Source organism: Sphaerospermopsis kisseleviana CS-549, from assembly GCF_028329225.1.
Taxonomy (GTDB): Bacteria; Cyanobacteriota; Cyanobacteriia; order Cyanobacteriales; family Nostocaceae; genus Sphaerospermopsis; species Sphaerospermopsis kisseleviana.
This window is the reverse complement of the sequence record NZ_JAQMTI010000176.1, coordinates 1-50,999: the sequence shown is the minus strand read 5'-3', so window position 1 is coordinate 50,999 and position 50,999 is coordinate 1. Positions and strand designations below refer to the sequence as shown.

Below are 50,999 nucleotides of genomic sequence, written 5' to 3'. Positions count from 1 at the left end.
CCAGTCACCAGTCACCAGTCACCAGTCACCAGTCACCAGTCACCAGTCACCAGTCACCTCATCATATTTAGCTTTAACAGCTTGTATATCTTGCCACATTAACCATTTTGGTGAGCCTTTTTCCCTGGAAGAATTACGTAACAAATAGGAAGGGTGAAAAATAGGCATACATAAACGCCCTTCCCAGTCTATCCACTGTCCGCGAATTTTCGTAATTCCTTGTTTATTACCTGTAATTCCTTTAACAGCAGTAGCACCTGTTAATAAAATGATTTTTGGATCAACTAAGCGAATTTGTTCTAATAAATAAGGTTTACAAGCGGCCATTTCTTCCGGGGTGGGAACTCGGTTTTCCGGTGGACGGCATTTTACTATATTACAGATGTATACATCATGCTCCGTACTCAAATTTACAGATGCCAAAATTTTATCTAACAATTGCCCAGACTTACCCACAAATGGTAAACCAGTTTCATCTTCATTTTGTCCTGGACCTTCCCCAATAATCATGATTTTAGCTTGGGGGTTTCCCCTTCCCACTACAGCATGAGTGCGATTTTCACCCAACTCACAACGATGGCAATTTTGACAATGTGGTGTTAATTCCGTCAAACTTGTATAAGTTCCTGACGGAATGGGAATTTTTGCATCTGTAGGAATCAAGTCTTTTTGATTAAAGTTTGATTCGTTAAAAAGGCTAAGTTGGGTATCGCTGTTCATGAAAATTGGGGCTTTGGGTGGGCTATTTCTAAGAGGTTGTCTTAAAAGTTTTCGGCGAATATAATAGAGCCTCCGGCACGCCTGACGGCGAACGCTACTACACAAGCAAAGTCCACCTGCGTGGACTAACGAAAAATTAAGGATTTGAAACCTGCGTAGGCAGGTTTTGTCTGTGTAGATGTGATTTCTAATCGCCCAAGTTAGACTTTTCAAACATCCTCTTAGAAAATTTGGGGATCTTGTTGTTCATAAATCATTTAGGATTGCTATATTTTCGCTGTTTGCAAATGCCAATCTGTTGATTGTTCGTAAGCATAAGCTGCTTGGAAAAGTTGATCTTCTCTTAATACTTTACCAATTAATTGTAATCCAATTGGCAAACCTTTGCTGTCAAAACCACAAGGTACACTAATTCCAGGTAAACCGGCAAGGTTCACAGGAATTGTCATTAAATCATTCAAGTACATACTTAAAGGATCGGTGATTTTTTCCCCGGCTTTAAATGCTGTGGTGGGTGCGGTGGGAGTGACTAAAACATCAACTTGAGCAAAGGCATTTTCAAAGTCTTCTTTGATTAATGTGCGGACTTTTTGCGCTTTTAAATAATAAGCGGCATAATAACCGGCACTGAGGGCATAAGTACCAATCATAATCCGGCGTTTGACTTCTGTACCAAATCCCATTGCACGGGTGCGGGTGTACATTGATAATAAGTTATCTGCATCTTCCACACGTGCGCCGTATTTTACACCATCATAACGGGCAAGGTTGGCTGATGCTTCTGATGGGGCAATAATGTAATAACTAGGAACACCATAACGGAAACGAGGACAGGAAATTTGTTGAACTTCCGCGCCTAAACTTTCTAGTTGGGCGATCGCTTTATTTACTGCTGCTTCAACTTCTGGATCTAAACCTTCACCAAAGGTTTCTTTAATCACGCCAATCTTTAATTTTTTCCCTTTTAAATCTGGTGTTAAATTGGCAGTGTAATCAGGAATTTCGACTTTTAAACTGGTGGAGTCTTGGGGATCGTAACCTGCGATCGCGTTTAATAAAATCGCTGCATCTTCCACACTTCTACCAAATGGTCCAATTTGATCCAAGGATGAAGCATAAGCTACCAACCCATAACGGGAAACTAACCCATAAGTCGGTTTCATCCCCACCACACCGCAAAAAGAAGCCGGTTGACGAATAGAACCCCCAGTGTCAGAACCAAGAGAAACCACACATTCTTCCGCAGCAACCGCAGCAGCAGAACCACCGGAAGAACCACCGGGAACTCTGGCAATATCCCAAGGGTTAGCGGTAGTTTGATAAGCGGAGTTTTCTGTGGAACTACCCATAGCAAACTCATCTAAGTTGGTTTTACCAACCATTACCGCCCCAGCATCAGCGAGTTTTTGGGTGACAGTAGACTCATAAGGTGGGATAAAATTTTCCAGAATTTTAGAAGCGCAGGTGGTGCGAATGCCCTTGGTACACATATTATCTTTAATACCGATGGGAATCCCTGCTAAGATACCGATTTCTTCCCCAGCAGCGATTTTTGCATCCACAGCGCGAGCTTGTTCTAGTGCCTGTTGTGCAGTGACAGCCAAGAAACTGTGCAGTTTTGGTTCTAGTGCTTCAATGCGGTTTAAGGATTCTTGGGTGATTTCAACGGCTGAACGTTCTTTTTTTACTAGCTGTTTGTGCAACTCGTTAATGGATGCCATAAATAATTTTTCTCTTTATCATTCAAGTCATTGATTTTAGCATTTACAGGTGTGAGGGTGGTGTTTTGTTGGTTGGTAGGGTTTATGGCACGCAGAGGCGCGGAGGCGCGGAGAGGGGTTTGAGAGGGGTGGATAATGTTAAATTATACTGATGTTAGGCAAAAGACAAGATATGCTGTGAGATAAGCTTAATCAATCAGGACTTACGCAAAAGCCCGTCAAAAAGGGCAGCCGACAGCAGAAGACAAAACAATTGATGGTGATATAATTTTGGTAGCGCAGGCAATAACTTTAGGAGTTCCAGATGTTGTGATTGCCACCACTAATATTGGTCATTTATCGCGGTTTATTAAAGCTGAACAGTGGCAAAATATTTCTTAAAATAGTGAGATTGCTCATCTTTCCACTTGAGTTAAATAAAGCAACCTATCGGGGGAAAGCGATCGCCTGAATTAATTTACTGTAGTCCCTAAAAATTATGAATATAAATGCTTCTATTATTGATCAACGTTTGAATTCATTGATTGATACCATTCGACGACAAGCTGCTGAAGAATTACGTATTAATGATCCTGGCAAACTTAAATCTTTGGCATTTGTATATTTTTGTGTGCAAACTATTCTCGATTTAGATGATTCTCATACCTTTGATTGTTTAATGGAAGGCGGTGGAGATTTTGGTGTAGATGCCATGCACATTTCTGAAGAACATGATGGAGAGTTTACGGTTAGTTTATTTCAAGCAAAGTACAAAAATGATTTACAAGGAAACGCGAATTTTCCTGAAAATGGAATCAATGCTCTGATCAATGCAATTCGATTTCTGTTTGATCCTGGTGCAAAATTAGAACATATTAATCAACGCTTACTTACCAAGGTAGAAGAAGCCCGTAGCTTAATTAGAGATGGATATATTCCCCAAGTTCGAGCATTAGCTTGTAATAATGGCATAAAATGGAATCAATCTTCTCAAGAAGCTATTGATCGTGCAGGATTTGGTGATCAAGTAACTTGGGAACACGTTAATCATGAACGGTTAATAAAAATTTTACAAGCTTCTCGACCAGTCAAAGACACTTTGCAACTCAGTGGTAAAGCTGTGGTTGAGGATATGAATTTTAGTCGGGTGCTTGTGGGAAGAATTTCCGTAACTGAAGTTGCCGCACTCATCGAAAGGCACGGAGAAAGGTTATTAGAACGTAATATTCGCCGTTACTTAGGGCTGCAAGGCAACCGCGTTAATGAAGGTATTCGGGATACTTTAAATAGCGATGAAAGGAATAATTTCTATTTTTATAATAATGGTATCACTTTAACTTGTGACAAATTTTCCTACAATTCGCTGCAAAATAGTGATCATCAGGTACAAGTTGAAAACCTACAAATTATTAATGGTGGTCAAACCTGCATGACAATTTTTAAAACTCTTCAGCAGCCAGAACTACTACAGCAAAATAACCAAGCATATCTTTTGCTAAGGCTTTATCAATTACCCAGTGATAATGACGATCTAGTGCAAAAAATTACTTATGCTACCAATAGTCAGAACCCTGTGGATCTAAAGGATCTCCGAGCTAATGATCATCTACAGCAAAGACTGGAAATGGATATTAAACAACTGGGATTTAACTATCGCCGCAAACGCTCTGATACCAGTGCCAGATCCACTACAGATATTACTTCGGGGGTAGCAGCTGAGGCAATACTGGCGGTTTGGCGACAAAAGCCCCATCAAGCTAAGTTTTTCACTCGTGAACATTTTGGTAAACTATACGATGCCATTTTTACTGAAAAGCTTAATGGCTCACAAGTTGTAATTGCTGTACAGTTGTATAGAATTGCTGAAAACCGACGCAAACGACCAAACCCAAATGATCCTCCTTGTGTTCGTTATGCTTCATGCTTTATTGCCATGCAAATGGGGCGAAGGCTTCTCCATGAAATGAATCTTCAAATAGAGCAAATTAACCACCGCAATTTTCATGATGCTAATTTGTTGATCGATCAAAAGGGAGAGGATTATTTTAATGATTCAGTACGAGATATTCAACAAGCACTACAAAAACTTTATGGCAGTCAGGATATTTCTTTACAACAACTTTCGGCTACATTCCGACGTGGGGATTTAATTGAGAAACTTCAACAAATAGAAATCTCTTAACTTAGGGTTGTTTGAGAAATACCCTCATTTAAAGTCTTCAAAACCTGCTGCATATCTCCACCTAACAAAGCCGGAACATTCAACCATAAACCCGGAAATTCTACACTTTTAATAATTCCCTCTGCATCCGGTTTCATTTCTATATATTTACTATCTTCCAACACAAACCAATCCATTTCTTGATCAAAAGTTCGCCAAACTATATACTCTTTTACACCATTCCGTTGATAAACTCGTTTCTTATCATGGAGATCATAGGAAACGGTACTGGCGGCAATTTCTACTATTAGTTCTGGCGCACCGGCAATATAACCATCATCATCAATTATGGTATTCCCATCTACTCTAAATAACACTACATCTGGTTGAGGTTCGTTGTCATTATCAAGGCGGACAGTGGGTTCAACACCCAACTCTATCCCACCAACAGCAGTTTTGTAAGTCCATAACCAACCTATCAAGTCGCCATGTGGTTTAGCATGGGGTGTAAAGCGTAAAGGAGAAGCCACGTATACAATACCTTCTATTAATTCAGCTTTTTTGACATCGGGTGTCGCAGTATAACGACGTTCAAACTCTGCACGATCCAGGCGATCGCCATTTTCCAACAATGGTAAATTCGGGGGAGATTTAGCAATAGTCATGGTGTTGAAAAACTCTTCTAACCTACACTATAACAATCTTCAATCATTCATCAGAAAAGTCTGCTTTTAGTTCTAGCTTGATCATGCCATAATAGAACAAATTATCACAGCTAAGTAATATGGTTAAAGTAGTTTCCCGTCAATACGTAGGTGAAGCCAATGTTTATGATATTGGTGTTGAGAAAGATCATAATTTCGCCATTAAAAATGGTTTCATTGCCTCTAATTGTTTCAACAAATCCCACTCTACAGCTTACGGTTATGTCACTTATCAAACAGCATATTTAAAAGCTAATTATCCATTAGAATATATGGCAGCACTGTTAACCGCTAACAGTGGTGATACAGATAAAGTGCAGAAATATCTGAACAACTGCACAACTATGGGAATTGAAATTGATCCGCCGGATATTAATCGCTCAGGTTTGGATTTTACCCCCGCAGATAATAAGATTTTATTTGGATTTTCGGCAGTGCGAAATGTGGGACAAAATGCGATCGCCTGTATTTTAGAAGCAAGAACCGAAGGAGGAGTATTTAAATCTCTGGCTGATTTTTGCGATCGCATTGATTTACGTGCTGTTAACCGCCGTACTTTAGAATCATTGATTCAATGTGGAGCTTTTGACAAAATAGAACCTAACCGCCATCAATTGATTAAAGATTTAGAATTAGTCTATGAATGGGCGCAATCCCGTGCTAAAGATAGAGCCATTGGCCAAGGAAATCTCTTTGATTTGATGGGGGGAGGATTTGGTAATAATGGTAATCCAACAACAACTAACAATGGTTTTGAATCTGCACCTAAAGCTGAAACAGTTTTAGATTATCCCCCACAGGAAAAGTTACGGATGGAAAAAGAATTATTAGGTTTTTATGTATCCGCCCATCCTCTGAAACATATTAAACAATCATCTTCTTTGCTCTCACCAATTAATTTGGCACAGTTGGGAGAACAAAAAGATAAAACATTGATTTGTGCAGTTGTTATGCTCAATCACGTGAAAAAAGTGATGACTAAAAAAGGTGAGCAAATGGCAATTTTACAAATAGAAGATTTAACAACAGCATCAGAAGCAGTGGTTTTTCCTAAAATTTATGAACGAGTTAATTCACTATTGGAAATAGATACCAGATTAATCATTTGGGGAAAAGTAGACAAACGAGATGAACAAACTCAATTTATTGTTGAAGATGCCGAACAAGTTGAAAAAGTGCAGATGGTAGTAGTGGAATTAAATCCACAGGAAGCTGCTGATATTGAAGTCAAGCGTCATCTAAGTTCAATTTTAACAGAACAATCAGGTGACAATAATCAAGCAAAAGTTCCTGTAATTGGTATTATTCAGGCAGGAAATTCTCGTCAACTGGTGCGTTTTGGTAAGAAATATTGGGTACAAGATTCTTTCTTAACTATGCAATCTTTAAGAAATGCTCACTTCTCTGCTCATGTTAAACAATTGACGGATACTTAGTAAGTATTCAGCTATCAGTAATCAGTTAGCTGAATACTTACGTTTTGCTGATAGCTACAACTTATCTAATTTGTGATAACATTTCCAGTCAGAGACTGGCAACGAGATAAATGAGATTTGAGAAAAAATCAATGTCAAAATGAGGTAAATTAAAAATGTTAAAAACAATACTGTTGCTTTTCATTGGTTTTTTGCCGTCTCTATGGTCCTTGTGGGTACTTCGCAAAAACCAGCAACGGACAAGCGCACGGAGGAGACAAGTAACTCTTAACTATTCCCAGATAGAATCATATATAAGACCAGTTCCAGACGATTGCGCTGAACATATCGACGAAGGCGATCGCTATTATTTAGAAGGTGTAGGCTATTTAATAGGTGATATTAGTTGTAAATTTAATGCTCGATCTGGTTACGTCCGTTGTGCTGTCAACCCTAGTGGACCTTGTCAAAACTGCCGTCACTATGAACCTAGAGAGTTAACCAGTAGCAAGCAAATTTAACTATACAACAATATAATATAAAATTACTGCATTCTCAATATGAAAAAAAGAATCATTTTACAGGGATATTTTTCATGACAATCTACTTTTATCATACTCGTGAACAATATGGTTGTTTTTCTAACTTTTCACCACATGGATTTGCATTAGATAATTTATATTGGTTTACAAGTGAACATTACTTTCAAGCACAAAAGTTTATTGGTACAACACATTTAGAAAAAATTCGTCTTGTTAAAACACCCAAAGAAGCTGCAAAAATGGGTAGGCAAAGAAGTCGTCCCTTACGTTCAGATTGGGAAGACGTAAAAGATGATATTATGCGAAAAGCGGTGTTATGTAAGTTTTCTACCCATGCAGATATTAGGGAGATTTTGTTGTCCACAGGTAATGAGGAAATAGTAGAAAACTCACCGATAGATTATTATTGGGGTTGTGGATCTGATGGTAGTGGTAAAAATATGCTGGGCCAAATCTTAATGGAAGTAAGGGAAATAATATTAATTAGCAAGAGCAGAGGTCAGCAGTCAGGAGTAAAATCCTCTTGTTAAATCGCTTTTTACTTTGCTTTTTACTTCATTTACCAGCAATACGCTGTTGTAAATACTCAGACTAGAAACATTGCTTAATTTCAAGTATAATCTTCTTAATTATTAGCAAATTTCATGTTTTTTTTACCTAGCTAATGTATACAATAGATATTGTAGATGTTTTATTCATAATTTACAACAGTTAAGGTAAATGTCCGTAGATGAGGAGTGAAATCACTATAGCAGTCCTAAATATTATGTGAGAAAATCTATTACCTATTGTCCGTTACCTGCATCGAAAAATAAGTATGGCTAGACCATGCAAAATATTACAAATGAAACACAAATGAAAGAGGATTGCGATATGACTACATTACAAAAAACAAAGAAATATTACAAATGGTCTTGGGATGTATCACTTGGGGGTGAATATGATTCTTGGGGTCGTAGTACGTACTTTATGGAAATTGATAGTGATTTATATGCCCGTAGACAAATAGAAGTTTATGAAAATGGCAATGTATTATTCTATGATAAAAGCCATTCATCCGATGATTATGGAATGCTATGCGATAAAAAATTAGATGATAAGGATATTGAGGAATTTGAAATTTCCGAGGCAGAATTTGAACAAATATGGCAAAGTAAAACCCCTATTAATAAATAGGAGTTAGGAGTTAAGAGAATTACCTGTATTAAAAATCTCAAAAATTCATCAAAATGTAGATGATAACTGACCTAAATTGACTGTTATTGAGGAATTAAGGAAAGTCCATAGACGCAAATCAGTAAAATCGGGAATGTCCATGAATGTCCCCATATTTTGTAAGACTTGGGGATCATGGGTAGAAGCGATACCAATAGTGGGGATATTAGCAGCAACAGCAGCACGAATACCAGAAGGAGAATCTTCTAAAGCAATAGCTTGTTCTGCTGTAATTCCTAACTTATTGAGAGCAACTTTGTAGGGTTCAGGATCGGGTTTACCTGCTAGACAATCATCTGCTAAAACAATAGTATGGAAAACTTCTTTAATTCCCAGAACTTCCAACATAAATTCCGCATTTAACTGGGGAGCATTGGTTACTAATGCGCGTTTTATTTGATGTGTTTTGGTCCATTCTATAAGTTCAGCAAAACCAGCTAGGGGTTGCAGGTGGGAAGCACTGTGACGGAAAAGAGCTTCTTTTTCATCTGCAAATTTTTCACCTGCTGCTGATGATAAATGTGGTAAAATATCCTTGACAATTTCTGGGTTAATTCTGCCACTAATGCGGGATTTGTAGAAAGTTTCATCAATTTCGATGCTGTGATTTAACAGCATTTCTCTCCAAGCTTGGTAATGTATAGGATCAGTATTGACAATAGTTCCATCTAGATCAAAGAGAATTGCTGTCAGCATGATTTTTTTGCTAAAATGTAAACAACTATTAAGTTAATTTACTTAGTTTAGCGTAAATGAGTCCATAAAATCCCCACATTCTTTTTTTATCTTGTCAATAAATTATGAATACTGCTACAACATCTTTTCATGTCGAGGATCTCCTGGTGCAGATTTATAAATCGGAAACAGAAATGGCGCAGGATGTTGCTGAAATTGTACAGAAGTATCTATATAAACTGCTGCAAGAACAGGAGACAATTGCTTTATTATTAGCTACAGGAAATTCTCAACTTAAATTTTTGGATGCTTTAATTACTTTAGGTGGGATAGATTGGTCAAAGATAACTTTATTTCACCTTGATGAATATTTAGGAATTAATGCTGATCATCCTGCAAGTTTCCGGTATTATTTGCGGGAGCGTGTAGAAAAACGGGTATTTCCAAAGCAATTTTACTATATAGAAGGGGATGCTTTAGAACCTGTTGGGGAGTGCGATCGCTATACCAAATTATTAAAAGCTCAACCCATTGATTTGTGTCTTCTTGGTGTGGGAGAAAATGGACATTTAGCTTTTAATGATCCCGCAGTTGCTAATTTTGAAGATGCTGCTAGTGTCAAATTAGTAAAACTAGATCAAGTCAACCGTCAGCAACAAGTGAAAACCGGATATTTTCCCAACTTAGAAAGCGTTCCCCAGTATGCTTTTACTGTAACCATACCTATGATTTGTGCAGCTAAAAAAATTATTTGTTTAGCACCAGAAACACGCAAAGCCAAAATAGTTAAAGAGATATTACATGAGTCAATTAACACAAATTGCCCAGCTTCTATTTTGCGAACACAACCACAAGCCGTATTATGTTTAGATGTAAATTCTGCTAGTTTACTATCTTCTTAAACTGCTGAATTTTGTCTTTTGTTGCAGATATTGTTGATGTAATTTCCAACTAGAGAAGCAACTTTCTAAATATGGACAATCTTCACATTTCATTTCTTTTCCAGGATTTTGACATCCACAGGGAAGATTTACAAAACATTCATTAGGATGTTTAGGAAGCCATGACTTTCTAAATATAAAATATAAAGTTGCTTCTTGTAAGCAAATAAGTAAATCTTGCACCATAATACAATTAATTGTGAATCTAAAATGTGAATTTCAAATGTAAATTGACAATTTAAAAGATAAGTAGGTCAGTGGATAGATACCCGAATTCTCCAATAATTCGGGTATCTGACCATGACATTCCTATACTTTACATAAATTACTTTACATAAATGGTAAAATTATTACCTCATTCTCAAAGTAGAGATTTTATCCACCAAAAGACATAATTTAAACCTGAAAATTTCCTCATTCTTGTAGAGACATTATCGTTGAAATTCTTTACTCATTGAAAGAGTTATGAAACTTGTTTAATTAACTTACCATCTTCCATGTGAATGATTCGATCAGCAATATCTAAAATGCGGTTATCATGTGTCACCATTAAAATCGCACAATGTTGTTCCCGTGCTAATTCTTGCATCAAATTAACAACATCTCGACCTGTTTTACTATCTAAAGCTGCGGTAGGTTCATCAGCTAAAACTAATTTAGGATGACTAACTAAAGCACGAGCAATAGCAACTCTTTGTTTTTGTCCACCAGATAAATCAGATGGATAATAATTAATGCGATCGCCTAATTTTACAGCATGAAGCATGGCTTCTGATTGCATTCTACCTTCCCATTCAGAAATGTTTGGTTGTAACTCTAAAGACATTTGTACATTTTGTCTAGCTGTTAAAAAATCAAGTAAATTATGAGCTTGAAAAATATAACCTATTTGGCGACGGACTTGCACTAATTTATTATTTCCTGCTCCACATAATTCTTCTCCAATAAATTTTAAACTTCCATTTTGTACAGAACGCAAACCGCCAATCAAAGTTAATAAAGTAGTCTTTCCTGAACCAGAAGGACCAGTCATAATGACAATTTCACCAGATTTAATTGATAAATTAATGTCAAATAATATCTGATTTTTTAATTTGCTTGTACCAAAGTATTGATTGAGGTTACTAATTTCTAAAATTGCGTTTGATTCCATAAAATCCATAATATTATATGGGTTGATCAAAGTAACTATTCAGAATCCAGACTAGCGAAAAATAACATATTTTCCAGTCTAACTAGATAATTATCATAAGCTCTGAAAGCTTTCTTTCTATTCCTGGTTTCACCAGCATTCTGACTCCTGACTCCTGAAATATTAATTAGAAAATTTCTGCTGGATCTAATTTGCGTAATTTATTGGTAGAGAAAAATCCTGAAGTTAAACACATGACAATAGCAGAAATTAACACTATTAATGCTTTGTTCATATCCATAGTAATGGGTAACTGAGTTGCGTTTTTGGCAATATCATAAAGTCCCAAGGATATAGCAAAACCGGGAATATAACCCAAAGCTGCTAAAATTAAAGCCTGTTGAAAAACCACCCGTAAGAGATATTTATTTTTAAAACCCATTGCTTTAAGAGTAGCAAATTCAACGAAATGGGTAGATATATTACTATAAAGAATTTGATAAACAACAATTACCCCAACCACAAAACCCATGATCACCATCAAGTTAAATACAAATCCAATCGGTGTTCTTAAAGTCCAATAACTTTTTTCAAATTCAATAAATTCTTTACGAGTCATAACGATAACATCTTTGGGTAACTTAGCTGATAAATTTGTCAAAACTTTTTTGGAATCAGCACCAGGTTGGAGGTGAATTAAACCTATGTCTATGTCATCCACATCTCGCCCAGCAAATATTCGCATAAAAGTAGAAGAACCAACAATTAAATTACCATCAACTCCAAAGGAAGGACCGAGACTAAATAAACCACTAACTTTAACTCTGTAACCTACTAAACCTGTATAACTAAATATTTCCATAGTCACAGGTTTATTTTGCTGATAATATTCAGCAATTGGTCCAAATTCTGGACGTGAAGCACGGTCAAAAAATACTTGATCAGGTATTTGCAGTGACTGAAAATCATCTTGCAGTTCTGGTAATTTAAAGATTGATTTTACTGGATCAAATCCTAATACATAGATAGGATACTTACGCCCATTAATGGGATTTTTGAACTTAGCAAACTGTACATATAAAGGATCAACTGCTGACACATCTGCAAAACCTAAAGTTTGATATAAACGACTGCGGGGAAAACTTTGATTAGAAGTTAAAGACCTATATTGGGCGCTAATTAAAAATAAGTCTCCTTGGAGATTTTTATGCAATTGTGTAGCACTAGCATACAAAGCGTCTTGAAAACCGATTTGCATAAACATCAAAACAGCAACAAAAGCAATTCCAGCTAAAGCTACAAAAAAGCGAACTCTTTGTTTAGCTAATTGTAGCCAAGCTAGAGGTATATTCAAAATCATATTTAAAACCTCTAAAATTATACATTAGAATGATTAAATGTCGGCAGTCAGCTTTTTAATTGTTAAAGATTCTGACTCCTTTACGGGCGTTCGCGAAGCGTGCTGGAAGCATCAGCATTCGGGCGAACAATTATCAATTTTTATCACAGGTTATTTTCCGAATGCCTGTCTGCCGACAGGCAGGCTTCGCCCCTACGACTCCTGAATTATTAGCTTATATTTTGATCATTACCTCAACCTGTAAGTTAGTTAAAGCTGCGACTTTTTGGTTGTCTTTTGGGTCATTAATACGAATTTTGACATCAACTATTTTGTTGTCTGTATCAGCACCGGGATTATTATTAAAGATATTTTGTTTACCAACTTGCAAACCAATGTCTGTAACTGTGCCTTGAATTTTTCCTGTAAAAGCATCAGCAGTAATTTCCACAGACTGACCTAAACGCACTTTTTTAATATCAGTTTCGTAGACTTCTGCGACTACATACATTTGTTGAGTATTACCTAATTCAGCAATGCCATTACTACCAATTATTTCTCCTGGCCAAGCATTGATTTTTAACACTTGTCCATCTATTGGTGAACGGATAGAACTTAAATCTAGTTCTGCTTGAGCTTGTTTAACAGATGCTTTGGCAATTTCAACATCTGCTTTCGCTGCTTGCACATCGGTAGGACGAACTTCCGCAATACTATCAAGTCTAGCTTGGGATTCATTTAACTGTTTTTGCAACGTTTCTACAGTTCGATTGAAGGCAGCTTTGGCTTCATTTAATTGTTGTTGTACAGTATCCTTGCGTAAGCGTTTAGTATCAGCATCTGAAGCAGAAATAGCACCATCTTGATATAATTTCTGATATCTTTGATTTTCTGTTTCTGCATTATTTAATTCAGCTTCTAAACGAGCAATTGTTGCTTTTTGTGCAGAAGTTTCACCCCTTAACTCAGCTTCTAAACGAGCAATTGTTGCTTTTTGGGCATAAATATCACCTTTTTTTGCTCCAGCTTCTACTCTTTTCAGATTAGCTTCAGCAACTTGTACTTGTCGTTTAGCTTTTTCTAAAGCTGCTAGATTAGGAGCGTAACTATCAAGAATTGCTAATACTTTTCCTTCACGAACTTCATCACCTTTTTTTACCAAAAGTTTAGCTACTCTTACACCCCCCAATTGTGTACCTGGAGCAGACAAACGAATAATTTGTCCTTGAGGTTCTAAACGTCCTAAAGCAGCAACAGCAGTCACTATTGGACTAGGACTGCTGATAGGAATTGGTTCGTTTGATTTAGATTTGGAATTAAAACGTGAAAGACTGTAAAAATATACTACGCCAGTAGCTACAACTGTAGTCATTGCCAAAGTTATTGACAACCAATTTACAGGGTTTGCGAATGACTGCTTTTCTTTGTGTACCATAATTATGCCTTTAATTATGCCCTTAATTATGTTTTTGAATTGGCAATTAGCACGTTGTTTTTCCCCTCATGGGGTTAATAGAAGCTGCTATCTCGATCAATAAAATCAATCAAAGAGATAGAGCAGTACACTTGATAGCATTCCCTGATAATGTTGGTGCAACTTAACCTCAGCATTCAGTTGTCAGCAGTCAGCGTTTTAACGGTTACGCTAATAATTACTTTTTGATAATCAACCAATTGATCAAACATTCTGACTCCTGACTCCTGACTCCTAAATCCTGAATTCTTATGTTTTTTGTGGTTATTAATATTTGATAAATTTGGTAAAGATAGAGCTAGGAAGATGGATATATATCCATCAATTCCTTAGCTGTATCGGCTGTGAGCAGAGCTATTTAGTATTTTCTGCACCTGTAAAGTGCATGGTTATTTGTTGAGCATCACTTCTTTTTTCTTTTTCATAATCGCCAAGTATTCACTGCGAGTTCCATCCACACGATAATGATCACAAATTTGGCACAATTTAAGGATATCCAAGCGGCTGAATACTTTTTGATGTTCAATTCCGTTGTCGTTGCGCCACCGCCAAAAAGTTGTTCTATCAATTCGGCGATCGCTCTCTGGCCATCTACGTCGTGATAGAAATTCTACCAATTCATCTTCATAAAAAGAGTAGCCTTTTGGTAATTTCAGCAGTTCTTCTCTCAACTCATTTAGCGGTATGAGTGGATCTAATTCAGATAGTCTCATGCCAGCAAGCCCTTATAGTTTCTTGTAATTACCATTTTGCAGAAATTTACACACAATCTACACACAATCTGGTTAAATCGCATGAATTTTTACTGCAATACTGGGCGGTTAAGAGTAGATAGATTGATGAATTAATAAAGTGAATTTATATATTCACTCAACCTAAATTCTGGATCTACCCACTACGTTAAACGAACAGCATGGATTTACATTTACATCATTCAATCACACACAATAAACTGATTAATGATCAATTTCAAGTCCTATGCAACAAATTTATTCAAGAAAATTTGCACGTAGCTTGACAGATTGAAAATTCATCAATATAGTTGATTTGCATTTGATACTTAAATACCTAATTTAAACGCTTTTTGAGTCAAAAAAATGATTAGTCTCATACTTTAGATATAGCCAGTAGTTATTAAAATTACAGATGTTTTTCTCTTCTGATAAAATATAGCTTCATCAATTATTAAAGACGTTGGTAATTTAAATATTATTTAAAACTTATTTAAATAAGATAAAAAATCTGCTCTGGGATAGATGCAAAATTCACAAACTCGTAAAAATACTTCCATCAGTGAATAACTGGTTGAATAAATATCCTTGTTGTTACCTGATATTTTTTTGTTCTTTCTATTCCCTATTCCCTACCTTCAAAGATATGCAATTTATATGCAACTTTTGTAATCAAATAAAAATCATCAGCTAAATTTGATAGTAATTGGATAAGCAAAAAGCTCACGAATTAATATATTTCAAGCTCAAGCAAACTTAGATTTCATCCAACTTGATTAAGTTGCATCTAAGTTGCATATAAGTTGTAAAAGATTTGTCACCAGTCTAATATCAAGATAAGTTAGCGGCAATTTAAAGTTACAGGGAAGAGGATTAAGTTTTTTCTATGAAACTATCCTTGCTTGAGCCGCCGAGCAAAGCATTTTACCAAATTTAAATAACAACTTTCTCAAAAAAATTCAATCGCACAAGAAACAAAGATATTGTCATGGCTGCTGCCAAATTTGAAGCTGCATTAGCACAATTGCAAGATGAAGTTAGTAATTGTGAAAAGGCTTTGCTCAAGCTTATTGAGGTGAAAAAAAATATGCGCGATCACAAAAACGATCACACCAATTTAGACAGTAAAATTAATAGCCAATTGCAACAAACTAACATAGCAATTATTGGCATGGCTTCGATATTTCCCCAATCAAAAAATTTACAGGAATATTGGGAGAAAATTATTCAAAAAGCCGATTGTATTACTGATGTTCCTCCTTCTCGGTGGAATATAGATGATTACTATGATCCTGATCCCAAAACACCAGACAAAACTTACTGTAAACGGGGTGGATTTATCCCAGATATTGATTTTAATCCGATGGAATTTGGTTTACCACCAAATATTTTAGAGGTGACAGATATTTCTCAATTATTAGGTTTGGTAGTTGCGAAAGCAGCAATAGAAGATGCAGGTTATAGTGAATCTAGAGAATTTAACCGCGATCGCACTGGGGTAATATTAGGTGTAGCAATTGGTAGACAATTAGCAGTACCTTTAGGTTCAAGATTGCAATATCCAGTGTGGGAAAAAGTTTTGAAAAACAGCGGTTTATCGGATGAAGATACCCAAAAAGTAATTGAGAAAATTAAAAGTGCTTATGTACAATGGGAAGAAAACGCCTTCCCCGGAATGTTAGCTAATGTGATTTCTGGACGTATCGCCAACCGACTAGATTTAGGCGGTATGAATTGTGTAGTTGATGCTGCTTGCGCCAGTTCTTTAGGTGCATTAAAAATGGCAATTAGCGAATTAGTTGAAAATCGCGCCGACATGATGATAACCGGCGGAGTTGATACTGATAATTCGATTTTTGCCTATCTGTGTTTTAGTAAAACTCCTGCGGTTTCTCCGGGAGAAAAAGTTAAACCATTTGATGCAGAATCTGATGGCATGATGTTAGGTGAAGGCGTGGGAATGGTGGTACTCAAACGCCTGGATGATGCAGTGAGAGATGGCGATCGCATCTATGCAGTCATTAAAGGTATCGGCAGTTCCAGCGATGGCAAATATAAAAGCATTTACGCCCCCCATTCCCAAGGACAAGTAAAAGCCCTCCGTCGTGCTTATGAAAATGCCGGTGTTTCACCAGAAACTGTGGGTTTAATTGAAGCACATGGCACAGGAACAATGGTAGGAGATCCCACAGAATTTACATCCATAACTGAAGTTTTTAGTGACAACAATCCCAAAAAACAATATATTGCTTTGGGAACAGTTAAATCCCAAATTGGACACACCAAAGCCGCCGCTGGTGCAGCAAGTTTAATTAAAACGGCGTTAGCATTACATCATAAAGTATTACCACCAACAATTAACGTTACTCAACCACATCCAAAACTGAATATCGAAAATTCACCATTTTATTTAAACACAGAAACTAGACCTTGGATTAGTAACCAACCCAGACGCGCTGGAGTAAGTGCATTTGGTTTTGGAGGCACAAATTATCATGTTGTTTTAGAGGAATACACCAATGAACATGAACACTCGTATCGTTTACACAATTCTGCAAAATCCATCCTCTTATTTGCACCCACAACCGCAGAATTATTATCTCGCTGTGAGAATATCCAACGACAACTAGAATCAGAAAATAAAGAACAACATTATCAACAACTAATTACAGAATCTGAACAATTAGAAATTCCCATCAATTATCCCAGAGTGGGATTTGTAGCAGCATCTTTGACACAAGCAACAGAATTTTTACCAGTCATTATTGACTTACTAAAAAATAAACCGCAATCTGAATCTTGGGAACATCCCAAAGGAATTTATTACCGACAAAAAGGAATAGAAACTACAGGAAAAATAGTGGCTTTGTTCTCTGGGCAAGGTTCGCAATATTTGGAAATGGGACGGGAATTAGTCATTAACTTTCCTAACTTACGTCAAACCTATAATCAGATAGATAATTTGTTTTGTAAAGATGGGTTAAACTCTTTATCCGAAGTTGTATTTCCGCCGCCAGTTTTTGAACCAGAACATAAACAAAAGCAACTAGAAACACTGCAAAAAACCGAATATGCACAACCGGCAATTGGCGCTTTTAGTACAGGTTTGTACAAGATATTACAACAAGCAGGTTTGAAAGCAAATTTTGTTGCTGGTCATAGTTTTGGAGAATTAACAGCTTTGTGGGCGGGGGGTGTTTTAAGTGAAGAAGATTATTTTTTCTTGGTCAAAGCTAGAGGACAAGCAATGGCCACACCCACAGAAATTGATGCCGGGGGAATGTTGGCAGTTAAAGGTAATGTCAGTCAGGTAACGGAATTAATTAAAGACTTTCCTCAGGTTGCTATTGCTAATTGTAATTCTCCAAATCAAGTAGTATTAGCTGGGAAGAAAGCAGAAATTAGCAAAGTACAAAATGTTCTGCAAGAAAAAGGATTTTCGACATTTTTATTAGGAGTTTCCGCTGCTTTTCATACACCATTAGTAGCCCATGCCCAGAAACCTTTTGCCCAAGCAATTGAAAAGGTAACTTTTAATCAAGCGCAGATTCCCGTTTATACTAATGTCACAGGGGAATTGTACCCCAATCAACCCGCAGCAATGCAAAAAATTCTCAAACAACATTTGTTAAATCAGGTGTTATTTCAACAAGAAATTGAGAATATATATGCGGCTGGTGGTTATTGCTTTATTGAGTTTGGACCTAAAAATGTTCTCACCAACTTAGTAAAAGAAATTTTAGGTGAAAAACCCCATATAGCTATAGCTTTAAATGGGAACTATCGTAAAAATAGCGATTTGGTATTAAGAGAAGCAGTCATACAATTGCGGGTTGCTGGTATACCTTTGCAAAATCTAGATCCATATCAGATTGAAACTGAAATACCCGAAGTTAATAAAAAGGATCAAAAGAAAATTTTGAATGTGCGTTTGAATAGTACAAATATTACCGACAAAGCACAAAAAGCATTTGCTAAAGCCTTAGAAAATGGTCATGTTATCAAAGCGGAAACAGCAAAAGTTAATGAACATCACCCACAACCACAACCAGTTGCCGATATCAAAATTACCATCCCAAAAAATCAGGAATTGTTAGTAGAAAAAAGCAGTAATGGTAAGACTGTGAATAAGGATAGTAACGGCCAATTAAAAAAAATAGAACAACCTGAAAAAATAGAACAATCTGAAAAAGTTGAAATTCAACTTTCTAATTATGACAGAGTAATTGACAGATTAGAACAATCATTAGCAGAATTTACTCGCCAACAAAGTGAAATTACACACGCACATGAACAATCTTTGCAAAATCAAACAGAGTACACAAAGACATTTTATGAATTAATGCAACAACAATATTCGTTGTTAGCAAATGACGGAAGAAATGAACATCAAGCGCAAACACAACAACTAGCAATTTCTAGTTGCGAACGTAGCATAATGCGATTGCATGATCATCAAGCTGAAACTATCCGCATTCATGAAAAATATCTCAACTATCAACAAGACTACGCCAATAATTACTTTCAATTACTGCAACAACATTATGATTTTTGGCAGATTACTGATGATATAAATCAAAACCAATCTCCTTCTCAACCTCTTCCTCACCATTTCCTAAAAGCACAAGAAAACGGAAAAAGCTTAATTAACGAAAATGATTTGAATATTTCCCCTCACCTTGTAGGAGAGGGGTTAGGGGAGAGGTTTATTTCCCCTCCCCAACCAGAGGAGAAGTTAGAAGAGAAATCAAATACTATTAACGTCGTTCCCACAACTCCAATTAATATAGATACCTCCACCCTCAGTCAAACTCTACTCAATATCGTCAGTGATAAAACAGGTTATCCTGTAGAAATGTTAGATTTATCAATGGATATTGAGGCAGATTTAGGAATTGATTCTATCAAAAGGGTAGAAATTTTAGGAGGACTTTTAGAACTTTATCCCGACTTACCTAGACCTAACCCAGAAGAATTAGGACAACTGCGGACACTGGGAGAAATTGCCGAGTATATAAAAACTCTAGTTCCAGAGTTGCGAAATCAAAAATCAGAACAAAAAGTAGAGAGTTCAGAAACAAAAGAAAACCAAAAATTACCCGCACCAATATTTGTAGAATTTCCTCATGAAACTGTTGAACATGAACCGCAATTTTTAGCATCTTCTAACCATCTTAGTAATACACAAACTGATGCGGCAATTGTCATCTCCTCTAACGAAGATGTATTAGTTAAATCTGAAAATCAAGAAATAAAAACCCCCACAGATTTGAGTAACATTCTGCTCAAAATTGTTAGTGATAAAACAGGTTATCCTGTAGAAATGTTAGAACTATCAATGGATATTGAAGCAGATTTAGGAATTGATTCCATCAAAAGAGTAGAAATTTTAGGAGGACTTTTAGAACTTTATCCCGACTTACCTAGACCTAACCCAGAAGAATTAGGACAACTGCGGACACTGGGAGAAATTGCCGAGTATATGCAACATCAAGCTGAGGGTTTAACGCAATTGTTCACGCAAGAAAAACAGGATATCAAAGAACAGGAATTTCATCACAAAATTCTTCGCAGTCCAGCAAAATTAAAACCACTTCCCCAACCTGATATTTTAGATTTCACCATTCCTGAAAATCACATTGTTTTAATCACTGATGATGGTTCACCAACGACAGAAAAATTAGCTAGGATTTTAACAGTTAGAGGTGGTAAAATTGTAGTTTTAAGCTTTCCCTCTACGCAATCAGATTTACCCGTAGGAATTAATCAGGTAAGATTAAATGATTGGCAAGAAGAGAGTTTACAGCAACAGTTAACCGATATTTCTAATAAGTTTGGTCTTGTAGGTTCTTTCATTCATCTACACCCTGTATTCAGTGATAGTTCGGAAACAGAAAAAACCATTCTCTGTCATGTATTTTTAATTGCCAAACATCTCAAAGAATCACTCAATCAAGCAGCAACAAAAGGACGTAGTTGTTTTTTAAGCATTGCGCGGTTAGATGGGGAATTTGGATTAGGAAAAACAAATAATTTTAGTCCTATTAGTGCGGGACTATTTGGACTGACTAAAAGTTTAAATCAAGAATGGGAAACAGTATTTTGTCGTTCCCTGGATTTAAGTCCTGATTTAGATGCAGAAACATCAGTAAAATACATCCTTGCGGAATTGCAAGATCCGAATTTATTAGTTACAGAAGTAGGATATACCAACAAAGGTAGATGCACTTTAGTTGCAGAACCCACCCCATTAACCATTACCAATCACCAATTACCCATTACCAAAGACCAAGTATTTCTAGTTAGTGGTGGTGCAAAAGGAATCACTGCCCAATGTGTGATCAAATTAGCCCAAGAATATCAATGTAAATTCATTCTTTTAGGTCGTTCCAGTACAGAACCAGAACCAGTTTGGGCTGAGGGTTATGAAAATGAAGCTGAATTAAAACAGCGAATTATGGAGGATTTTCTGGACAAAGGAGAAAAACCAACCCCCATCATGGTGCAAAGAAAATATCAATTAATTTACTCTCAAAGAGAAATTAAAAATACATTAAAAGCCATTGAAAAAGCAGGAGGAAAAGCTGAATATTTGAGTGTAGATATCACCGATAGAAATTTATTAACAGAAAAACTTGCACCTGTAATTGAAAGGTTAGGGGCGATAACTGGAATTATTCACGGTGCTGGTAACTTAGCTGATAAACGGATTGAGAAAAAAACAATTCAGGATTTTGAAACAGTTTATACTGCCAAAGTTCAAGGTTTAGAAAATCTCCTGCAATGTGTACCACCAAGTCAACTACAATATTTAGTATTGTTTTCTTCAGTGGTTGGTTTTTATGGAAATGTGGGACAAGCAGATTATGCACTTGCTAACGAAATCCTCAACAAATCAGCCCATATTATCAAACAGAATTACCCCCATTGTCATGTAGTTGCTATTAACTGGGGTCCCTGGGAGAGTGGCATGGTATCACCAGAATTAAAGACAGCATTTGCAGAAAGAGGAATTGAAACTATACCCCTAGAAATCGGCGCACAAATGTTAGTTAATGAACTGATAAACACCAATTCAAATACAACACAAGTAGTAATTGGTAGTCCCTTAGTTTATATTCCTACCACCTTACCCAGTGACTTAAAAACCTATCACATTAAACGTCAATTAACATTAGCATCCAATCCATTTTTACACGATCATGTTATAGCAGGTCGTCCCGTGCTTCCCGCAACTTGTGGACTATTATGGATGGCTAACACTTGTGAACAACTATATCCTGGTTTTAAAGCCTTTAGTTGTTCTAACTTCAAAGTTTTAAAAGGAATTGTCTTTGATGAAAATTCAGCAAATGAATACACTCTAGAAATTCAAGAACTTGCTAAAATAGAAAACAAAGAAATACAAATAGCTGCTAAAATTAGCAGTATCACCCCCGACGGAAAAATCAGATATCATTTCAGCACCAATCTGATTTTAAAACGGGAAATTCCCACACCTCCTAACTATGAATTGGTGAACTTAAACCAAGATGAACAATTCCTATCTACCAATCCATTACTATATCAAAATGGAGGAGGTAGCCTATTTCACGGAACTATCTTTCAAGGCGTAAAATCAGTATTAAATGCTAGTCCTGGTAAACTCACCATCGAATGTAAATTACCAGAACCAACACCACAGCAACAGGGACAATTTCCAGTTCAGACATTCAACCCCTATATAGCAGATGTGCAGATTCATTCCCTTTGGATTTGGACACAACACTTTCATCAAATAGGTTGTTTACCCTCAGAAATTCTGAACTTTGAACAATTTGCACCCGTTCCCTTTGGGGAAACATTTTATGTAACTTGTGAAGTCAAATCCAAAACAGAATCAAACGTAGTTGCTGATGTTATTACCCACAATCAACAAGGGCAAATTTATAATCGCATGATTGGCGCAAAAGGTACAGTTCTAGCTAAACAAATAGGTTAGATACCTCACGCAGAGACGCAGAGCGAAAATGTAGATTTTACCCTCTGAATCTCGACATTAGATAATAATCTTCTGCTCTTTGCGCCTCTGCGTGATCTCTTATCTTAATTCTGAAACATGGAGAATCATCATGAAAGAATTTACACAAAATAAACTTCCAAAAATAGCAATTATCGGCATGAATTGTTTTGTTAGTAGTTCTCAAGAATTAGACGATTTTGAACGCAGTATTTACCAAGGAAAACAATATTTCACACCTATTAATTATAGTCAAAACGATAGTCAAACATCATCCTTACCAATTCCCTTAGCAGAAATTGAAAAATTATCACCACAACAACAATTAATGTTAAAAGTGGCTGATAATACTCTCAAAAATACCAAACTGCGACCAGATACAAAAATTGCAGTGATCATGGTGAGTAAATCCCAAACTCAGCACCAAGATAAATTAGCCAGTTATATTTCCCGGCTTTGGGATGCAACAAGTCCAGCTTTTGCTGAAGAAAATTCTGTTTTTTTAGCCTTAAATTTAGCGCAAAAGCTATTAACAAATAAGCAAGTGGATGCTGTTTTGGTCGCAGCAATGGACTTTGCTAAACAGGAAAATCACCGCATAGATATACAGACCCTCAGTTATGACCGAAACGCTCATGAAACTTTAACAGGAGAAGGTGCAGCAGCAGTAGTATTGCAACTTCATGATGTAGCCAGAGAAGAGAATAATTGCATATATGCAGTAATTGATGCTTTAAGTGTATTGCAAAATTCTCCATATCAACCAGAAACTGTCACCCAAGCTTGTCAAACAGCTTTTTCTTTGGCAGAAATTGAAGCCAAAGATATTGGTTATCTGGAAGTTTATGCTAGTGGAATTCCCCAACAAGATGATGCAGAAATTCAAGGTTTAATCACAGCTTATAGAACAGGAAAAACCAATTTACATTGTGCTTTAGGTAGCGTTAAGGCTAACATTGGTGACACTCACACTGCATCAGGAATTATCAGCTTAATTAAAACAGCACTTTGTTTATATCATCGCTACATTCCCGCAGTTCCTCAATGGACTGGAGTCAAAAAACCAGATATTTGGCGTGGTAGTCCCTTTTATGTTGCCACAGAATCTAAACCTTGGTTTTTAGAATCAGGTGTGAATAGAAGAATAGCTGCTATTAATAGCATGGAAGCTGATGGCAGTTATGTACATTTAATTTTGTCAGAAGATACCAGTCAAATAGAACGCAGCAGTAAATATTTAGAACAAATGCCTTATTATTTATTTGCTATAGCTGCCAAAAATCAATCCTCACTCCTAGACGAAATTTTCACACTACAAAAAAATCTCCAAAATTATCCTACTTTATCCCAACTAGCTAACCAAACATTTAGAGAATTTCAAAAACATCAAATTCAAAACTATCAAAATGCCAGTTATACCATAGCAATCTTAGCACGTAATCAAGAAGAATTAACAATAGAAATAGATCGGGCAATTCAAGGTGTTAAAATTGCCTTTGAGACTGGCAAAGATTGGCAAACTCCTCTTGGCAGTTATTTTACAGCCAAACCACAGGGAAAAAAAGGTAAAGTTGCTTTCGTTTATCCCGGCTCTTTCACATCTTATCTTGGTATAGGTCGCAACCTCTTCCGACTATTTCCGAAAATTTATGACGATCCAGTAATTAACAACGTCTATGAACGAGTTGCTAAGATTGAAAAAACAATTTATCCCCGCAGCATCAATAAACTTGCAAAAAGACAATTAGAAGTCATAGAACAACAATTAATAGATGACCCAGTAACAATGCTGGAGGCAGAAGTTGGCATTGCTGGACTAATGACAGCAATTCTCAAAAATTATTTTCAAATTCAATCTCAATGCGCTTTTGGCTACAGTCTTGGTGAAACCAGTATGATGTTAGCCCAAGGTATTTGGACTAGCTTTAAAAGTACCAGTGATTACTTGAACTCATCTCCTTTATTTAAAACCCAACTATCAGGACAAAAAAATGCAGTTCGTCAAGCTTGGGGGATACCGTTAAATAGCAATGTTCCAGAATTTTGGAGTAACTACATTCTGATATGTCCAGTTTCCGAAGTGAAGGAAGCAATCAAACATGAAAACCGTGTGTATATCCCATTAATTAACACACCGGAAGAAGTTGTAATTGCTGGAGAAACACAAGCTTGTAAACGAGTCATTGAAAACCTCAAATGTGATGCTTTCCCTACATCAATAAATCATGTAATTCATTGTCAACCAATGGAATCAGAGTACAATGAACTTGCTAAAATTAACACATTGCCGATTCAAAATATACCAGAATCTACTTTTTATTCTGCTGCAAATTACGAACCAATTACAATTGATAGTCAAACTATAGGACATAACATTGCTAAAAGTCTCTGTCAACAACTTGATTTTCCCCGTTTAATTAACCGCGTCTACAATGACAACATCAGAATATTTATTGAAGTAGGAGTTGGTAGCAATTGTACCCGCTGGATAAATTCAACCCTCAAAGAAAAAGAACACCTCGCTGTATCTATGAATAGAAGGGGAGTAGATGATCATACTTCAATTATTAGAGGATTAGCCAAACTCGTCAGCCATCAAGTTGAATTAGATTTATCACGCTTGTATTCTCTTTCTGGGGTAAATAGTCAAACTCAAATTCAATTAGAACCCAACAGTAATTTCCAAAATCCGCCTTTAATTTCTCTGGAAGATTTAAAATCTATCACCCATCATCCCTCTAATCTGCACTATCAAAAATTGAGTGATAACAATGCACTCATGAATAAAGCTCACAGTTTTTTATTAAAATCACGCCAAGCATCATTACAGCAAATCAATTGTTTAATTCAACAAAAAATAGGCATTTACAAAAAGATAGTTGAACAAAGAGCAAAAATTAAATAACCTGTATTTGTGGTGTATGTGTGGGGTGGGCATCTTGCCCGCCCAAATAAGGGAATTTACTAATAGATAAAGGGATCAGGTGCAGGAAGTTTAGATGATATCAATTAATTGGATAATTGATTTTTCGGAGTTCCCAAAACCAAATTAGATGTTAAGAGGTTGACTCAAATGTACAATACAGAAAATAGATCGAATCAAGAAAATAATCTCCAGTTTTCTAACTTATTCATCAACCATCATCAAAATTGGCAAGGTAATTTTAACAATGTTTCCTTTGATGCAGAACAAATTAAATTAAAACTGAGGAATTTAGAAAAACCATGTTATATAGTTAGAAATGAAGGGATAATTGGCATCACAAACGAAGGTAATTTATCTCATGTCAATAATGGTAAAACAGCCCAGATGGAAATGTTAATGGCTGTTCCACCCTTAGCAATTCAACAACTAGGTGATACAAGTTTCCTCGATTTTTATGGTGTAAAATATGCCTATATGACTGGGGCAATGGCTCAAGGAATAGCATCAGAAGAAATGGTAATTGCACTAGGTAAACAAAGAATTTTAAGTGTCTTTGGTGCAGGAGGTTTATCCCCTTCCCGTGTCGAGAGTGCTATTAACAAAATTCAGCAAGCCTTAAATCAAAAACCTTACGCTTTTAACTTACTCCATAGTCCCAGTGAACCAGCAATTGAACGTCTTAGCATTAATTTATATCTCAAACATCAAGTCAGAATTGTTGAAGCATCTGCATTTTTAGATTTAACTGACAACATTGTTTATTATCGAGCCGCAGGATTAAGTTTAAATTCAGCCAATCAAATCCAAATCAAAAATAAAGTCATCGCCAAAGTTTCTCGCCGTGAAGTTGCCACTAAATTTTTGCAACCTGCACCTACAAAAATCCTTAAACAATTAGTTGAACAAGGTTTAATTAGTGAATTACAAGCCAATCTTGCCAGCCAAATTCCTATGGCTGATGATATTACAGTAGAAGCAGATTCTGGAGGTCATACAGATAATCGTCCCCTGATATGTTTATTACCTTCCATCTTAGAATTACGAGATGAAATTCAAAATAAATACAGATATGAAAACCCCGTCAGAATTGGCGTAGCTGGCGGAATTTCCACACCAAAATCAGCCTTAGCTGCCTTTATTATGGGTGCTGCTTATGTTGTTACCGGTTCTATAAATCAATCTTGTATTGAAGCCGGAACTTCTGAATATACCAAAGAATTATTAGCTCAAGCCGAAATGGCTGATGTGATGATGGCACCCGCCGCAGATATGTTTGAAATGGGTGTAAAATTACAAGTTCTCAAACGTGGTACACTCTTTCCTCTCCGCGCTCAAAAACTATATGAATTATACAAAAATTACAATTCAATTGAAGAAATTACCCTCGCAGAGAAAGAGAAATTAGAAAAGCAAATTTTGAAAAAGCCTGTGCAAGAAGTTTGGCAAGAAACAGTTAATTATTTATCCCAACGCAACCCAGATAAATTAACCAAAGCAGCAAGTAATCCTAAACTGAAAATGGCTCTAATTTTCCGTTGGTATTTAGGACTATCTTCTCGGTGGTCTAACAGTGGAGAAAAAGGTCGAGAAATTGACTATCAAATTTGGTGTGGACCGGCAATGGGTAGCTTTAATGATTGGGTGAGAGGTTCATACTTAGCTGAACCAAAAAATCGCCAAGTAGTAGAAGTTGCTGAACACATTATGACAGGAGCAACATTTTTATATCGCATCCAAAACTTAAAAATCCAAGGACTACAAATTCCAGATGAATACAGTCAATATTTTCCAGAAAAATTATGACTATGCCAGACAACAGAGAATTAAGCAGTCTGGAAGCAACAATGGAAATCCTCAATAGCCGTGCTAAAACCTGGAATTTAGTTACTATTAGTCGCATTAACGGCAACCTCCAAGAAGCAGTTATCAGACAAGCTTTAGATATTATTCAATATCGCCATCCTAGTCTAAATTCTCGCATTATCCATTCTCAAAATCGTTTTTATTTTCAACCCATAGGTACAGAAAAAATCCCTTTGCAAACAGTTATAAATTTAGATGAGGAACAATGGCAAGAAGTTGTTAATCAAGAAATGAATCAGGTAATTGATAGTAGCAAATGTCTAATGAGAGTTGTCATAGTTACTATCAAGGATAAGCCAAAAATTAATTATCTAATTTCCACCTTGCACCATGCAATTTCTGATGGTTTATCCAGTATTCAACTGCATTCAGAAATTTTCACTTATTACCAAAAACTTACATCTGGTGATACCATTCAAGAATTTACCCCCTTAGAACAACTACCACCCATTGAAAAACTACTACCCAAATATACACAAGGTTGGAGAGGGAATACAAGCAGATTTTTATTATTGTTAAAAATTGGATGGCAAAAGTTTTGGAAACAACCAAAAACATTAAATTTTGAAAAGTATGTACCTATTTATCAACGGAATTGTGCAATTATCCATAAACAAATTTTTGCAGATGCAACTGAAAACTTTATTGCTCAATGTAAGCTAGAAAATACCACAGTCAACAGTGCTTTATGTGCCTTACTAATGTTGACAGTAGCTAGAAAAATTATCAAACCAAATCAAAAAAGTGTCTGCATGAATTGTCTATCTTATCTTGATTTACGCAGACGTTTGCAACCTGCAATTAATAAGGAAAACTTAGCTGTTTTAGCTACATCTCTGATGGGGTTTCACACCATAAACAAAAATACATCTTTTTGGGAATTAGCAAGGGAAGTAAAACAAAATTTAGAATCGGGAATTAAGCACGGTGATATTTTTAATATGGTATTACTGGCTAAGTATCTAACCAAGTTTTGTTTTATCTTTCCTCAACAAGTAGCAGCTACAGTTTCAGTATCTAATATTGGCAAGGTAAACATTCCCAAATCCTATGGTGAATTAGAACTAGAAGAGATCAGTTTTGCAGGTTCTCATTCTTTATATGCAGGTATGTTTGTGATTCATGTGGCAACTTTTCAAGGCAAAATGCTGTTAAACTTTGTTTTTTCTCAACCTTCAATTAGTCGGGAGACAATGGAAGATATGGTAAATCAAGTTGTCTGTTACATCCTTCATTTATCATCCAATACTGCAAAAATTAGAGGTGCATAAATAAATGAGCGAAAATCTTTATCAACACCCTGTAAAAACAGCCTTTAACACCGCAGATATTCAAGCTTGGCTAATAGATAATATTTCCCACATATTGGGACTTAACCCAGAGGAAATTGATATTAGAGAACCGTTAGATAGCTACGGTTTAGATTCATCTCAAGCCATAATACTTGCGAGTAAAGCTGAGAAATTTCTGGGATTTAAATTATCTCTAATCCATTTGTGGTATTATCCCACCATTGAAGAATTGGCACAGAGATTAGCTGAAGAATTAGAAAATTCAGACTCAGAAATTTTGCAGATTTAAACAATACATAAACATTTTTGTAAGAATTTAGCTTGTAATTTCCAGCATTTTTCGCAAATTAACACGACACAAATAAAGACACGAATAAATTGGCAATTCTTTGATGTTAGCTGATTGCTGATGGCTAATAGCTGAATACTTACAAATTTTCAAGTTTTTCCTCCTCTAAGACTGACACTTCGCACGAATAGAGGAAACATCATTCAGCGGAGTGTCTTCTTTTCCTTATGCTTTTTAGTTCGTTAAAACCTGGGAGATTTAGTCATGAACGCATCCGAAATTTTAGCGAAACTCACTCAACAAGGCGTGGAATTTTGGGTTGAAAATAGCAAATTAAATATTCGTTCTCCTAAAGGAGTAATTACACCAGAAATACAAGCGGAAATAGCCACATATAAAGGAGATATTTTGGCATTATTACAAGAAATGAATATCGCTACAAAATCAGCTTCTGAACCTCTGATTCAAGGAATTAGTTTACAAACTATTGGCAGGTTAATAGGTGGTTTTACAGGTGAATCACCTATAGGATATCAGCCACCAATTATTAATCCACAAATGATGGCTCAAAATCTCAGTGTGACATTTAGACCTTTACCTCATGGTTATCATAATCAAATAATTATTAAATTCCGCCAAGAATTAGCAATTAAATTAAAAAACTTGGGTGTTACTGTTATCCCTTGGCAAGAAGCAACCACGGAAATTTTCTATGATATTAAAATTCCTTTAGTTAATTGGAATTATTCTTTAAAAATCAAGGGTGTACGAGCAGAAATTGATGCAGTCATAGATGTAGAACGACCTAACTCATGGTTGAGAAAATTAGGAATATTTATAGCCGAAAATTTTTATAGTTTATCTTATCCCTGGCTAGTAAATCAGCAAAGACTGTCTGTTGTTCAAATCGCTAAATTAAGTAGTTGGGCGGAAGATCATGCAGCTAAATATGTGGAAGATCCCACAAATACTCAAGTGATCATTATTGGTGAACTAGATGAGGAGTTTGTAAATCCTTTAACCAAGTATCAAGACAAAATTAGCATTGGCATCAATACACTCATTAAAACATTTTCCGAAATTGTCATTGGCGTATCTAATGATAAAATTTCCATTCTCAATATGAATCTATCAGATTCTATTTTCGAGAGAACAGAAATAGATAATTTTATTTCCAAATCTCTGATTCCTAAAGTTTTTGTTCCCATCGCTCCCCTGTTAATGAATAGATTTGAAATCGGAGAATATAATCCTTATATATCTAGCTATACTCATAAATTGGTGAAACTAGGTCAAGAACTAGCATCAACTGGTTTATTTCCACCAGGTTTTAAATTAGCGGAAGTTATTAAAAGAAAGTCCCACAGAGATATTGTTAATGTCATCGTCAATGGTAGAACGGGAGTTTCTTATGGTTTTGTCGCTTATGCAGAACCACCTTATTATGTAGGAAAACCAGAAATAACTGCTGCTGAATGGGAAAACCTATTACCTGTTGGTGGATTTAGTAGTAATGAAATTCGTACAAATGAAGCAGGTAGACGTTATATTAAAATCCTCATTGCTGGAGAATATGTATTTAAACAAATCCCCGATATTTGGTTACTTAGTTCTCGTTCCGGTGCTAATAAAACAGACTTAAATCTTGAAAAAGATATCCTTCGCATCGGTTTAAAAAATAATTTACATCTGCAATTACCACTAGGCAATCAGTCAAATACACTAGATATCAAACCTTCCTATGATATCTATGTCATGCTGGCAATTACTCTAGGTGCGGCTTTATATACACCAGAATTAATTGCAAATGGTGCGCCAATTGTTCACTTTCATGGCTATCCTGCTTATGATTGGTTTCAAGAAAATGAATATTGTTTTGGTGTTGATAATCCTTCTGTACCCTGTGGAACTTATGAATCAGGAGTGTTTAATTTTTTAGGTTTTTCTAACTTAGCTAATCAACCAACAAAAAATATCAAATTACTTAGTTTAATAGAACCAGATCATGGCACAAATTTTATTGCTCGTGATATGGACTATTTAGTTGATAGATTAAAAAATGGATGTGTAGCAGAACAAATTGAATTAGGTGGACAACATTTTGCTGCTCTCAAAGCAAATATAAGTAGTAAAAATCAATTCATCATTCATAGGGAATAGGGAACAGGGAACAGGGAACAGGGAATAGGTAATTGGGTTATTAATCTCCCTAGTGAAAAAATTGAGTAATTTGTGAGAATTATGAACATCAATTCCAAAACATTACTGATTACGGGAATAGATAACTTTATTGGTTTACGTGCTGCTGAATTAGCTTTAGAACGGAGAATGAAAGTTCGTGGTTTACAAACTTCTGTGAACAGAAAAAATACCAATAATTTGGATATTGATTTATTGTTTGGTAACATCACGGATTTTGCCATTGCCCAAAAACTTTGTCAAGCAGTAGATATTGTTTTTCATACCGAACAATTAGCAGCAGAAACAGGCGATATCAATAAATTTCGGGAAATAAATGTTGGTGGTACAATGAATATCGCAAAAGCCGCCAAAGATGCTGGTGTGAAAATTTTTGTGCATCTTTCCAGTGTCCTAGTTTATGGTTTTAACTATCCTCATCAAGTGACAGAATCAGAATTGCTTTGTGGAGAAAATAACCCCTATTGTCAAACGAAAATAGAAGCAGAATCTGCACTTTTACGATTGAACGCACCGCCAGATTTTAATATTATTATTATCCGCGCTGGTGATGTTTACGGTCCGGGTTGTATTCCCTGGGTAGTGCGTCCACTTTTATTGATGCGTCAAAATTTATTTGCTTATGCCAATGATGGTAAAGGTGTAAGTAATCATCTCTATATAGATAACCTCATTGATGCTATTTTTTTGGCAGTTGAAAAAGAACCATCGGGAGAAATATCTGGAGAAATATTTAATATCACAGATGGACAAGAAACTTCTTGGAAAGAGTATTTTACAAAATTAGCTGCAATAGAAAATTTACCAGCTTTTATTTCTCTACCCAAAGATGAAATGAAATTATTGTTGCAAGTGCGTTACCAAGGTCAAAAACTGTTACGAAAAAAAGCCGATATTCTGCCAGAATCTTTAGATTTTATCACTCGTCCTTATGCCTATTCTATCGCTAAAGCTAAAACTATGTTGGGTTATCAACCAAAAATTGATTTGACTGAAGGAATGCGTCGTACTCATGAATGGTTGAAAAAAACTGATATCCAAAAATTGATTTAGGGAGTATCCCAACTTTGAAAAAAATCAACACAGCCACACCAAAAAATCTCTGAAACTCTCTTACCTTTGCGTTCTTTGCGCCCTTTGCGGTAATGCCTCCGGCACGCTACGCGAACAATCATATCAGGATATTAGTGCATATTATTTCCATAGATAAAAATAAATTTACACATTTGGGATGCTGCCTTGATTTCAAGCTAAATTCACTTGAAACCTGTTCATTTTAATCACCTATTACTTGGGATTTCAAGATGTTGAGTAATTTCACTTCTCTGCCTGAAAACTTGTTAAATAACTTTATATCCCGCCCTAATCACTATCCCTTGAGAAGATTGTTTTGGAAAGGATGGTATAACCTTTTCACAGCTAATTATAGCAACATAAAAATTACTTTTATCAACTATGGTTATGCAGATGTAGAACCGAATACCAAACAGTTAGAATTGAACCCATCTGAAGAAGAAGAACGTTATTGTCTTCAACTTTATCATCATGTTGCCAAGGCTATCTCACTGCAAGAATTGGATGTTATTGAAGTAGGATGTGGACGTGGTGGTGGTTCTTCATATATTATGCGTTATTTACAACCAAAAACAATGACCGGGGTTGATTTTTCCAAAAGCAATATAGCATTCTGTCAAAAAGCAAATTCTGTTCCCCAACTAAATTTTCAACTCGGAGATGCAGAATCTCTACCATTTAATGATTGTTCCTTTGATGTGGTCGTTAATGTTGAATCGTCACATTGTTACGGTTCACCTGAAAGTTTTTTCGCTGAATCTTTTAGAATTCTACGCCCAAATGGTTACTTTTTATTTACTGATTTTCGCCCAAGAAAAGACATTGAAAAAACAACCATATCATTAAAAAATACTGGCTTTAAAATATTAAAATCGGAAATAATAACCCCTAATATTCTCAAAGCTATGGATTTAGAAAATGAAAGAAAACTAAAAACAATTAACCAGTATATTCCTAAATACTTACACATAGTCGCCAACTGGTTTGCTGGATGCCAAGGAACTCCCATGTATGAAGCATTTAAAACCGGAGATCAAGAATACCTTTGTTATGTTTTGCAAAAGTAACTTTTCTTTCAATCTTTCAACAAAAAATGCTCGATTTAAAAATTAATGAAACGTTTACTGATAGTTTATTACTCACATTACGGAGATGTGAATCGTGCAACTCAATCTTTTACAAAATGCCTCAATATACCAGAAATTGAGATTCATTGGGAGTGTATTAAACCAAAAGCAGATTATCCTTATCCTTATAAAATAGTTGCATCTCATTTATTAGCGACGTTTTCCCATAAATTGAGTCAGGTGTATAGAGGAATAAAAAATGAATTTGCTGAAAATGCAATATTACTCTAAACCCGAACAAATAGCACCATTCTTATCAATTGATAATTGAGAATTGAGAATTGATAATTGTTTCATTTTTTTTTACGCCGACCCACTTATAATCATTGCTATGAACCTCTGTGGAAAAACACTTCTTATTTCTGGAATCGGTGGGTTTATCGGCTTACGTACCACCGAAATAGCCCTAGCAAAAGGTTTGAAAGTTCGTGGGCTGCAACATTCCCAAATAAAAGCTAAAAAAGCCCAAAAATTAGGCGCTGATGTCATGATTGGCAGTGTAACTGATCCTGCGACTGTACAAAAAGCTTGCCAAGGAGTTGATATTGTTTTGCATACAGCAGCCATTGTCAAAGAACATGGAGCACTCCAGCATTTTCGTGAGGTAAATGTGGGCGGAACTGTTAACATGGCCAAAGCTGCTCACAATGCAGGTGTGAAAACCTTTGTTCATCTTTCCAGTGTTCTTGTTTACGGTTTTAATTATCCTGATCATGTCACCGAAGCTGATCCAATTTTTGCCGAAAATCATCCCTATTGTCAGACAAAAATAGAAAGCGAAAACGCACTTTTGCAACTTAATTTCCCCCCAGATTTTAACATTATCATTCTCAGACCAGGAGATGTTTACGGACCAGGAAGCTATCCCTGGGTAGTGCGACCACTACAATTGATGCGCCAAAAAATATTTAGGTTAGCCAACAATGGGCAGGGAGTAATTAACCATTTATATATAGACAATCTCATTGATGCTATATTTCTAGCCATAGAAAAAGAAGCATCTGGAGAGATATTTAACATTACTGACGGACAAGAAACTTCTTGGAAAGAATATTTTACACGGTTGGCGGAAATTGCAGATTTACCTGCACCCCTTTCTCTCCCTAAAAATGAACTCAAACTTCTGCTGCAACTGCGCCATCAAGGGCTAAAACTGATTGGTAAGAAACCTGATATTTTACCGGAAGCTTTAGATTTTATCACCCGTCCCCATGCTTATTCCATTGCTAAAGCACAAAGTGTATTAAATTATCAACCAAAAATTGACCTAGACGAAGGACTGCGACGCACACAGAAATGGCTGCAAACATTGGACTTGAAAACCTTAGATCAGATGGGTTAAAATGGGTTAAAAATTATGAAATATAAACACAATCTTCCCAGTCAATCGGTAACAACTTTAGATAGTCTTCCCTTCACTTGGGAACGTCTAATTCCCAAACAAATACCCAGCGATCCAGCAAGTCAAAAACTTTTTGAAATTCACCTGCGACGGTACGAAACTGCGGCAAGTTATGTACAAGGTAAACGAGTTTTGGATATCTCCTGTGGTACAGGATACGGTAGTCAGATGCTTCGTCTTGCAGGGGCGATCGCTGTCGTCGGGGTAGATATCTGCCCAAAAACCATAGAATATGCCAGAAACCACTATCAAGAAAACAATGTAGAATTTGTCTGTGCTGATGCTCTTACCTTTGAGTGGCCACAGCAATTCGACGTGATTGTTTCTTTCGAGACGATAGAACACCTACCCCATCCTGCAAAATTTCTAGATCATCTTTGCAGTTTGATAATTCCTGGAGGTGACTTACTGCTGTCAGCACCACTTGGTGAAACCCGACATATAGATCCCTATCACCTCCATGCTTTTAGTCAAGAAGATATATTTACACTACTTGAAAACGCGAATTTTTCTGTAGACCGATACCGTTGTGATGATTGGTGTCTGACTCGTGGGGATCTTCTACTGTGGCGACAGCTTTATCCAGCAGCCATACCAACCCTACGGCAACAGTTTTTCACTTTCAGAGGCTGGCAACTTCTCAGCGATTTTTTCTTCCGGGGTGTGATTAATGTACCTGAACTCATGGTTGCTGCCAAATTAATTACCACCTAAAAAGATCAGGGGCAGAAGGCAGAAGGCAGGAGGCAGGGAGCAGGGAGCAGGGAGCAGGGAGCAGGGGGAAAAGAATTTGCGGATTTCTGCACACACAAGTTATATCGCAAGTGATTTAGGACTTACGCAAAACAGAATGAAAGTAGGGGTAATTCATGAATTACCCCTACGTCAGAATCAGGTTTTGAGTCCAATCTTGCATAAGTCCTATTTTTAAGAAAACAGTCACTAGCTACTAACCCCACCCTAGCCAGAACAACATCATCGGCTGAGATTTGCGCTATAAAGCGAGAATTATGGCAGGATGGAAACAAGCTCATGCAACGAGAAGTCCAAAAGCTGGTTTTCACTCTGAGGAACTTCATAGGAGGCAGGAGGCAGGAGGCAGTTAACAGCAAACAGTTAACAGTCAATGGCGATAACTGATAATTGATAACTGATAACTGATCCACAGTTTCGCATTGTCAGCCAAAAAAAATTCTGGACGAAGACTGCTTATTATCGTCGGAATGACTGTGTGAGACTGCGAAAAAAGAATATATACTCCCAACCTTGACTATTAAATGAATCCAGACTACTCAGAAACTTACATCAATCATCCAACGTGGGGTTTACTATATAGGATCTGTATGGTTGATGATAACCAGGATCTGTTTACTACACTATATGCCCAACGCTTATTTTTTTTGGTAACAAATGACGTTAAAGGTATTAAATTTCAGTCTATTGGCCGGACTGAAGCCAGAATGATGCTGGAAAATCGTTTGCGTACTTTGCGTCGCAGTGGCAAGCCACAGGAGTACGATCAGCTTCAGAGTGTTTTCCAACGCACATTCCAATGACAAGTTCAATTAGTGAACGTATTGCTACCATTCGTGCTGAACTTCCGCCTTCAGTGCGGTTAATTGCTGTTAGTAAGCAAGTACCAACCGAACTGATGCGGGAAGCATACAGCGCGGGCATTCGTGATTTTGGTGAAAGTCGCATCCAAGAAGCTGCCAGTAAACAACAGGAGTTACAGGATCTGCCAGATATTACTTGGCACTTCATTGGACATTTACAAAGTAACAAAGCTAAAAAAGCTCTGGAATTATTTAATTGGATTCACTCTGTAGATAATCTACATCTAGCCCAGCGTCTAGATACCCTGGCGCAACAGCTAGGAGTGAGTCCCCTGGTTTGCCTACAAGTCAAAATTCTCCCTGATCCTCACAAGTCTGGTTGGATCATCCCAGAACTATTAGCAGACTTGCCAGCACTTGATCAATGTCAAAATTTGCAAATTCAAGGTTTGATGACAATTCCGCCTCTGGGTTTGGATGAGGGGGAAATTTTGAATGTGTTTAAACATACCTATAAACTTGCCCAAGAAATTGCCTCACAACCATGGAGTAATATCACAATGCAGCATCTATCTATGGGTATGTCTGGGGATTATCAATTGGCAATCCAAGGAGGTGCAACAATGGTCAGATTAGGGACTATTTTGTTTGGGCATCGCTCCCAAATTTCCCACATCTCACCAGATAAGACTGTATCTTAAACAACTCAGCACTGACAATTGCGTCAGTGCCTATTGGGGAAAACCAAGTAGCTAGATTTATATACTTGACAAATGTAAATACTAAGACAAAACTATAGGTAAAGAACTTTGCATAACTCCATCTTTAGGATATAATTTTAACTCATTGTTATGTCAATATAAAGTTCTTTCTAGAACAGTCTTTTGTTCATGAAAACCTGTACTAGAAAATACAAATAGCAATAAAATTGCTCAAAGCAGCAGCACTTACTAGGGCTACCACAATTTAAATCTGGATCAATTAAGGTAATTTCCACTGGGAGCGTAGATAATGAACAACATATTTTCTAAACTAAGGGATTTTGTGGGCTTGAACGAGCAGGTAGAATACGAATATTACGAGGAAGAACCAGATACCGACACCTACCAAAATCTGTATCAGCAAGAAAATCCTCAACCTGCTCCACAAGAAACCCCAGCTGCTAATCGACGTTGGCGTGAAAACTCCTCTACAATGGGAGAAGAAGAAGCAGCAGCAGGATCAAAGCCTATGAGTAATGTGATTGGTATGCCAGGCGCAATTAATGGAATTTCTGAAGTTTTAGTCCTTGAACCTCGCACTTTTGAAGAAATGCCTCAGGCAATTCAAGCATTACGTGAACGTAAGTCTGTAGTATTAAACTTGACGATTATGGACCCGGATCAAGCTCAACGGGCAGTTGATTTTGTTGCCGGTGGTACTTATGCTCTAGATGGACATCAAGAACGGATTGGCGAAAGTATCTTTTTGTTTACACCCAGTTGTGTGCAAGTCAGCACTCAAGGCGGATTTTTACATGAAGTACCCCAACCACCAGTACGTCCCGTTCGTCCTACAGGTACTACTGCCACTTGGGGTAGCGAACCTAACCGCATGGCACAATAATGAAGTTAAAGTTAGTCGTTTGTCAGGTTCAAGGCAAATGACTAATCAATGATGATTAATGACTAAATAACTAAATGACTATTAAATTTGGTTTAGTTGGTGGCGGGGTAATGGGAGAAGCTCTATTATCCCGCCTTATTGCACGGGGCATTTATCAAGGTTCAGAAGTTATAGTGAGTGAACCCCAAGAGTCTCGCCGGAGTTTTTTACAGCAGCAATATGGGGTAGCTGTAACGACGGATAATTGTTTGGTGTTATCTCAAGCTCAAGAGGCGGTGATGTTGGCGGTTAAGCCCCAGGTATTTAGTGCGATCGCTCAAGAATTAGCAGATATTTTACCTATAAAAAATACACCTCTAATTATTTCTATTTTGGCGGGTGTGTCTTTAAAACAGCTAGAAGCGGCTTTTCCCCAACTGCCAGTTATTCGCGCTATGCCTAATACCCCGGCTACAGTGGGTGCAGGAATGACGGCTATTTGTACGGGTGCTTACGTTCATGCCAGTCATCAAGCAACAGCTAAGGAAATTTTTACGGCGGTGGGGGAAGTGGTGGAAGTTCCAGAAACGCTGATGGATGCAGTGACAGGTTTATCTGGTAGTGGTCCGGCTTATGTAGCGTTGATGATTGAAGCTTTATCTGATGGGGGCGTGGCTGCGGGTTTACCCAGGGCAGTGGCTAAACAGTTGGCTTTACACACGGTTTTGGGAACGGCAAAACTTATAGAAGAAAGTAAAATTCATCCCGCAGAGTTGAAAGATAGAGTTACCAGTCCTGGGGGAACGACTATTGCTGGGGTCAGCGAGTTGGAAAAAGCTGGTTTTCGTTCTGCTTTAATTGAAGCGGTGAAAGCTGCTGCTTATCGTTCTCAGGAGTTGGGGAAAGGGTGATCAATTAATTTAAAGTTCAATTTTAGGGAAGTTTCGCGCAAAGACGCAAAGGAGCAAAGGCGCAAAGGTTTATATCAATCAATATTTTCATGCAATTATTAGCAGAGCTTCATACATCAGATCGAAGGTTTCTCCAGTTTGTGTAATGGGTTTTAGGGGTGGTTTGATTTTGCTTCACTCGTTCTAGCAAACCAGGAATTGCCAAAAGTTCTTGAGTGGCAGCTTCACTTTCAGCATTTGCTAAGTAAGCAGCAAAATCTGCAAGCACTTGTAAGGGATTCATTAACGGACTCTATAAAATTTGCGATCGCACTAACTTTTTAACCCACATTCCGCACCCTGAACTGTCACATAACTAAAAATTGCTTGTTTGGAGATTTGATATTGGCGATTGGCTACGTCAGTGCCGTAGGCAATCGCTATCTAAAATTTCTGCATTTTTGTATAAAAACCATCCTTTGAAGTATTCAAAAATCCGAAATTACCAATTGTGACATCTGGGGGTGCGGAAGGTGGGTTATAAAATAACATCTAAACATTGCCCAACATACTCATAATAATCTAGATATTCTTCTTTTGTAACTTCCCAAGCAAGGCTCCCATCAGAACCAGGATGAGACACACTATTAGAGTTTCTGCGATCAAATAAGTTTCTTATTTTTATACATATTTCATGTCGAATGCCTTGCGATTGCAAAAATTTGACTACATTGTTAACATCGTAATCTTTTTTATTTGCTTTTTCCTGTTTGATACAAACAGCATGGATTTCATTAACTAAATGATTAAGAGCAACCGAATAGGATGTATTTCTCTCACTTAAAATTCTCAGTCGAGTTTGCTCTAATACATCCGGCATCTCTGAAAGCTTTTTCATCTGCATACAAGCTAAATTATAGTATCCAGGTTTATTGCAATTAAGTTCTTTTTTAAGGAAAACATCAACAATATTACTCATATGAACATTCTGTCGAAGTTTCTGAAGAAGATTTTGATTTTCGTCATCAAAATTGGTTTGACATAGAAATTTAATAATTAAGTCGGCATCTCCCGTAGTGATAATAGTTTTATCCAAACAAAAATTCCTGAATTCATTAGTTGCAGTTTCATCCTTTAACAATATAATTAGTATTTCGAGTGGTTGGACTTTAACCAGATCAAAATTAAATTTTTTGAAGATGTTTTTAATCTTCCTTTTGTTGGCTGGTTTATCAAGTATTTGCTCTACACTTTTGTCAAATACCTCTTGAAGAATTTCCTCTTGTGCTGAATTACCTCTTATAAAATAATCCTCAACTCTAGATTTCTTGATCTTTCTTAGCTCTTTAAATATCTTATTTAGCTTATCTTGAGGTGTTTCAGCAACCTCTTTAACTTCCTCTGTTTCTTGCTCATCATCATCCTTGATATTGCTAAAATATTCATCACTTGGAGATGATTTACGTATATTCTTAAGAAGTTCTTCTTTTTCCTCCTTTTTCGACAAGCGATACAACCTAGTTTTTAGATTAAGTTTAAGACCAAGCTGGCTATATAAAATTTCAGCAATTTGAGAAGCAATTGAATGAATATACAAACCTTGATATTCTTGATTAATATTTGGCTTAAATGTTATGGAAATGTATATATCATCTGTATATCTAATAATACTATGCGATTCAATAATATCTTTATATTTTCTTAATATATCATCTATAAACAGATCACCAAAAACTAAATACAAATATCCAATGAAACTGGAAATTATATTATTATCTGATTGAGGAATTCCAGATTTACCATTAGATATAAACTGAAATAGAGATATAATTTGTTCTTTTGTAAAAATATCATACGCCCTATTAGCCTGAATACTAGGCTTGATAAAACTACTTAGAAGATTAAGTAGTCGGGAAACCGATAATTCATTAAAATAATTCTCAATATCAAGCTTTAAAATGACTTTATCCTGATTACCTGATTTAGTTTCTTCTTTAATTATTGATTTAAATTGTTCGTGAAAATGACGATAATAAATATTTTTAGAGTTTAATTGAAGCTTGCCAGATTTATAACTAAGGTTGCCACCGTAAAAAGCATTAATACTTTTAATTTGTTTATAGGTTTCAATTACAAATTCCTGTGAAAGTTTAAGTAAATATAGCCCAACTGCATAATATACTACTCTCATTGGGTAAGTAAAAAACTTATAATCCCTTAATCCAAGTCCTGGCTTCGGTACAACATATGAGAAAATAGAAAACTCTTTTTTTAAACCATAAAAAAGACTACTAGATATTTTTATATTGAAGTAGTCTTCTGCAGCATGATTTAGGCAAGTTACATCAATTTTTTCATAATAAAATAGGCTAAAAGTATTAAAATGGCGATTAGTTCTCTTTTGCTTTATTTGGAAATTTATTAGTTCCAGTGCATCTTTCCAGAGTCCAAAATCTATAAAGTATCCAAGTTGTGTTTTGTTGTTGTTGGTCATCACTGTAGCAATCCTAAATCATTCGTGATAAAGAAAATAGTGCAAGGCTTATCAATAAATACTGATAACCACCGTATTTTCCCATACTTTAATTTGGATGGCTATATAGTTTGGGTAAAAAAAGCTTATGTTCAAGATTTACTTGGATGTGTTGCTTGTGATGATACCCTACAAGAAACAGAGTAGCTGATTTAGAATTGTATCTGGAAGTATTGAAAGAAGATGGACAACCCATACCCGAACCATCTACAGAAGTTGGTAAAGTTGCAGTGACAATATAATCACAACTACCGAAAAAATCCACCATGCAAGGACTAGCCGTTACTGAAACCATCACCACCATAGCTGAAGCAGAAAAAAGATTTGGTTTAACTCGCAGTCAATCTCAGGATTTTTTTACAGAATGGCATGATCAATTACCTGAAATTAACCATAATGACCGCACTAACTTAGAAATTCTCTGGCAGCGTTATATTTATCATCGTTCCGGTGGACATTTATTGGAAAGTACAGTGATGCTATTACTCGTCTCTCCATTGCTGACCGTTGCGGGATTATACGATCCACCTTTCCGCATCAAAGCTGAAGAATCTGTACAAATCACAATAACCGATAGCGAAGAAACTCTACAGGGTCGAATAGATGTTTTAGTATTGAAAGATCGCCTTTGGATAATTGTTTTAGAGTCCAAAAAAACCATGTTATCAGTTTGGTCGGCATTACCCCAAACTCTTGCTTATTTAATAGCCAGTCTGAATACTGATTTGCCTACTTTTGGAATGTTAACTAATGGTGATGATATTGTCTTTGTCAAAGTCCAAAATCAGCAGTATGCCATATCAAGAGTATTTGCACCTCTAACTACCCAAAGTGAATTAGAGTCTGTGTGTCGAGTCTTACGCAAAATTGCAGAAACAGTAAAATGATTGATAAAAGTGTAAAATTAAATAAAAGGGAAAATGCTATGCTAACTAAAACAGATTATGCTCTCTGGATTGAAGAAACGGTTAATCTATTGAAAGAAAAAAACTATCAAAATGTAGACTGGGAAAACTTAATTGAGGAGATTGAAAGTTTGGGCAGAAGCGATCGCCAAAAAGTGAGAAGTTTTTTAAGACAATTATTGGCACATCTACTTAAACGCTGTTATTTACCACTTCCTCAAGAATTTCATCACTGGGAAGTAGAAATTCGTAATTTTCGCGTAGAACTTCAGGATATTTTTGATGATTCACCCAGTCTTAAACGCTATGCTAACGAAGTTTTACCAAATTGCTGGCAAGTTGCTTTAGAAGGAGTTCGTCAAGAATATAAAGGTTTCGATTTTCCTGATCAGTACCCTTTTGCTGAAGATATAAAGGGAATTTTACATGATACTTTTTGGTTAGAGCAATTACAATGACTTACATCGCGTAGTTTTACGAATAAATAATCTACTACGCAACCCACCAATTACCAATTACCAATAACCAATTACCAATTACTCATCACCTCTTCCCCAATCAGGTTATGATAGTAGATAGTCTGGATGCAAAAGATGATTGAGTGAACTACACCGCACCCTCTTCAGAAATTAATTTAGGGTTGATTTTTCCCTTTGAGTTGGATCAATTCCAACTAGATGCGATCGCCTCTCTCAATGCTGGCCGCTCAGTGGTTGTCTGTGCGCCCACAGGATCGGGTAAAACTTTAGTTGGGGAATACGCTATTTATCGCGCTTTATCCCGTGGTAAGCGTGTATTTTACACCACTCCCCTGAAGGCGTTATCTAATCAAAAATTACGCGACTTTCGGGAAAAATTCGGATTTGATATGGTCGGTCTATTAACCGGGGATGCTTCCATTAACAGGGATGCACCGATTATAGTCATGACTACCGAGATTTTCCGTAATATGCTTTATGGCACACCTATAGGTCAAATCGGGATCTCTTTAACAGACGTTGAGGCTGTAGTCCTCGATGAGTGCCACTACATGAACGATCGCCAACGGGGTACTGTCTGGGAAGAATCTATTATTTACTGTCCCCGTGAAGTCCAACTGGTCGCCCTTTCGGCTACAGTTGCGAATAGTGAACAACTTACAGACTGGTTAAATCGTGTTCATGGACCCACAGACCTGATTTATTCTGATTTTCGCCCTGTTCCTTTAGAATTTCACTTTTGCAACCCTAAAGGTTTATTTCCCCTCCTCAATGACAGCAAAACTAAAATTAATCAACGTTTAATTAGACGTGGTAAAAAGGGTATAGGAGAACGAGGTAAAGGTAATCGTCCAGAACCACCAAGTATAGTTTATACCCTCAGTCAATTGGCACAACGGGATATGCTACCTGCCATTTTCTTTATTTTCAGCCGCAGAGGTTGTGATAAAGCGGTTGCTGAGGTGGGTGATTTATGGTTAGTCAATAATGAAGAATCCCAAATATTACGTAGGCAGATTGATGATTTTTTAGCCCGTAATCCAGAAGCAGGACGTACTGGACAAATTGCACCCCTGTACAGAGGTATTGCGGCGCATCATGCGGGAATTTTACCAGCTTGGAAAGTTTTGGTTGAAGAACTTTTTCAACAAGGTTTAATTAAAGTTGTCTTTGCTACGGAAACTCTGGCAGCAGGTATTAATATGCCAGCACGAACAACAGTTATTTCTACCCTTTCTAAACGCACTGATAATGGACATCGTTTATTAAAAGCTTCGGAATTTTTGCAAATGTCCGGGCGTGCTGGTCGTCGGGGCATGGATTTACAAGGTCACGTTGTGACATTACAAACTCCCTTTGAAGGTGCAAAAGAAGCTGCTTATTTAGCTACATCTCCCCCAGATCCTTTGGTGAGTCAGTTTACTCCCAGTTATGGGATGGTGTTAAACCTCTTGCAAACCCATACCTTAGAACAAGCAAAGGAACTGATAGAACGCAGTTTTGGCCAGTATATGGCAACTTTGTATTTAAAACCAGAATATGATGAAATTGCAGCTATCAAAGCAGAGTTAGCAAAAATTGAAGCAGAATTAGCCGCAGTAGATGAAAATGAAATTGCACTTTATGAAAAATTGCGGCAGCGTTTAAAAGTAGAACGGCATATATTCAAAACTCTACAGGAACAAGCACGGGAAGACAGACAAGAGCAACTTTCCATGATGTTAGATTTTGCCGTGACAGGAACGCTGTTGAGTTTAAAAGATAAAAACATGACAGCGACTTTACCGTTAACGGCTATATTATATGGTAAAGCTCCTGAAATTGGACCTACTTCTTACTTAGTTTGTTTAGGACAGGATAACCGCTGGTATGTAGCGACAACAGCAGATGTAATTGATTTATATGCAGAGATGCCCAGAGTAGAAGTACCAGAGGATATTTTACCACCTGATGAACTAGGTTTAAAACGGGGTCAGTCAGTGCGGGGAAATGCAGCAACAGAGGCGATCGCTCAGAGTATACCCGATCCGAGCGAATATATGTACATGACACCGGAAGTAGCTGCTCAACTGAGTCGGGTGAATGCAGTACAATCACAAATAGAAAATCATCCCTTGCATAAATCAGGAAATATTGCCAACATATTTAAACAACGAGCGCGGTGTGTAGAATTAGAAGCGGAACTAGAAGAGTTAGAAGAACAAGTAAAACAACACTCACAGCAACACTGGGAAGAATTTCTGAATTTAATTCAGATATTACAGCACTTTGGCGGGTTGGATAATTTAGCACCCACAGAACTAGGACAAATGGCCGCAGCAATTCGGGGTGAAAATGAGTTATGGTTAGGATTGGCGATCGCCAGTGGTGAACTAGATAATTTAGATCCCCATCACTTAGCAGCAGCAGTAGCATCTTTAGTCACAGAAACACCACGCCCCGATAGTCGGGTACGTTTTAACCTCAGTAACGAAACAGCAGACGCTTTAGCCAAACTCCGGGGTATTCGTCGCAAACTGTTCCAAATTCAACACCGTCATAACGTAGCTTTACCTATTTGGTTAGAATTTGAACTCATTGCAGTTGTAGAACAATGGGCGTTAGGAATGGACTGGTTACAACTTTGTGCTAATACAACTTTAGATGAAGGTGATGTAGTTAGGTTGTTGCGCCGTACTCTAGACTTATTATCACAAATTCCTCATGTTCCCTTTGTTACTGATAGTTTACGACAAAATGCCCAAAGAGCAATGCAATTAATTGATCGTTTCCCGGTGAATGAAGCGATGGAATAAACTAAGCAAACCGAGTTCATTGATCATCCCATAAAACCAGCAAACAACAAAGGTAAAAGTATCAAAGCTGATCCTATTAAAACCAAAGTTGCTGGATCAATTTTGATGTGATTTTTTTGTGGATCTGGTATTTTTGACATTCTCTAAAATTGGTAGTTTAGCTAATTTTAAATCATTAATAACTGTAACCTGTAACCTGTAACCTGTCACCTATTATCTCTTTTACCAGGAAATTTAGTACCCATTTCCGTTAGCGCAGAAAAGATGAGATAGGTAATGAGTAAAGCGAAACCTGCAAAAAAAGCGAGTAAATCGTTGTTCATAATATACCTGATTTTACCTACAAAACTATTATAATAGTTGAAGATACCAAAAAAGTAAAAAAATGGGAGTAAACAATGGGGCGCATTAATCCTTACACCCTACAAATGCAAATTACCAGAATGTTTGCGGAAGGACAATCATTCTTTGCTTTAACAAAAGTGCAAGATTGGTTAAAAGAACATAATCAAAACCCGTTAGAATATGAGATTTTTTTTCACAAAAAACCTGCACCTCCTGGTTCTCAAGAAGTGATGGTAATAGAAATAGAACTGAAACGTAAAGATGGACAACCTGTGGACTCTTGGTTACAAGAACAAGTAAATTTACACGCTTAACTCATTTGTAAGCATTCAGCTATCAGCATTTAGCAGTCAGCAAAAAAGAAGAAAATCATCAATAATAGGTTATAAATTTCTCTCATTAACACTTATGTCATTTGAAAGAACAGGAGCATCCTTGTTATTACAGCAGTTTTCATGTCTTTAGACCACAGTCAGGGCGAAGCATTCGGATGATAAGCTGTTACACAGCTAAATTGTATAGGACTAATATTTTAAACTCTTGTTTAACAGGCAAGATGCCTGTTCCACTTATACAAATTAAATGCACAACAGCTTATCACTTAGTTACTTAATTCCCTATTATACAATCTAGCTACACAACAGCTTACTCACACTAATTTCCACAATTATCAATTATCAATTATCAATTCTTAATAATCACTATCAGCCACACAAATTCCTTTACATTTAATCCCATTTGTAGCAGTGCGTTTACAATGGGGACATAGGACTTTTTCAGTTTCGATATCTTGATTTATTTCTATATTGTTACTTGCGTGTAACTTGTCTTTTTCGGTCTGAATTTTTTCACTCATAAGCATCAAGGAATTTTTTACGGTTTACAAACTTCTGTCTATTCTGGTGTTTCTGTGGGTTCTGGAGTGGGTTCTGGAGTGGGTTCTGGAGTGGGTTCTGGAGTGGGTTCTGGAGTAGGTTCTGGAGTGGGTTCTGGAGTAGGTTCTGGAGTAGGTTCTGGGGGATTTTCTACTGTCACCGTTAACTGATAATCTGTAGATTTAGAAGCTGTGGAAACTACGACAAATTCATAAAATCCCGTTTCTGGTAATGTTTTGGATACAGTCCGCACCGTAGAATCTTCTAAAAATGTGACTTTACCAGAGGGAGAATAAATAGATAATAACACCTGAGAACTAGCATCTAGTTTAACTTCCATTGTTTGATCTTTTGCTAGTCCAGCGATGAAAACTTTACCTCCTCCTGGTTGTAGATTACCACTAACTGTTTTACCTGTAGTCCCAGGATCAAATACTATTCTTGCAAAGGCACTATTAGAAAGGATAGCATTGAGTTTATCATTAACAAATGCGTGCCAAACTTGTCCTATAGGTTGCTCTATAAAATTTTTACCTTGATATTCAGGGAATACACGGAAAAAAGCAGCATCACCTAAGTCATACAAAGCACGACTGCTAACATTTCTGCGGTTAACTTCTACTTTCCAGCGATCGCGTTCTGCTGGGGTATAAGTTCCCATTTGTCTACGCGCTCTACTACTCAAAAGAGACAGTTTATCTAGGGTTTGGGCGGCTATTTGATCCCATTCTTCCCGTAAATCTTCGTCTTCTGGTGTATCATTTAAATCACGTCCTTGGATATTGGGGTTTTTCTCCCAAAAAAGTTGGTTGATTAAACTGATATAAAAGTTATTATCTATACCCAACTGTTGACGGCGATCGCTCAATCTTTGTTTACGTTCTCTTTCTTCAGGTGAAAAATTATTTTCCGGGGTGGTGGGGGTTTCTGTAGGTGTAGGACTTAATGTAATATCCGGGTTACTTCCATCTTGGTTGTTCCCACGGTTACTAATACCCCACCACAACAAACCTATACTACTAAATAACGCCACAGTCACAATAAATACATTTGTTGTAGTCCAAATACTTGTATTTTGGGGTGTGGGAGTAGCAACTGCTGGAGGTGCGGGAGTTTTGGGAGGAGAAACTGCAACAGTTCCTGCGGTGGTTGGGGAAGTTGTGGGTTTTGGGGGTTGAGTAGCTGGATATACTGTAGGTGCGACAGGAGGAGAGTTATTAACTGCTTTTCCATTCAGTGCGTCTAAAACTTGACGTGCTGACTGATAGCGATCGCTTGGTCTGGGAGATAGCATTTTATCTAAAATGTCCCCCAATAAAGGACTAAGGCTAATTTCTCGCCGCCATAGCCATTGTAAATTTTGTATATCTATTAAATCCTGTGGTGGTTTTCCTGTCAGTAAAACCAACACTGTCACAGCTAAAGCATATAAATCACTGTGAGGATATACTAAACCGGTTTGCATTTGTTCTGGAGGTGCAAAACCAATTTTTCCTAACAAAGTTCCACTACTTCCAGAAGTAATTACCCCAGATTGATAATATTGAGAAGCGACAGTTTGAGCGACTTGTTTCACTCCCCCAAAATCAATTAAAACTGGTAATTGATCCACAATTCTCAAGATTAAATTATCAGGAGAAATATCACGATGAATCACACCTACATGATGGATATATTCTAAAACTGGTAAAAGTTGTTCTAATAACTGACGAACTTCAATTTCTGTAAATTTTAAACCTTTTTGTTTGCGGGAATTTAATAAAGAATTATACGTTTCACCTGCTACATGATCTTGCACTAAAAAGAGAGATTCTTTACCTTGTAAATTAATACGTAATAGTTCCCGAAAGCGCGGAATTTGAGGATGTTGTAATTGATAAAGAACACTAGCTTCTCGTTGAAATAACTCCTCTGCTTTTTGCACAATATAAGGAGTTTGCACCTGGGGAGAAAATTCCTTTAAAACACAAGCTTCTCGAAAACGGTTAATATCTTCAGCTAAGTAAGTTTTCCCAAACCCACCTTGTCCGAGTTGACGGACAATAACATAGCGATCGCCTAAAGTTTGTCCTGCTTGAATACCACTATTGACAGGAGTTTCTATTATCTTCTCACCACACTGAAGACAAAACTTACTACCGGATGGATTTTGATGTCCTTGAGAACAATAAAGATTAGTCATAAAGGAATAGGGAATAGGGAATAGGGAATAGGGGATAGGGAATAGGGAATAGGGAATAGGGAACAGGTTAACAATTTTACCCAATCACCAGTCACCAATCACCAATCACCTATTCCCTACTTGATCAGAGGCGATCGCATACCAAAACTGCATAAAAGTCTGCTGATTTAGTTTCCCACGCACTTGACCAGGAAACAATGGATCAAATTTTTGATATGTTTCCTCTCTTAACTCCTGAAATGAACGATATTTACCTAATCTACCACCTTGAGCTAGTCTATCCCATCTTTGGGAATCTTCTATACTATAACTACCTATTTTCCTCCGTGCTATCTGACTCAAATTAGCTTGTTCTATTTTCTTTAACAACTCATCTGCTGTACTATTCCACTGTTCCCGTAAAACCCGATCTTCCGGTTTATCTGTTAATACCCTTCCCCGCAACCCTGGCCTGATAGCATAAAATCTTTCATCTACTGTCTTAGTAAACACCGCTTGGGAAATTTCCAACTCTTGCACACGGTTAAAAACCTCCTCAACACTGCGGTTTTTATTTCCCACACTGATAGGATTATTGATAGATGGTATACCGGGAACTTCCACTTTAGGTAAACTAATTGATGTAACACTTCTTACCATAAAATTTCCTAACGCCCACATACCACCACCAATTAAACCGACTCCCATAGTTATAGTAAAAGTGACAGCAAAAGGACGTAACCATATAGGCATCGGTATATTTTGCAATGCCATGTGAGTAGTTCTATATACTTTTTTCCCTGGTGCAGCTACCATTGTTTGTAACCTGCTCAGGTGAGTGTTTTTGTTATTAACAGAAGGTTGCATAGTATTTGGATTAGTATTTATGTTATGGATAGCTGTAGAAACAGAACCAGAAACAGATGTTGGTGGTGGTAAATCTTTGATAACTTGATCTGCTGTTTGATAGCGATCGCTTGGTTTATATGCCAACATCTTTTTTAAGACTGCTGTTAATTTCGGACTTACTTTAATTTCCTTTCCCCAATACCAAGTCCCGTTATAACTATCATAAAGTAAATGAGGTTCTTTACCAGTCACTAACACCAAAGCCGTTACCGCTAATGAGTATAAATCACTGCTTTTAAATACTTTTCCCTGAAGTAACTGTTCTTCTGGTGCATAACCTTTTTTACCTAATAAAGTACCATTTCCCACCAACTTAGTCTGCCAAAAACCCTGATAAGCTGGTAATTGTTTTACACCACCAAAATCAATCAACACAGGTAAACCATCTTTTTGGCGTAAAATCAAATTATCAGGCGAAATATCACGGTGGACAATATCTAAAGAGTGAATATAACTCAAAATCGGGAGAATCTTGTGTAAAAGGTTAATTACCTCCTCCTCACTCAAAGATTTTCCCTGTGTTTGCAGTTGTTCAAATAACTGATAATAATTAGCACCTTCCACATAATCTTGCACTAAAAAGAAAAAATCTTTAGTACCAATTTTAGCTTGTATAGATTCATGAAATCTGGGAATTTGCGGATGTTTGATTTTTTTAAGTACGTTCGCTTCCCGTTCAAATAACTCTTGAGCTTTTTGTAAATCTTCTTTTTTAGTGACTTGGGGCGCAAATTCTTTTAAAACACACTTTTCACGGGCTTTTTGTCTATCAATCGCCAAATAACTCCGACCAAAGCCACCTTGGCCCAGTATACGCCCAATTTCATAACGATTATTGATTACCTGTCCTACAGTCAGCGGTAAAGATTCTCCGCACTGAGTACAAAAACTGTTACCATTATTATTTGCGTGTTGTTTGCTGCAATAGACGGACATGGTAGGGAACATAGATCAATATACTGATACAGTTCTACAATATCAAAAAGGTAATTTACGAACTATTGTGGTGACTGGTGACTGGTGACTGGTGACTGGTGACTGCTGAAT

General features: G+C 36.8%; 38 protein-coding genes. 25 read left to right on the top strand and 13 right to left on the bottom strand.

The annotated features are described in order from the left end of the window. Positions 1-39: 39 nt before the first annotated feature. On the bottom strand, positions 40-720 hold the full coding sequence (locus PN497_RS14560) for a uracil-DNA glycosylase (RefSeq protein WP_096565491.1): 681 nt from the start codon (positions 718-720) through the stop codon (positions 40-42). Between the two features lie 266 nt (positions 721-986). After that, positions 987-2,441, bottom strand: coding sequence for an Asp-tRNA(Asn)/Glu-tRNA(Gln) amidotransferase subunit GatA (gene gatA / locus PN497_RS14555; RefSeq protein WP_096565493.1), 1,455 nt, complete (start codon positions 2,439-2,441; stop codon positions 987-989). Between the two features lie 478 nt (positions 2,442-2,919). Here gatA and PN497_RS14550 point away from each other — a divergent pair, with 478 nt between their 5' ends. After that, a complete protein-coding gene (locus tag PN497_RS14550) occupies positions 2,920-4,602 on the top strand; it encodes an AIPR family protein (RefSeq protein ID WP_096565497.1) in 1,683 nt (560 codons plus the stop codon). Here PN497_RS14550 and PN497_RS14545 read toward each other — a convergent pair. Beyond that, entirely contained in the window at positions 4,599-5,246 is a 648-nt protein-coding gene (locus tag PN497_RS14545) for a Uma2 family endonuclease (RefSeq protein ID WP_096565499.1), read from the bottom strand. The genes PN497_RS14550 and PN497_RS14545 overlap by 4 nt on opposite strands. A 119-nt stretch (positions 5,247-5,365) precedes the next feature. Here PN497_RS14545 and PN497_RS14540 point away from each other — a divergent pair, with 119 nt between their 5' ends. The 4 genes from PN497_RS14540 (at position 5,366) to PN497_RS14525 (ending at position 8,418) form a co-directional block, all read left to right on the top strand. Then, positions 5,366-6,721 (top strand): helix-hairpin-helix domain-containing protein, encoded by a 1,356-nt coding sequence (locus PN497_RS14540; protein WP_096565501.1) that lies wholly within the window; start codon positions 5,366-5,368, stop codon positions 6,719-6,721. Positions 6,722-6,876: 155 nt separating this feature from the next. Continuing rightward, positions 6,877-7,221, top strand: coding sequence for a DUF6464 family protein (locus PN497_RS14535; RefSeq protein ID WP_096565503.1), 345 nt, complete (start codon positions 6,877-6,879; stop codon positions 7,219-7,221). A 74-nt stretch (positions 7,222-7,295) separates the two neighbouring features. Then, entirely contained in the window at positions 7,296-7,772 is a 477-nt protein-coding gene (locus tag PN497_RS14530; protein ID WP_096565505.1) for an NADAR family protein, read from the top strand. A gap of 343 nt (positions 7,773-8,115) precedes the next feature. Continuing rightward, positions 8,116-8,418 carry a DUF6881 domain-containing protein gene (locus PN497_RS14525; protein ID WP_096572556.1) on the top strand — a complete coding sequence of 101 codons (303 nt, stop codon included), beginning with the start codon at positions 8,116-8,118 and terminating at the stop codon, positions 8,416-8,418. 48 nt (positions 8,419-8,466) lie between these two features. Here the strand turns inward: PN497_RS14525 and PN497_RS14520 are convergent, their stop codons facing one another. Next, positions 8,467-9,153 (bottom strand): HAD family hydrolase, encoded by a 687-nt coding sequence (locus PN497_RS14520; protein ID WP_096565507.1) that lies wholly within the window; start codon positions 9,151-9,153, stop codon positions 8,467-8,469. 104 nt (positions 9,154-9,257) lie between these two features. On the opposite strand from PN497_RS14520, the gene PN497_RS14515 reads away from it, so the two are divergent. Next, positions 9,258-10,034 (top strand): glucosamine-6-phosphate deaminase, encoded by a 777-nt coding sequence (locus PN497_RS14515; protein WP_096565509.1) that lies wholly within the window; start codon positions 9,258-9,260, stop codon positions 10,032-10,034. A gap of 502 nt (positions 10,035-10,536) precedes the next feature. On the opposite strand, the gene PN497_RS14510 is transcribed toward PN497_RS14515, so the two are convergent. The 4 genes from PN497_RS14510 to PN497_RS14495 all read right to left on the bottom strand — a co-directional run bounded on the left by PN497_RS14510 (position 10,537) and on the right by PN497_RS14495 (position 14,731). Then, positions 10,537-11,226: a DevA family ABC transporter ATP-binding protein gene (locus PN497_RS14510; RefSeq protein WP_096572557.1), complete on the bottom strand. Its 690-nt coding sequence runs from the start codon at positions 11,224-11,226 to the stop codon at positions 10,537-10,539. 166 nt (positions 11,227-11,392) lie between these two features. Then, positions 11,393-12,565 (bottom strand): ABC transporter permease DevC, encoded by a 1,173-nt coding sequence (gene devC / locus PN497_RS14505; protein WP_096565513.1) that lies wholly within the window; start codon positions 12,563-12,565, stop codon positions 11,393-11,395. Between the two features lie 214 nt (positions 12,566-12,779). Then, positions 12,780-13,979 carry an ABC exporter membrane fusion protein gene (locus PN497_RS14500; RefSeq protein WP_096565515.1) on the bottom strand — a complete coding sequence of 400 codons (1,200 nt, stop codon included), beginning with the start codon at positions 13,977-13,979 and terminating at the stop codon, positions 12,780-12,782. A 428-nt stretch (positions 13,980-14,407) separates the two neighbouring features. Further along, complete coding sequence (locus tag PN497_RS14495; protein WP_096565517.1) at positions 14,408-14,731, bottom strand: hypothetical protein; 324 nt, start codon at positions 14,729-14,731, stop codon at positions 14,408-14,410. 1,006 nt (positions 14,732-15,737) lie between these two features. On the opposite strand from PN497_RS14495, the gene PN497_RS14490 reads away from it, so the two are divergent. From PN497_RS14490 to proC, 15 genes are all read left to right on the top strand, one after another. Beyond that, entirely contained in the window at positions 15,738-22,730 is a 6,993-nt protein-coding gene (locus tag PN497_RS14490) for a type I polyketide synthase (RefSeq protein WP_096565519.1), read from the top strand. Positions 22,731-22,860: 130 nt separating this feature from the next. Beyond that, positions 22,861-25,653: a PfaB family protein gene (locus PN497_RS14485; protein WP_096565521.1), complete on the top strand. Its 2,793-nt coding sequence runs from the start codon at positions 22,861-22,863 to the stop codon at positions 25,651-25,653. Between the two features lie 168 nt (positions 25,654-25,821). After that, positions 25,822-27,477: a PfaD family polyunsaturated fatty acid/polyketide biosynthesis protein gene (locus PN497_RS14480; RefSeq protein ID WP_096565523.1), complete on the top strand. Its 1,656-nt coding sequence runs from the start codon at positions 25,822-25,824 to the stop codon at positions 27,475-27,477. A 2-nt stretch (positions 27,478-27,479) separates the two neighbouring features. Beyond that, positions 27,480-28,808, top strand: a complete 1,329-nt coding sequence (locus PN497_RS14475; protein ID WP_272110511.1) for a phthiocerol/phthiodiolone dimycocerosyl transferase family protein — start codon at positions 27,480-27,482, stop codon at positions 28,806-28,808. A 4-nt stretch (positions 28,809-28,812) separates the two neighbouring features. Further along, a complete protein-coding gene (locus PN497_RS14470) occupies positions 28,813-29,118 on the top strand; it encodes a phosphopantetheine-binding protein (RefSeq protein ID WP_096565527.1) in 306 nt (101 codons plus the stop codon). A 264-nt stretch (positions 29,119-29,382) separates the two neighbouring features. Further along, positions 29,383-31,278, top strand: coding sequence for a TubC N-terminal docking domain-related protein (locus PN497_RS14465; RefSeq protein WP_096565529.1), 1,896 nt, complete (start codon positions 29,383-29,385; stop codon positions 31,276-31,278). An 81-nt stretch (positions 31,279-31,359) separates the two neighbouring features. Next, positions 31,360-32,370: an NAD-dependent epimerase/dehydratase family protein gene (locus PN497_RS14460; RefSeq protein ID WP_096565530.1), complete on the top strand. Its 1,011-nt coding sequence runs from the start codon at positions 31,360-31,362 to the stop codon at positions 32,368-32,370. Positions 32,371-32,621: 251 nt separating this feature from the next. Then, positions 32,622-33,458, top strand: coding sequence for a class I SAM-dependent methyltransferase (locus PN497_RS14455; RefSeq protein WP_096565532.1), 837 nt, complete (start codon positions 32,622-32,624; stop codon positions 33,456-33,458). A 45-nt stretch (positions 33,459-33,503) separates the two neighbouring features. Beyond that, positions 33,504-33,749 (top strand): hypothetical protein, encoded by a 246-nt coding sequence (locus PN497_RS14450; RefSeq protein ID WP_096565534.1) that lies wholly within the window; start codon positions 33,504-33,506, stop codon positions 33,747-33,749. A gap of 100 nt (positions 33,750-33,849) precedes the next feature. Continuing rightward, a complete protein-coding gene (locus PN497_RS14445) occupies positions 33,850-34,860 on the top strand; it encodes an NAD-dependent epimerase/dehydratase family protein (RefSeq protein ID WP_096565536.1) in 1,011 nt (336 codons plus the stop codon). Positions 34,861-34,875: 15 nt separating this feature from the next. Continuing rightward, positions 34,876-35,634: a class I SAM-dependent methyltransferase gene (locus PN497_RS14440; RefSeq protein ID WP_096565538.1), complete on the top strand. Its 759-nt coding sequence runs from the start codon at positions 34,876-34,878 to the stop codon at positions 35,632-35,634. Between the two features lie 563 nt (positions 35,635-36,197). After that, the gene (gene pipX / locus PN497_RS14435; protein ID WP_096565540.1) at positions 36,198-36,476 is read left to right on the top strand and encodes a transcriptional coactivator PipX; all 279 of its coding nucleotides are present in this window, start codon (positions 36,198-36,200) and stop codon (positions 36,474-36,476) included. After that, positions 36,473-37,177, top strand: coding sequence for a YggS family pyridoxal phosphate-dependent enzyme (locus tag PN497_RS14430; protein WP_096565542.1), 705 nt, complete (start codon positions 36,473-36,475; stop codon positions 37,175-37,177). Before pipX ends, PN497_RS14430 begins: the two co-directional genes overlap by 4 nt. Before the next feature lie 310 nt (positions 37,178-37,487). After that, complete coding sequence (locus PN497_RS14425; RefSeq protein ID WP_096565544.1) at positions 37,488-38,081, top strand: cell division protein SepF; 594 nt, start codon at positions 37,488-37,490, stop codon at positions 38,079-38,081. Between the two features lie 74 nt (positions 38,082-38,155). After that, positions 38,156-38,971, top strand: coding sequence for a pyrroline-5-carboxylate reductase (gene proC / locus PN497_RS14420; protein WP_096565546.1), 816 nt, complete (start codon positions 38,156-38,158; stop codon positions 38,969-38,971). A 109-nt stretch (positions 38,972-39,080) separates the two neighbouring features. Here proC and PN497_RS14415 read toward each other — a convergent pair whose 3' ends face one another. Further along, entirely contained in the window at positions 39,081-39,254 is a 174-nt protein-coding gene (locus PN497_RS14415; RefSeq protein ID WP_272110494.1) for a hypothetical protein, read from the bottom strand. Between the two features lie 234 nt (positions 39,255-39,488). After that, positions 39,489-41,444, bottom strand: a complete 1,956-nt coding sequence (locus tag PN497_RS14410; protein WP_096565548.1) for an AbiA family abortive infection protein — start codon at positions 41,442-41,444, stop codon at positions 39,489-39,491. Between the two features lie 305 nt (positions 41,445-41,749). Here PN497_RS14410 and PN497_RS14405 point away from each other — a divergent pair, with 305 nt between their 5' ends. From PN497_RS14405 to PN497_RS14390, 4 genes are all read left to right on the top strand, one after another. After that, positions 41,750-42,370 carry a type I restriction endonuclease gene (locus tag PN497_RS14405; protein ID WP_096565550.1) on the top strand — a complete coding sequence of 207 codons (621 nt, stop codon included), beginning with the start codon at positions 41,750-41,752 and terminating at the stop codon, positions 42,368-42,370. 38 nt (positions 42,371-42,408) lie between these two features. Then, a complete protein-coding gene (locus tag PN497_RS14400; RefSeq protein WP_096572558.1) occupies positions 42,409-42,846 on the top strand; it encodes a DUF29 domain-containing protein in 438 nt (145 codons plus the stop codon). A 143-nt stretch (positions 42,847-42,989) separates the two neighbouring features. Further along, positions 42,990-45,662, top strand: coding sequence for a DEAD/DEAH box helicase (locus PN497_RS14395; RefSeq protein ID WP_096565552.1), 2,673 nt, complete (start codon positions 42,990-42,992; stop codon positions 45,660-45,662). Positions 45,663-46,060: 398 nt separating this feature from the next. Further along, positions 46,061-46,321, top strand: coding sequence for a hypothetical protein (locus PN497_RS14390; RefSeq protein ID WP_096565554.1), 261 nt, complete (start codon positions 46,061-46,063; stop codon positions 46,319-46,321). A gap of 377 nt (positions 46,322-46,698) precedes the next feature. Here PN497_RS14390 and PN497_RS14385 read toward each other — a convergent pair whose 3' ends face one another. The 3 genes from PN497_RS14385 to PN497_RS14375 form a co-directional block, all read right to left on the bottom strand. Then, the gene (locus PN497_RS14385; protein WP_190347062.1) at positions 46,699-46,863 is read right to left on the bottom strand and encodes a hypothetical protein; all 165 of its coding nucleotides are present in this window, start codon (positions 46,861-46,863) and stop codon (positions 46,699-46,701) included. Positions 46,864-46,901: 38 nt separating this feature from the next. Next, a complete protein-coding gene (locus tag PN497_RS14380) occupies positions 46,902-49,064 on the bottom strand; it encodes a serine/threonine-protein kinase (RefSeq protein ID WP_096565556.1) in 2,163 nt (720 codons plus the stop codon). Between the two features lie 105 nt (positions 49,065-49,169). After that, a complete protein-coding gene (locus PN497_RS14375) occupies positions 49,170-50,888 on the bottom strand; it encodes a serine/threonine-protein kinase (protein WP_096565559.1) in 1,719 nt (572 codons plus the stop codon). Positions 50,889-50,999: the final 111 nt, after the last annotated feature.

Excerpts from the sequence above, each read along its gene's own strand:
- PN497_RS14560 (WP_096565491.1), bottom strand. The coding sequence starts at position 720 with ATGAACAGCGATACCCAACTTAGCCTTTTTAACGAATCAAACTTTAAT.
- gatA (WP_096565493.1), bottom strand. The coding sequence starts at position 2,441 with ATGGCATCCATTAACGAGTTGCACAAACAGCTAGTAAAAAAAGAACGT.
- PN497_RS14550 (WP_096565497.1), top strand. The coding sequence starts at position 2,920 with ATGAATATAAATGCTTCTATTATTGATCAACGTTTGAATTCATTGATT.
- PN497_RS14545 (WP_096565499.1), bottom strand. The coding sequence starts at position 5,246 with ATGACTATTGCTAAATCTCCCCCGAATTTACCATTGTTGGAAAATGGC.
- PN497_RS14540 (WP_096565501.1), top strand. The coding sequence starts at position 5,366 with ATGGTTAAAGTAGTTTCCCGTCAATACGTAGGTGAAGCCAATGTTTAT.
- PN497_RS14535 (WP_096565503.1), top strand. The coding sequence starts at position 6,877 with ATGTTAAAAACAATACTGTTGCTTTTCATTGGTTTTTTGCCGTCTCTA.
- PN497_RS14530 (WP_096565505.1), top strand. The coding sequence starts at position 7,296 with ATGACAATCTACTTTTATCATACTCGTGAACAATATGGTTGTTTTTCT.
- PN497_RS14525 (WP_096572556.1), top strand. The coding sequence starts at position 8,116 with ATGACTACATTACAAAAAACAAAGAAATATTACAAATGGTCTTGGGAT.
- PN497_RS14520 (WP_096565507.1), bottom strand. The coding sequence starts at position 9,153 with ATGCTGACAGCAATTCTCTTTGATCTAGATGGAACTATTGTCAATACT.
- PN497_RS14515 (WP_096565509.1), top strand. The coding sequence starts at position 9,258 with ATGAATACTGCTACAACATCTTTTCATGTCGAGGATCTCCTGGTGCAG.
- PN497_RS14510 (WP_096572557.1), bottom strand. The coding sequence starts at position 11,226 with ATGGAATCAAACGCAATTTTAGAAATTAGTAACCTCAATCAATACTTT.
- devC (WP_096565513.1), bottom strand. The coding sequence starts at position 12,565 with ATGATTTTGAATATACCTCTAGCTTGGCTACAATTAGCTAAACAAAGA.
- PN497_RS14500 (WP_096565515.1), bottom strand. The coding sequence starts at position 13,979 with ATGGTACACAAAGAAAAGCAGTCATTCGCAAACCCTGTAAATTGGTTG.
- PN497_RS14495 (WP_096565517.1), bottom strand. The coding sequence starts at position 14,731 with ATGAGACTATCTGAATTAGATCCACTCATACCGCTAAATGAGTTGAGA.
- PN497_RS14490 (WP_096565519.1), top strand. The coding sequence starts at position 15,738 with ATGGCTGCTGCCAAATTTGAAGCTGCATTAGCACAATTGCAAGATGAA.
- PN497_RS14485 (WP_096565521.1), top strand. The coding sequence starts at position 22,861 with ATGAAAGAATTTACACAAAATAAACTTCCAAAAATAGCAATTATCGGC.
- PN497_RS14480 (WP_096565523.1), top strand. The coding sequence starts at position 25,822 with ATGTACAATACAGAAAATAGATCGAATCAAGAAAATAATCTCCAGTTT.
- PN497_RS14475 (WP_272110511.1), top strand. The coding sequence starts at position 27,480 with ATGCCAGACAACAGAGAATTAAGCAGTCTGGAAGCAACAATGGAAATC.
- PN497_RS14470 (WP_096565527.1), top strand. The coding sequence starts at position 28,813 with ATGAGCGAAAATCTTTATCAACACCCTGTAAAAACAGCCTTTAACACC.
- PN497_RS14465 (WP_096565529.1), top strand. The coding sequence starts at position 29,383 with ATGAACGCATCCGAAATTTTAGCGAAACTCACTCAACAAGGCGTGGAA.
- PN497_RS14460 (WP_096565530.1), top strand. The coding sequence starts at position 31,360 with ATGAACATCAATTCCAAAACATTACTGATTACGGGAATAGATAACTTT.
- PN497_RS14455 (WP_096565532.1), top strand. The coding sequence starts at position 32,622 with ATGTTGAGTAATTTCACTTCTCTGCCTGAAAACTTGTTAAATAACTTT.
- PN497_RS14450 (WP_096565534.1), top strand. The coding sequence starts at position 33,504 with ATGAAACGTTTACTGATAGTTTATTACTCACATTACGGAGATGTGAAT.
- PN497_RS14445 (WP_096565536.1), top strand. The coding sequence starts at position 33,850 with ATGAACCTCTGTGGAAAAACACTTCTTATTTCTGGAATCGGTGGGTTT.
- PN497_RS14440 (WP_096565538.1), top strand. The coding sequence starts at position 34,876 with ATGAAATATAAACACAATCTTCCCAGTCAATCGGTAACAACTTTAGAT.
- pipX (WP_096565540.1), top strand. The coding sequence starts at position 36,198 with ATGAATCCAGACTACTCAGAAACTTACATCAATCATCCAACGTGGGGT.
- PN497_RS14430 (WP_096565542.1), top strand. The coding sequence starts at position 36,473 with ATGACAAGTTCAATTAGTGAACGTATTGCTACCATTCGTGCTGAACTT.
- PN497_RS14425 (WP_096565544.1), top strand. The coding sequence starts at position 37,488 with ATGAACAACATATTTTCTAAACTAAGGGATTTTGTGGGCTTGAACGAG.
- proC (WP_096565546.1), top strand. The coding sequence starts at position 38,156 with ATGACTATTAAATTTGGTTTAGTTGGTGGCGGGGTAATGGGAGAAGCT.
- PN497_RS14415 (WP_272110494.1), bottom strand. The coding sequence starts at position 39,254 with ATGAATCCCTTACAAGTGCTTGCAGATTTTGCTGCTTACTTAGCAAAT.
- PN497_RS14410 (WP_096565548.1), bottom strand. The coding sequence starts at position 41,444 with ATGACCAACAACAACAAAACACAACTTGGATACTTTATAGATTTTGGA.
- PN497_RS14405 (WP_096565550.1), top strand. The coding sequence starts at position 41,750 with ATGCAAGGACTAGCCGTTACTGAAACCATCACCACCATAGCTGAAGCA.
- PN497_RS14400 (WP_096572558.1), top strand. The coding sequence starts at position 42,409 with ATGCTAACTAAAACAGATTATGCTCTCTGGATTGAAGAAACGGTTAAT.
- PN497_RS14390 (WP_096565554.1), top strand. The coding sequence starts at position 46,061 with ATGGGGCGCATTAATCCTTACACCCTACAAATGCAAATTACCAGAATG.
- PN497_RS14385 (WP_190347062.1), bottom strand. The coding sequence starts at position 46,863 with ATGAGTGAAAAAATTCAGACCGAAAAAGACAAGTTACACGCAAGTAAC.
- PN497_RS14380 (WP_096565556.1), bottom strand. The coding sequence starts at position 49,064 with ATGACTAATCTTTATTGTTCTCAAGGACATCAAAATCCATCCGGTAGT.
- PN497_RS14375 (WP_096565559.1), bottom strand. The coding sequence starts at position 50,888 with ATGTCCGTCTATTGCAGCAAACAACACGCAAATAATAATGGTAACAGT.